Annotated in this window: 46 protein-coding genes (1 of these 46 cut by a window edge); 15 read left to right on the forward strand and 31 right to left on the reverse strand. The window is 72.0% G+C overall.

Annotated elements, in window-relative coordinates:
- A protein-coding gene (locus AZE13_RS11700; protein WP_066929870.1) for an IucA/IucC family protein crosses the window boundary here: on the reverse strand, positions 1–1,685 show its 5' portion. Its footprint begins 127 nt before the window's first position; only the first 1,685 of its 1,812 coding nucleotides appear in the window; it begins with the start codon at positions 1,683–1,685; its stop codon lies beyond the left edge, outside the window.
- A 198-nt stretch (positions 1,686–1,883) separates the two neighbouring features.
- On the opposite strand from AZE13_RS11700, the gene AZE13_RS11705 reads away from it, so the two are divergent.
- On the forward strand, positions 1,884–3,422 hold the full coding sequence (locus AZE13_RS11705; RefSeq protein ID WP_147264644.1) for an MFS transporter: 1,539 nt from the start codon (positions 1,884–1,886) through the stop codon (positions 3,420–3,422).
- Between the two features lie 21 nt (positions 3,423–3,443).
- Here the strand turns inward: AZE13_RS11705 and AZE13_RS11710 are convergent, their stop codons facing one another.
- The 3 genes from AZE13_RS11710 to AZE13_RS11720 form a co-directional block, all read right to left on the reverse strand.
- The gene (locus tag AZE13_RS11710) at positions 3,444–5,501 is read right to left on the reverse strand and encodes an iron ABC transporter permease (RefSeq protein WP_079123912.1); all 2,058 of its coding nucleotides are present in this window, start codon (positions 5,499–5,501) and stop codon (positions 3,444–3,446) included.
- Entirely contained in the window at positions 5,501–6,502 is a 1,002-nt protein-coding gene (locus tag AZE13_RS11715) for an ABC transporter substrate-binding protein (RefSeq protein ID WP_066929874.1), read from the reverse strand. The genes AZE13_RS11710 and AZE13_RS11715 overlap by 1 nt, the downstream gene beginning before the upstream one ends.
- 126 nt (positions 6,503–6,628) lie before the next feature.
- A complete protein-coding gene (locus AZE13_RS11720; RefSeq protein ID WP_066929876.1) occupies positions 6,629–7,441 on the reverse strand; it encodes an ABC transporter ATP-binding protein in 813 nt (270 codons plus the stop codon).
- A 348-nt stretch (positions 7,442–7,789) separates the two neighbouring features.
- Here AZE13_RS11720 and AZE13_RS11725 point away from each other — a divergent pair, with 348 nt between their 5' ends.
- The 3 genes from AZE13_RS11725 to AZE13_RS11730 are packed head-to-tail and all read left to right on the forward strand — an operon-like array spanning position 7,790 to position 9,019.
- Positions 7,790–8,569, forward strand: coding sequence for a DUF2470 domain-containing protein (locus AZE13_RS11725; protein ID WP_066929878.1), 780 nt, complete (start codon positions 7,790–7,792; stop codon positions 8,567–8,569).
- Positions 8,566–8,739, forward strand: a complete 174-nt coding sequence (locus AZE13_RS36850; protein WP_181690324.1) for a hypothetical protein — start codon at positions 8,566–8,568, stop codon at positions 8,737–8,739. The genes AZE13_RS11725 and AZE13_RS36850 overlap by 4 nt, the downstream gene beginning before the upstream one ends.
- A gap of 1 nt (position 8,740) precedes the next feature.
- Positions 8,741–9,019, forward strand: a complete 279-nt coding sequence (locus AZE13_RS11730; protein ID WP_066929880.1) for a helix-turn-helix domain-containing protein — start codon at positions 8,741–8,743, stop codon at positions 9,017–9,019.
- A 30-nt stretch (positions 9,020–9,049) separates the two neighbouring features.
- On the opposite strand, the gene AZE13_RS11735 is transcribed toward AZE13_RS11730, so the two are convergent.
- From AZE13_RS11735 to AZE13_RS11825, 19 genes are all read right to left on the reverse strand, one after another.
- Complete coding sequence (locus AZE13_RS11735; protein ID WP_066929883.1) at positions 9,050–9,274, reverse strand: helix-turn-helix domain-containing protein; 225 nt, start codon at positions 9,272–9,274, stop codon at positions 9,050–9,052.
- Complete coding sequence (locus AZE13_RS11740; protein WP_181690325.1) at positions 9,274–9,840, reverse strand: DUF2975 domain-containing protein; 567 nt, start codon at positions 9,838–9,840, stop codon at positions 9,274–9,276. The genes AZE13_RS11735 and AZE13_RS11740 overlap by 1 nt, the downstream gene beginning before the upstream one ends.
- A 135-nt stretch (positions 9,841–9,975) precedes the next feature.
- A complete protein-coding gene (locus tag AZE13_RS11745; protein WP_079123914.1) occupies positions 9,976–10,698 on the reverse strand; it encodes a potassium channel family protein in 723 nt (240 codons plus the stop codon).
- The gene (locus AZE13_RS11750; protein WP_066929885.1) at positions 10,691–12,061 is read right to left on the reverse strand and encodes a TrkH family potassium uptake protein; all 1,371 of its coding nucleotides are present in this window, start codon (positions 12,059–12,061) and stop codon (positions 10,691–10,693) included. Before AZE13_RS11750 ends, AZE13_RS11745 begins: the two co-directional genes overlap by 8 nt.
- A gap of 249 nt (positions 12,062–12,310) precedes the next feature.
- On the reverse strand, positions 12,311–13,618 hold the full coding sequence (locus tag AZE13_RS11755; RefSeq protein WP_066929887.1) for an SPFH domain-containing protein: 1,308 nt from the start codon (positions 13,616–13,618) through the stop codon (positions 12,311–12,313).
- On the reverse strand, positions 13,615–15,180 hold the full coding sequence (locus AZE13_RS11760) for an SPFH domain-containing protein (RefSeq protein WP_398780138.1): 1,566 nt from the start codon (positions 15,178–15,180) through the stop codon (positions 13,615–13,617). The genes AZE13_RS11755 and AZE13_RS11760 overlap by 4 nt, the downstream gene beginning before the upstream one ends.
- Before the next feature lie 361 nt (positions 15,181–15,541).
- Positions 15,542–16,549 (reverse strand): 2-hydroxy-3-oxopropionate reductase, encoded by a 1,008-nt coding sequence (locus AZE13_RS11765; protein WP_398780140.1) that lies wholly within the window; start codon positions 16,547–16,549, stop codon positions 15,542–15,544.
- A complete protein-coding gene (locus AZE13_RS11770; protein ID WP_066929891.1) occupies positions 16,477–17,679 on the reverse strand; it encodes an NAD(P)/FAD-dependent oxidoreductase in 1,203 nt (400 codons plus the stop codon). The genes AZE13_RS11765 and AZE13_RS11770 overlap by 73 nt, the downstream gene beginning before the upstream one ends.
- A complete protein-coding gene (locus AZE13_RS11775; protein WP_066929893.1) occupies positions 17,676–19,085 on the reverse strand; it encodes an FAD-dependent oxidoreductase in 1,410 nt (469 codons plus the stop codon). The genes AZE13_RS11770 and AZE13_RS11775 overlap by 4 nt, the downstream gene beginning before the upstream one ends.
- Positions 19,082–21,226, reverse strand: a complete 2,145-nt coding sequence (locus tag AZE13_RS11780) for a molybdopterin oxidoreductase family protein (protein ID WP_066929895.1) — start codon at positions 21,224–21,226, stop codon at positions 19,082–19,084. Before AZE13_RS11780 ends, AZE13_RS11775 begins: the two co-directional genes overlap by 4 nt.
- Entirely contained in the window at positions 21,219–22,598 is a 1,380-nt protein-coding gene (locus tag AZE13_RS11785; RefSeq protein WP_066929897.1) for an MFS transporter, read from the reverse strand. Before AZE13_RS11785 ends, AZE13_RS11780 begins: the two co-directional genes overlap by 8 nt.
- Positions 22,599–22,703: 105 nt before the next feature.
- A complete protein-coding gene (locus AZE13_RS11790) occupies positions 22,704–23,525 on the reverse strand; it encodes a PAS domain-containing protein (RefSeq protein WP_147264645.1) in 822 nt (273 codons plus the stop codon).
- 115 nt (positions 23,526–23,640) lie between these two features.
- On the reverse strand, positions 23,641–24,381 hold the full coding sequence (locus AZE13_RS11795) for an SDR family oxidoreductase (protein ID WP_066929901.1): 741 nt from the start codon (positions 24,379–24,381) through the stop codon (positions 23,641–23,643).
- Complete coding sequence (locus tag AZE13_RS11800) at positions 24,381–24,617, reverse strand: acyl carrier protein (protein ID WP_066929903.1); 237 nt, start codon at positions 24,615–24,617, stop codon at positions 24,381–24,383. Before AZE13_RS11800 ends, AZE13_RS11795 begins: the two co-directional genes overlap by 1 nt.
- A gap of 31 nt (positions 24,618–24,648) precedes the next feature.
- A complete protein-coding gene (locus AZE13_RS11805) occupies positions 24,649–25,797 on the reverse strand; it encodes a cytochrome P450 (RefSeq protein ID WP_181690326.1) in 1,149 nt (382 codons plus the stop codon).
- Positions 25,794–26,216: a hypothetical protein gene (locus AZE13_RS11810; RefSeq protein ID WP_147264646.1), complete on the reverse strand. Its 423-nt coding sequence runs from the start codon at positions 26,214–26,216 to the stop codon at positions 25,794–25,796. The genes AZE13_RS11805 and AZE13_RS11810 overlap by 4 nt, the downstream gene beginning before the upstream one ends.
- Before the next feature lie 115 nt (positions 26,217–26,331).
- Positions 26,332–27,867, reverse strand: coding sequence for an amino acid adenylation domain-containing protein (locus AZE13_RS11815; protein ID WP_066929910.1), 1,536 nt, complete (start codon positions 27,865–27,867; stop codon positions 26,332–26,334).
- 41 nt (positions 27,868–27,908) lie between these two features.
- Positions 27,909–28,277 (reverse strand): cupin domain-containing protein, encoded by a 369-nt coding sequence (locus AZE13_RS11820; RefSeq protein WP_066929913.1) that lies wholly within the window; start codon positions 28,275–28,277, stop codon positions 27,909–27,911.
- Between the two features lie 224 nt (positions 28,278–28,501).
- The gene (locus AZE13_RS11825; RefSeq protein ID WP_258527750.1) at positions 28,502–29,752 is read right to left on the reverse strand and encodes an MFS transporter; all 1,251 of its coding nucleotides are present in this window, start codon (positions 29,750–29,752) and stop codon (positions 28,502–28,504) included.
- A gap of 214 nt (positions 29,753–29,966) precedes the next feature.
- Here AZE13_RS11825 and AZE13_RS11830 point away from each other — a divergent pair, with 214 nt between their 5' ends.
- Positions 29,967–30,824: a hypothetical protein gene (locus AZE13_RS11830; protein ID WP_066929915.1), complete on the forward strand. Its 858-nt coding sequence runs from the start codon at positions 29,967–29,969 to the stop codon at positions 30,822–30,824.
- An 89-nt stretch (positions 30,825–30,913) separates the two neighbouring features.
- Here the strand turns inward: AZE13_RS11830 and AZE13_RS11835 are convergent, their stop codons facing one another.
- Together AZE13_RS11835 and leuA are read right to left on the reverse strand one after the other, a co-directional pair.
- On the reverse strand, positions 30,914–31,714 hold the full coding sequence (locus AZE13_RS11835; RefSeq protein WP_066929917.1) for an ABC transporter ATP-binding protein: 801 nt from the start codon (positions 31,712–31,714) through the stop codon (positions 30,914–30,916).
- Complete coding sequence (gene leuA / locus AZE13_RS11840) at positions 31,711–33,507, reverse strand: 2-isopropylmalate synthase (RefSeq protein WP_066929919.1); 1,797 nt, start codon at positions 33,505–33,507, stop codon at positions 31,711–31,713. The genes AZE13_RS11835 and leuA overlap by 4 nt, the downstream gene beginning before the upstream one ends.
- A 198-nt stretch (positions 33,508–33,705) precedes the next feature.
- On the opposite strand from leuA, the gene AZE13_RS11845 reads away from it, so the two are divergent.
- Together AZE13_RS11845 and rsgA are read left to right on the forward strand one after the other, a co-directional pair.
- A complete protein-coding gene (locus AZE13_RS11845) occupies positions 33,706–34,395 on the forward strand; it encodes a FadR/GntR family transcriptional regulator (protein ID WP_066929921.1) in 690 nt (229 codons plus the stop codon).
- A gap of 342 nt (positions 34,396–34,737) precedes the next feature.
- Entirely contained in the window at positions 34,738–35,913 is a 1,176-nt protein-coding gene (rsgA, locus tag AZE13_RS11850) for a ribosome small subunit-dependent GTPase A (RefSeq protein ID WP_066929923.1), read from the forward strand.
- Positions 35,914–35,972: 59 nt separating this feature from the next.
- On the opposite strand, the gene AZE13_RS11855 is transcribed toward rsgA, so the two are convergent.
- Entirely contained in the window at positions 35,973–36,455 is a 483-nt protein-coding gene (locus tag AZE13_RS11855) for a DUF456 domain-containing protein (protein ID WP_066929925.1), read from the reverse strand.
- A gap of 403 nt (positions 36,456–36,858) precedes the next feature.
- Between AZE13_RS11855 and AZE13_RS11860 the strand changes: the two genes are divergently transcribed.
- Complete coding sequence (locus AZE13_RS11860) at positions 36,859–38,274, forward strand: protein phosphatase 2C domain-containing protein (protein WP_066929927.1); 1,416 nt, start codon at positions 36,859–36,861, stop codon at positions 38,272–38,274.
- A gap of 155 nt (positions 38,275–38,429) precedes the next feature.
- Entirely contained in the window at positions 38,430–38,903 is a 474-nt protein-coding gene (locus AZE13_RS11865; RefSeq protein ID WP_181690327.1) for an ATP-binding protein, read from the forward strand.
- Between the two features lie 40 nt (positions 38,904–38,943).
- On the opposite strand, the gene AZE13_RS11870 is transcribed toward AZE13_RS11865, so the two are convergent.
- Both AZE13_RS11870 and AZE13_RS11875 read right to left on the reverse strand, forming a co-directional pair.
- Complete coding sequence (locus AZE13_RS11870; protein WP_066930627.1) at positions 38,944–40,044, reverse strand: DUF2637 domain-containing protein; 1,101 nt, start codon at positions 40,042–40,044, stop codon at positions 38,944–38,946.
- A gap of 195 nt (positions 40,045–40,239) precedes the next feature.
- On the reverse strand, positions 40,240–41,079 hold the full coding sequence (locus AZE13_RS11875; protein WP_066930628.1) for a (2Fe-2S)-binding protein: 840 nt from the start codon (positions 41,077–41,079) through the stop codon (positions 40,240–40,242).
- A 233-nt stretch (positions 41,080–41,312) separates the two neighbouring features.
- On the opposite strand from AZE13_RS11875, the gene AZE13_RS11880 reads away from it, so the two are divergent.
- Positions 41,313–42,005 (forward strand): GntR family transcriptional regulator, encoded by a 693-nt coding sequence (locus AZE13_RS11880; RefSeq protein ID WP_066929929.1) that lies wholly within the window; start codon positions 41,313–41,315, stop codon positions 42,003–42,005.
- Between the two features lie 129 nt (positions 42,006–42,134).
- On the opposite strand, the gene AZE13_RS11885 is transcribed toward AZE13_RS11880, so the two are convergent.
- The 3 genes from AZE13_RS11885 to AZE13_RS11895 all read right to left on the reverse strand — a co-directional run bounded on the left by AZE13_RS11885 (position 42,135) and on the right by AZE13_RS11895 (position 46,443).
- Entirely contained in the window at positions 42,135–42,998 is an 864-nt protein-coding gene (locus AZE13_RS11885) for a hypothetical protein (protein ID WP_066929931.1), read from the reverse strand.
- A gap of 473 nt (positions 42,999–43,471) precedes the next feature.
- Positions 43,472–44,323 carry a hypothetical protein gene (locus AZE13_RS11890; protein ID WP_258527753.1) on the reverse strand — a complete coding sequence of 284 codons (852 nt, stop codon included), beginning with the start codon at positions 44,321–44,323 and terminating at the stop codon, positions 43,472–43,474.
- A gap of 317 nt (positions 44,324–44,640) precedes the next feature.
- Complete coding sequence (locus AZE13_RS11895; RefSeq protein WP_066929933.1) at positions 44,641–46,443, reverse strand: PucR family transcriptional regulator ligand-binding domain-containing protein; 1,803 nt, start codon at positions 46,441–46,443, stop codon at positions 44,641–44,643.
- Between the two features lie 336 nt (positions 46,444–46,779).
- On the opposite strand from AZE13_RS11895, the gene AZE13_RS11900 reads away from it, so the two are divergent.
- The 5 genes from AZE13_RS11900 (at position 46,780) to AZE13_RS11920 (ending at position 53,579) form a co-directional block, all read left to right on the forward strand.
- A complete protein-coding gene (locus tag AZE13_RS11900; protein ID WP_066929935.1) occupies positions 46,780–47,670 on the forward strand; it encodes an FAD binding domain-containing protein in 891 nt (296 codons plus the stop codon).
- Positions 47,670–48,254: a (2Fe-2S)-binding protein gene (locus AZE13_RS11905; protein WP_066929937.1), complete on the forward strand. Its 585-nt coding sequence runs from the start codon at positions 47,670–47,672 to the stop codon at positions 48,252–48,254. The genes AZE13_RS11900 and AZE13_RS11905 overlap by 1 nt, the downstream gene beginning before the upstream one ends.
- A gap of 5 nt (positions 48,255–48,259) precedes the next feature.
- A complete protein-coding gene (locus AZE13_RS11910; protein ID WP_066929940.1) occupies positions 48,260–50,680 on the forward strand; it encodes a xanthine dehydrogenase family protein molybdopterin-binding subunit in 2,421 nt (806 codons plus the stop codon).
- Between the two features lie 153 nt (positions 50,681–50,833).
- Positions 50,834–52,321, forward strand: a complete 1,488-nt coding sequence (locus AZE13_RS11915; protein WP_066929942.1) for an NCS2 family permease — start codon at positions 50,834–50,836, stop codon at positions 52,319–52,321.
- Between the two features lie 40 nt (positions 52,322–52,361).
- Complete coding sequence (locus tag AZE13_RS11920; protein WP_066929944.1) at positions 52,362–53,579, forward strand: XdhC family protein; 1,218 nt, start codon at positions 52,362–52,364, stop codon at positions 53,577–53,579.
- The last annotated feature ends 154 nt before the right edge of the window (positions 53,580–53,733 follow it).

Consider the following 53,733-nt stretch of genomic DNA (forward strand, 5'->3'; position numbering starts at 1 on the left):
AGCAGGTCGTACTCCACGAACCGCTCCGACAGTTCGGGGAACCGCTTCTGGAACCCGAGGATCGTCTGCCGGACCAGGTGCCAGAACGTCGTCTCCGGTACGCCCAGCTGTTCGGCGCAGAGCGGTGCGAGGTAGCGGAAGTGGCCGACGAACACCTGGTCCATCACATGCTGGCGGATGATCGACGGGTGCTTGCGGGGCAGGACGTGGTCGTGTCCGTCCGGTTCGGGCCCGCGTTCGGGCACGTCCGTGAAGGACACACAGACGTCGTCGACGAAGTCCTTCAGGTAGAGGCGGACCGGTATGTCGTTCTCGTCGTAGCCGATCAGGGTGTTCTGCCCGTGCGGGTTGAAGGTGACGCCGTAGCGGTAGAGCACGTGCAGCAGCGGGACGAGCAGGGTGTCGAAGAGCCGGCGCAGCCATTCCGGGGCGTCGAGCCCTGACGCGCGGACGAGTTCGGCGACGAACGCGTCACCGGCGCGGTCGGTGTGCAGGAGTGCGGCGAAGGTACGGACCCGCTCGTCCGGGTCCTGGCGGGCCGTCACCGACTGGCGCCAGATGCAGCCGAGGGTCTCCAGGTGCTGGTACGGCGCGTCGGCGAGCGCGGAGAGGTAGGGGTGCCGCACGGTCACCGAGGCGACCTCGCCCAGGAACACGGTGCGGCACTCGTCGGTCAGGAACGCGTCGCGCTCCACCAGGCCGCGCAGCCACTGGGTGACGACGGGCGCGCCCATGGTGCAGTGCGGCGGAATACCGCGCCAGACAAGGGTGTTGAGGATCTTCAGCGGGAGTTTGACGTCGTAGCGATCGGGGGTGGTGACATTGGCCATGGTGCGGATGGACTGGCCCGGCAGGTAGGTGTCCGGGCTGTCGCCCAGCGGGATGATGCGCCGCTGTGCCACGTCCGCCGCGTGCAGTACCTGGACGGCGTGGTCCCACTGCCAGGGGTGCGCGGGCATCCAGACGTAGGCGTGCGGGTCGGCCCCGGCGCCTTCCAGGACGGCGGTGAAGCGCGCCCTGGTGGTCTCGTCCAACTCCCGTGTCAGGACGTCTCGTTCGGACAGTTCCGAGGTGCCGCGGAACTCGGCGAGGCCGCGGTGCACGGCCAGCCACCGGAGCCGCACCGGCTGTGCCGACTCGGGGGCGTAGCTCCGTACGTCGGTGGCCGAGAAGCCGATCCGCCCCTTGTTGGCGACCAGCAGGTTGTGTCCCGTCATCCGGCACTCCAACTCGGTGTGGCCGAGTGCGCGCAGCTCGGCCACCGTCTCGCCGCCGTGGGTGAGGCGTGCGGCGTCGACGGCGAGCGTGGCCGAGATCTCGGTGAAGTACGTGGCGATCGTCGACGGGTCGCTGCCGAGGGTGGAGGCCGCTTCGAGGAGGAACTGCTGGGCGTCCCAGGCGGGTTCGGCCACTTCGTTGCCGAGCATGCTGGTGGCGGTGCGGGTGATCGACCGCGGATCGACCCGCAGTGCGCCGAACGCGCCGGGGGTGGCGCGGAACGCGTAGGTGGTGCCGCTGTCGAGGTCGAGGCGGTAGCCGCCGTCATCGGTTTCGACCGCTGTGAGCATGTCCTCGAAGCACCACTCGCCGATCGCTTTGGCGAGAAGGACGCGGTTGGCTTCCCGCCAGGCCGCGGGGGTCACATCGGGCAGAGCGGGCACGGGGTGGTCGGGGGGAATGGGCATCAGGCAGCTCCGATGTCTGTCTGGAACACCGCGCTCGGACCCGTGGGGGTCAAGCGCGAGCCAGATTAGGTAAGCCTCACCTAAGCCACAACCCCAACTTCCGGCCATAGCTACCGCATGACATTCCGTTACTTTTTGATTTAGGTTAGGCTACCCAAACCTGCGCCTTTTTAGGACTCCCGTTCGAGGTGATCCGTGGTGGCACCCGGCCGTCGCACTCCCCGATGGACCTTCGCCCTGGTCAGCGCCGGAGGCGTGGTGATGACCCTGGACGTGACGGTGGTGAATGTCGCGCTCCCCGACATCGCCCGGGATCTGGCGGCCGGACTCGACCGGGTGCAGTGGACCGTCTCGGCATATTCCCTGGCGTTCGGCGCGCTGCTGCTCACCGCGGGGGCGCTCTCCGACCGCATCGGCCGGCGGACCGTGTTCATGGCCGGAATGGCGCTGTTCACCGTCGCGTCGGCCGGATGTGGCCTTGCCCCCGACACGGGCACGCTCATCATCTGCCGGGCCGCCCAAGGCCTGGGCGGCGCCATGGTGTTCGCCCCCACCCTCGCCCTGATCGCCGCCGCCTACGAAGGCGCCCGCCGCCGGGCCGCGATAGCCGCCTTCGCGGCCATCGCCTCCGCCGCCGGGGCACTGGGCCCGGTGCTCGGCGGGCTGTTCGTGCAGGTGCTGGGGTGGCGGTGGATATTCCTGGTCAACGTGCCGATCGGGGTCCTCGTCGTGGCCGGTGCGCTGGCCCGTATGCCTGCGTCCTCCGACGAGGAACCGGCCGCCACCCGCCGCCTCGATCCGCTCGGTGCGGTACTCGGCGTCGGCGCCCTCCTGGCCCTGCACTATCCGCTGGTCACCGGCCCGGAAGCGGGCTGGACGGCACCGGAGGTGCTGGGCCCGGCGGCCGCCGGCCTCGCCCTCACCGCGGCCCTGGTGGTCAGTCAGCGGCGTGGCGACGGACTGATCGACCTGACACTCCTGCGGGTCCGCGCCTTCTCGGGCGCCGCGGTCCTGGGCTTCCTCGCCCGGATGTCGGGCCTGGGCGCGCTCGCCTTCCTCACCCTGTGGCTCCGGAGCGCCTACGGCTACTCCGCACTCGAAGCCGGGCTCCGCCTCCTGCCGCTGACCGGCAGTCTGCTGCTGGCCGGCCTGTGCGTCAGCCGGCTCCAGAAAGTCTTCGCCCCCGACGCGCTCGTCGCCGGCGGCTTCGCCCTCCAGGGGCTGGGGATGCTCGCCCTGGCCGTCGCCGGCGGGGGGACCCCTGTCGCCCTGGAAGCCATGGGGGAGGGCGCCGGCCAGGCCGCGACGGTCACCGGCCTCGTCCTGCTCGGCATCGGAGGGGCCGTCATCTTCCCGCCGCTGATGGGCGTGGCGGTGGGCGCGGTCCCCGCCGGCCGGGCCGGGATGGCCTCGGGGCTGACCAACGCCTGCTACCCGCTCGGCACCGCGACCGGTGTCGCCGTCTTCGGAGCCCTGTTCTCCGCCCGGCTCGGGGCCGGTCTCGGCGCCGCGGCACCCCTGCGCCCCGCCGTCGAGACCGGGCGCTTCGACCTCGTCGCCCCTGCACTCCAGCCGCTCGCCCGGTCGGCCTTCTCCGGCGCCTTCACCGCGGTCTGCCTGGCCTCCGCCGCCGTATGCCTGCTGGGCGTGCTCCTCGCCCGCACCCTCAGGGCCGCGGCCGGCCCCGTCACCGAGGCCGCCGGCCGCCCGTTGCCCCGCACCGCCCGGACGCCCTGAGGCGCGGCCCGGGCAGGGGACTCAGACGTCCCGGGTCCGCCGCAGCAGCCACACCAGGTACGGAGCACCGACCAGGGCGGTCACAATGCCCACGGGAATCTCCGTCGGCGCCAGCAGCCAGCGGCCCAGCGCATCCGAGGCGACGACCAGTACGGCACCCAGCACCGCGGCCATCGGCACCATCCGTCCCGTACTGTTGCCGACGATCCGGCGGGCCAGGTGCGGGGCGACCAGCCCGACGAAGCCCACCGCGCCGACCGCCGCCGCGGTCCCGGCCGCCAGGACGGCGCCCGCACCGAGGACGAGCAGCCGGGCGCGGCCCAGTTCCAGACCGAGGGCGCGGGGCAGTTCGTCACCGAGCGGCAGCATGTTCACCGGCCGGGCCGCCACCACCAGCAGCACCGCGACCGCCACCGGCAGGGCCAGCCAGCCCAGTGCCGACAAGTCACGGGCGTAGGTACTGCCGGCCAGCCAGGTCAGCGCGGCGGAGATGTTCATCTGCGCCCCGACCACCATGATGTGCACCAGCGCCATCGTCGTGGCGTGCGCACCGAGGCCGACCAGGACCACCCGGGTCGGGTCGAGGCCGGTACGGCCCCCGCCCCTGGTCCCCCTGGCCACCAGAACCACCAGGCCCAGCATCACCACGCCGCCGATGCCCGCGGCGATCGGCAGAGCGACCAGCGGAGCCGACGGAACGACGAGGATGACGAGCGTCGCGGCCACCGACGCACCGCCGGTCACCCCCACGAAACTCGGCTCGGCCAGCGGATTGCGCACCACCGCCTGCACCGCCGTCCCGGCCACCGCCAGGCAGCCGCCCGCCACCGCCGCCACCAGGATGCGCGGCAGCCGGTACGACACCACCGCATCGGTCATCTCCTCGCCCGAACCGAGCAGCGACGCACCGAGCTGCTCCCAGCCGATCCGGACGTCGCCGATCCGCAGCCCCACCGCGACCGCCACCACGAGGGCGAGCAGCCCGACGCCCAGCGCGACGGCGTAGACGGGCCCGCGGCGCTGCTCGGCGACCACGACCGCCGCCCCCGTGTCGGCGTCTCCGGTGCTCACCCGGCGGGCGAGCGCCATGAACACCGGCCCGCCCATCAGGGCGGTGACGACCCCGACCGGAATCTCCGCGTACCCGGCCGACGGCGGCAGGGTCAGCTGCGCGGCCGCGTCCGCGGCGAGCACGAGAGTGGCCGACAGCAGCGCCGCCGTCGGCAGCAGCGCCGCGTGCCCGCGGACACCCAGCATCCGCACCGTCACCGGAGCGATCAGTCCGACGAAGCCGATCGGCCCGGCGAGCGAGACCGCCGACGCCGACAGCAGCACCGCGACCAGGAACGCCGCGGGCCGGATGCGTTCCACCCGTACGCCCATGGACTCGGCCGTCTCGTCCCCGAGCGCCATCAGATCCAGCGGACGGGCCAGCAGCGGGGCGAGCAGCGCACCGGCGGCGATGACGGCCCCCAGGGTGAGCGGCCGCGTCAGACCGGACTGCATCAGCGTGCCGTTGCCCCAGAAGAACAGCCCACGGGTCGCCTGCACATCGAGCATCTGCAGGAACTCGGCCGCCGACGTACACGCCAGCGCGACCGTCGCCCCGGCCAGCAGGACCCGGCCGGGAGTCAGCACCCCGCCGCTGCTCAGCAGATAGACCAGAGCGATCGCGAGGAGCCCGCCCAGGAACGCCGCGCCTCCGGCGGGGACCGGGCCCAGGCTCACACCGGTGAACGCCACCAGCACCACGGCGACATACGCGCCGGCGTTCACCCCCAGTGTGTCGGGAGCCGCCAGCGGATTGCGGGTCGCCCCCTGGATGAGCGTCCCGGAGACCCCGAGCGCGACACCGACGACCAGCCCGGTGAGAGTACGCGGCAGCCGCGCGCCGAGCAGGACGTCCGCGGTATGGGGGTCGCCATGGCCGGTGAACAGGTCCAGGATGTCCCCGACCCCGACCCCGGAGGCACCGAGACCGAGGTGGACCACCCCGACCAGGAACAGCACGAGCGACAGGGCGCCGCCCACGAGCAGGGCCCGTGGGCGGCGCCGGAGAAGATCGGTGGAGGCGGTCATCAGACCTTCAGGGCCTTGCCGGTCTCGTCGAGGACCTGGACCGCCGACAGCGGGCCGCCGAAGAGCCAGGTGCCGGGGTCGAGCGGCAGGGCCCGGTCCTTCTTGACGAAACTCAGGCCCTTCCACACCGCGTTGCCGGCGAGGTCGCCGGTGAACGGGTTGTCCTTCTCGGCCGCGACGTACAGGAAGGTCGCGTCCGGCTCGACCTTGGTCAGGCCCTCGACCCCGACCGTGGTCATGCCCCAGGCGTCGGGCTTGCCCCGCCACCCGTTCTTCAGCCCCGCCAGGTTGAGGACCTGCGCGGTGTACGCGTCATCGGCCAGCATCCGGATCGAGGCCGTGCCGTTGGCGGTGAACCCCTGGGCGACCGCGTACTTCAGCCCCGCCTTGCCGGCCTTCGCCAGCCGCTGCTTCAGGTCCGCGGCCTTGGCGTCGATCCTCCCGAGGACCTCGGCGGCCTGGTCCTCCTTGCCCACCGCCTTCCCCAGCTCGGTGAAGTTCTTCTTCATCGTCGCCAGCTGAGGCTGGGTGGTGTACTTGAACGACAACACCGGGGCGATGTCCTTCAGCGGTTTGAGGTTCGCCTTCGACCGGTCGTCGTCGACCACGATGAGGTCGGGCTTGAGCGCCCTGATCTTCTCCAGGCTCGGCTCGTTGCGGTCACCCACGTCGGTGACGTCCTTCGGCAGGCCGGCGCCCTTCGCGGTGATCCAGGTGCCGTAACCCTTGCTGTCGGCGTTGCCGACCGGCGTGACACCGAGCGCGACCAGTTCCTCGGTGTACGTCCACTCCAGGGTGACCACCTTCTTCGCCGGCTTGTCCAGGGCGACCTGCCCGCGCGCGGTCTCGACGGTGATCTTGCCGCTGCCGCCGGTGTTCCCCCCTGTCCGTCCGGTCTTCTCCGCTGTCTCCCCGACCGTCCCGGACCCGCAGCCGGCCGCGGTCAGCATGAGCGCCACGGCGGTGCCGCCCGTGGCGAGAGCGCGCAGCAGTTTCTGCATAGTGCGATGTCTCCTTCGTACCGGTGAAGTGAATGACGAACGACGCATGACGCATGGGGGGTTGCCACGTACGACGTCTGGGGCGGGAATCCGGGATGCGGGGAAACCGGGAAGCCGGGACGCGGATCAGGACGCGGCGGCGCCCTGTTCCGCATCGGGCCGCTGAGGGAAACAGGCGAGGTGGCCGGTCGCGGGATCGCGGACGACGTTGACCCGCAGACCGAAGGCGCGGTCGATGGTCTCCGGGGTCAGGACGTCCTCCGGCGGTCCGTAGGCCGTGACCCCGCCGTCGGCCACGACCACCACGTCATCGCCGTACGCCGCCGCCTGCATCAGGTCGTGCAGCACCACACCGCAGGCGATGCCGTGCTCGCGGGCCAGCCGCCGCACCACATCGAGCACCTCGAACTGGTGCCGCATATCGAGGTAGGTGGTCGGCTCGTCCAGCAGCAGTACCCCCGCGCGCTGCGCCAGCACCGTGGCCAGCCAGGCGCGTTGCCGCTCGCCGCCGGACAGCTCGTCGAGGCGCCGGTCGACCAGCGGGGCGGCGTCGGTGACCCCGAGCGCCCAGTCGACCGACTCGACATCCTCCCGGGTGTGCCGGGCGAACGCGCCCCGGTGGGCGTAGCGGCCGTGCCGTACCAGCTCACGAACCGTGACCCCGGCCGGTACCAGCGACGACTGGGGCAGGAACGCCAGCCGCTGGGACAGTTCGCGCCGGGGGAGCGAGCGCAGCGGCGCGTCGTCGATGCGTACCTCGCCGCCGAGCGGCGGCAGCAGCCCGGCCACGGTGCGCAGGAGGGTGGACTTCCCGCAGCCGTTGGGGCCGACCAGGACGGTGATGACGCCTTCCCGCAGCGAGAGGCCGACCCCGGTGAGCACCGGGCGTCCGCCGTGCCCGACGTCCAGGTCCTTGGCCACCAGGCGTACGTCGCCCATGGACACCACGCTCCTTCCCCCGCCGCCGGACTGACGGCGCCACCATACAACTGAGGTAAGGCACACCTAAGAGGTGTCGCGTCGATCCTCCGGTTCGTGACCGGGTCGAGATCTCACGCACCACCATGCGCCCCCTGTGCACACTCAACACCTCTTGCACATTCGGCACTTGAGGGCATGCCCACAATTCGGCCAGTCATCATCGGAGCCGAGGCGCCGTGACGGCCTGATCGGGCGGCCGCGCCGCGACTTTTGCGCCAAGGTCGGCCTCGGGGTTGGCTCTCGGCCCCGGACTTCGATAACTTAGGTAAGCCTAACCTAATGAAACCTTGACGGGCTGGAGGTCCGATGAGCGCTGCCGACACCTCTGCCACCGAGCCGGCCGCCGAACCGACCGCCGCGGAGCGGATCCGCTCGGTGCTGAGCCGTGCCGGATCGCTGACCCTCACCACGGACGGGTACCGCTGCGACCTGGTCGGCCTGCACACCGTCGACGAACGCGGCCGGTTGCGGATCCGGCTGCCGGCCGACAGTCCGCTGGCCGCACGGGCCGTATGCGCCCCACGCGGCACCCTCGCCGTGCTGCTGGAGTTCACCGATATCGCGCCCGCCGCGGTGCGCGACCGGGTGCGGGCCCGAGTGACCCTGTCGGGGTGGCTGACCCCCGATGCCGCCTCCGGATGCGGCGCCGGCGCCGGCGCCGCCGACGACGAAGGTGGAGCCGGCGCCCCGGACCTCCGCCTCGACGCCGTCCGCGCCACCCTCGAAACGGCCGACGGCACGGTCGCCGTCGGCCTCGACCAACTCGTCCTGGCCGCACCGGATCCCCTGGCCGCCGACGAAGCGGCGATGCTCACCCACCTCGCCGACGCCCACGAGGACGTGGTGGCGCAGCTGACCCGGCTCGCCGACCCGCGACTGCTGCACAGCGTCATCCGCGTACGTCCGCTCGCCCTCGACCGGTACGGCGTCACCCTGCGCTACGAATACGCCCGCGGCCACCGCGACATCCGCATCCCGTTCCCCGGGCCGGTGCGCGAGCCGGCCGACACCGGCGAACAGGTTCAGCGTCTGCTCGCCGCCGCCCGGACCTGCCCGCGCCGCCGCCGGGCGTCCTCCCGGCGATGACCCCGCACCACGCTTCGCCGCCGCCCGGCGGCCTGCCCGTCCCGCCCGCCCGGCCCGTCCCGTACGACCTCGTGGCGGCGATCATCCGCGCGGCGCCCCGGGCGGCCGCCCTCTCCACCCCACCGGAGGAACCCGTGCTCACCGTGCTCACCCCCCGACAGGCCGCCTGACGTGGCGGCATTCCAGGAGGGGGCGGCGGACCGGCGCCGGGCCGAGGTGTTCCTGGCGGCGTTACGGGCCGGCGAGACCGTGGCGCGCGCCGCGGCCCGGGCCGGTGTGTCCACCACGGCCCTCTACCGGCACAGAAAGCGCAACGCGTTGTTCGCCCAGCTGATGGAGCAGGCGCAGCAGGCGGGGCGGCAGGCCCGGGCCCGCGACCGGGAGCGCAGGCGGGCCCCGTTCCGGGCCATGCGCTACCGGTTGGTCCCACGGGACCCGCAGGAGCCGTGACGCCCGGACGGTCCGGCGGGCCCGGGTGGCTCACCGTGGGGTGAAGGTGAGCAACTCCGCGGGCTGGCAGTTCAGTTCGCGGCAGAGGGCGCTGAGCGTGCTGAAGCGGATCGCCTTGGCGCGGTCGTTCTTCAGGATGGAGAGGTTGGCGACCGTCACCCCGACCCGTGCGGCCAGTTCGGCCAGGGTCAGCCCGCGTGCCTCCAGCAGACGGTCCAGATGGCACTCGATCTGGTGCGGCTCCTCCGGCGGCATCAGACCAGCCCCTCGGTGTCGGCGCGCAGGCGGGCGCCGTTCTGGAACGCCGCGGACGTGGCGCCGACGAGGAGCGCCAAGAACATGGGCCCGACGTGGTAGTTCGTGTTGGGGGTGATCGCCTCCGCCATCGGCGTCGCCCGGGCCAGGAGGTTGGTGGTCATCATCTCCGTCAGTGGGACGAAGGCGCCGGTCAGCATGAGCGCGCCTGCGATGATGGCGAGGCGCCAGGTGTTCTGCGGGACGAAGAAGTCGCGGTGCCGGAAGGTGCGGGCCATCTGCAGGAGCACCGTGAGGATCACGACGACCAGCAGGCCGCCCACCGCTTCGGGGAGGACCAGGAGCAGGCGCTGGCCGAGGCCGGGGTTGCTGACGGCCAGCTCGGCGTAGTGGGTTCCGCGCAGTGTCACGGTTCCGGACGTCGTGACGCCGGGCAGCCGCGCGGCCGTGTCCACGACCACTTCGCGCGCTTCGGGCGGCGGCAAGGGGCCGGTGACGCGCAGGACCGGGAGGAGGACCTGGAATATCCCTACGAGCAACAGAGCTGCTCCGATGGTCAGTTCCATAATGTAGGTGTCTGCCCGCTTCCAGCGGGATATGTGCTTCATGCTCTCCAGCCCTTCCGGCCCCATATCGTTTTTCGATGCTATCGAAAAACGATATGGGGCTCAAGGTGGGAGGAGCGGCGGGCGCCCCGGCCCTCAGTCGAGTTCCGCGAAGGCCTCCACCGCCCGGGTCCTGCCGGTGACGATGATGACGTCACCCGTCACCACCACGGTCTCCGCGGTGGCGTAGGTGAAGTCCTGGCCCGCACGCTTGATGCCGACCACCGTCACCCCGTACTTCGACCGCACCTGGCTCTCGCCGAGCTGCCGGCCGGTGATGACCTCCGGGGTGACCGTCTTGACCAGTGCGTAGTCGTCGTCGAACTGGATGAAGTCCAGCATCCGGCCGGTCACCAGATGGGCGACGCGCTCGCCCATCTCGTGCTCCGGCAGGACGACATGGTGCGCACCCAGCCGCTCCAGGATCTGGCCATGCTGCCGGCTGACGGCCTTGGCCCAGATGTTCGGCACACCGGCCTCCAGCAGATTGGCGGTGATCAGGATGCTCGCCTCTATGTCGGTGCCGATGCCGACGACCGCGCTGGTGAAGTCGCTGACCCCGAGCTGCCGGAGGACCTCGGGGTCGGTGCAGTCGGCGACCGCGGCATGCGTGAGGGCGTCGCTGTACTTCTGGACGAGCTGGGTGTCGGTGTCGATGCCCAGTACGTCCCAGCCGCGGCTCATCAGTTCGTTGGCGAGCGAACTGCCGAACCGGCCGAGGCCGATGACGGCGACGCGCTGGTCCCCGGCGGGCTGGGCGTACTGCGCGGCGAGCCGCTTGCGGCGGCGCCGGCGCAGGGAGTGCAGGTAGTTACCCAATGACAGGTCGCTCCTCGGGTAGCTGGTAGCGGCGGGTCCGCTCGCGCAGGGCGAGGGCCGAGACCAGGGTGACGGGGCCGAGCCGGCCGACGAACATGAGCAGGATGGTGATCAGCCGGCCGGAGGTGGGCAGGTCGCCGGTGATACCGGTGGACAGCCCCACGGTGCCGAACGCGGAGACGACCTCGAAGAGCACCGCCTCGAAGGACGCCGTGGTCACGGTCAGCAGCGCGAGGGTCGCCGCCATCACCAGCCCCACGCCCAGCAGCGCCACGGTCAGCGCCTGCCGTACGACATGCGGCGCGAGCCGGCGCCCCAGGACCGCGGCGTGCGGCTCGCCCCGCACCTCGGCGAGCATGGCGGCGGCCAGGACCGCGAACGTGCCGACCTTGATGCCGCCGGCGGTACCCGCGCTGCCCCCGCCGATGAACATCAGCATGCAGGTGACCAGCAGCGTCGAGGGGTGCATCGCCCCGATGTCCAGGGCGTTGAAACCGGCGGTGCGGCTCATCGCGGAGTGGAAGAAGCCGTTGAGGAGTTTCGCGCCCCAGCCGAAGGGGCCCAGTGTGCCCTCGTTCTCCCACTCCAGCAGGCAGGTCAGCAGCGCGCCGGTGACCAGCAGGAGCGCCGTGGTGATCAGCGTGAGCTTGGTGTGCAGCGACCAGGTCCGCCGCCCCGTCATCCGCCGGCGGGTGCGGTGGCGCAGCAGCTCCAGCAGCACCGGGAAGCCCAGGCCGCCGAGGATGACCGCCACCGCGATCGGCAGTGTCACCCAGGGGTCCTGCGCGTACCCGGTCAGGCTGTCCGCGTGCAGCCCGAATCCGGCGTTGTTGAACGCCGACACCGCGTGGAAGAAGCCCAGGTACGCGGCCTCGCCGAAGGCGTCGCCGTAGCCGTAGCGGAAGCGCAGCGCGAGGAAGGCGCCCACCGCGAGCTCCACGATCAGCGTGGACCCCGCGACCCCGAGCAGGACCCGGCGTACGTCCCCGATGCCCAGGCTCTTGGTCTCCGCCTGCGCGGTGAGCTGCATCCGCAGCCCCAGTTTCCCCGAGGCCAGCAGCGCCAGCAGCGAGGCCAGCGTCATGATGCCGAAGCCGCCGACCTGGATCAGCGCGAGGATCACGCCCTCGCCGAAGCCGCTCCAGTACGTACCGGTGTCCACCACGACCAGGCCGGTCACGCACACCGCCGAGGTGGACGTGAACAGCGCGGTGACCGGATCCGTGGCGCGGCCCGTCTCGGAGGAGGCCGGAAGTGCCAGCAGAACGGCGCCGGCCAGGATCACCGCGGCGAAGGCCATCACGACGGTACGGGCGGGATGGGCGGTGAACACCCGCCACACGCGCGCCACGCGTCCTGCCACGTACCGACCTCTCCTCGCCACTGTGGATCAGCCGGAGCGCGGGGTGTCAATACCCCGTCAAGATCCGGCGGCGGCCACCCTACCCCGGGTGGGCTCAGGAGTTCGGTGATGAGCGGCCCTAGGCCGCGTGCCGGTGCTCACCCGGGCCGGTGACGGATCGCTGTCCGGCCGGCGGAACCGGTGGGAACGACCGCCGGCCGTCCCCACCGGCCGCCGCCGCGGAGCGGGCGGCCCGCCCCGGCGTCCGGGCTACTCGCCGTCCGCCGGGCGGAGAGCCGTGCTCACCGGCGGCAGGGCCGTCAGCCGCGGCAGCAGCTGGGCGGTGAGCAGGGTGGAGAGCGCCGAGGTGTCGGTGCCCGCCCCCGTGCCGTCCGTGCGGACGACCACCGGCTGCGGGGCCTTCCCGGCGAGGATCGCACCGACCTCGAGCCGCCGGCGGGCCAGTTCGTACTGGAGCACCGCGCGGTTGTCGCGGTACGCCTGCGCCAGGCGGCGCTGGGCGCGGGCCTCGTTCTCGGCGGAGATCAGGCCGCTGCGGCCGCGGGTCTCGATCTCGAAGCGGACCTTCTGCGCGTTGGTCTCCTGCTCCTCCAGGAGCTGGGCCACCTCCTCACGGGCCTTGTTGAGCGCGGCCTTCACCTCGACGATGCGCGCGTCGCGCACCTTCTTCGCCCGCTCGATGTCCATCTGGAGGCTGTCGATGCGCCGCTTGCGCGTCAGCCCCCACTCCTGCTCGTACGCGGCCCGCTCCTTGGCGACCCGCTCCCGGGTGGCGAGGTGCTGCTGGTACTGGGCGGGCAGCTGGACGTCGGGGATGTTGGAGCCGGTGATGCGGACCCCGTAGCGGGAGAGCTGACGGTTGAGCAGCTCCTGCATATCGTCCACGTCCGAGCCGCGCAGGTCGTACGCGCGCTCGGTGCGCACCTGGCGGCCGCGCTGGCGGATGGCGTCCTGCACCGCGCTGGAGAGCACCAGGTCGAAGTTGCCCGCCCCGATGGTCCGGACGAACAGCACCGCGTCGGTGATCTTGAACTTCAGGAAGAACTCGATCGAGCGGAGCGGGACGTTCTCCCGGGTGGGGCAGGCCACCACCGGTGCCGAGTAGGGGATCTCGGTGGCGGTGTCCACTACGAAGTCGACCCGCGACCACGGGTGCCACAGGTAATGCCGGCCGGGCTCCAGCGTGCGGGTCACCGCTCCGTAGCGGGTGAGGACACCGGTCGTGCCCTGCTCGATCTCGGCGATGGACGAGCGCCACCACCACAGCAGACCGGACAGCACCAGGACCGTGCCGAAGGCGTAGCCGACGGTGGCCAGCACGCCGTAGGCCACACCGGCCAGGCCGTCCGACGCGCCCAGACTCAGCATCACGCCGGACAGCAGCGAGAACACCCCGAGCCACAGCAGCAGCATCCACCACAGCCGGCGCCGGTGGTGGCGGGGGATGATGACGGGCACCAGCTTGCCCGCCTCGCCGCCGCGCAGCAGCTGGCGGATCTCACTCCAGGGGGCCACCTCCTCGGAGATGACCGACCTGCGGTTCTGTGCGGTGCTCACTCGCCGCCCTCCTCGGTTGCGTCCCCGTACTCCGGTGCGGCCGGTGCGTGCCCGGTCTCCGGGTGCCCGCCGGCCGCCTCGGCGAGCCCTGCCGGGTCTCCTTCGGCGTGCCCTGCCGGGCGTGCGTCCGCCTGCCCTTCGGCAGCGGCGGGTACGGTCGGCCGTTCGGCCTCCAGCAGAGCGGCGATCTCCGCCTCGCGCCCGGAGATCCGGTCGGTGACCTCCGCCAGACGTGCGCGCACGGCGGCCATGTCCTCGTCCGAGAACAGCTCCGTGCCCCGCTCGCCGACCAGCTCCCGCGCCAGCGCCAGGAAGTCGACCCCCGCGGCGTCATCGGTCCCGGACGAGCCGCCGATCCGGACGAGCCGCGGCAGATGGTCCGCGACCTCTTCCAGCGTGTCCAGCACCTGCTGCTGGTAGCGGTACTCCAGGATCTCCGGGGCCTCGGCCGCGGTCACCGCGCGGATGTCCAGCGCCTGCGCCTCCAGCAGCGCCGCATTGGCCTTGGCCTCCGACTCGGCCTGGACGTACCGCTGCCGGGCGAGCGCCCCGGCCCGGTTGGTCTCCCGCTCCACCGCGGTGTCCATCTGCGCCTGGTACTGCGCGATATCCGCCATGATCGCGGAGAGCGTCTCCTGACGGGAGGCCAGCTCCTTGGTCAGGTCGCCCTCGTCCTGTTCCTTGCGGAGGGTGAGCGCGTACTCGTGGGTGTAGGCGTCCTTGGCGACCCGCACCATCTCCGGTGCGGCCAGGTCCATGCGGTAGCCGCGGTCGGAGGGCTCGGCGTGCGTGATGTTGGCGTTGGTCAGCTCCACCGCGGGCCGGAACTGCTGGTTCAGCTGCTCCAGCAGGCGGCCGGTGTCCTCGCCCACCATGTCGTAGATGCCCGCCGCCTCCTGCTCGTAGATGAGGCTGCGGATGGTCTCGCTCACCGCGTTGCTCAGCTTCTCGTCGAAGCCGCGCACCGCGCCCAGCGTGTAGACGAACTCCACCGGGTCGCTGATCCGGAACTGGATGAACAGGTCGATGGACGCCTTCACCCCGCCCTTGGTCGGTGCCTCGCGCACCGGCGCGTTGAACGGGTACTCACGGGTGGTGTTGATGATGTACGACACCCGCTTCCAGGGATTGAGCAGGATCACCCGGCCCGGGCCCACCACCTGCTCCAGCTTCCCGAAGCGGGTGATCAGCGCCTGGCAGCCGTCCGGCACCATCACCATGCCCTGCCGCCACCACACGAAGGCCACCGCCGCCAGCGACAGCAGCCAGTAGTGGATCCCGAAGAGCGGGTGGGTGACCACGTCACCGCCGGCCGCGGCGACGATGCCGCCGCCCACCGCTCCCACGACCAGCAGCAACAACACCGGCAGCATGCTCAGCAGCGAGCGGCCGCGCGGCATCACCATCGGGCAGATCGCATGGACCTGCCGTCCGTCCTCGCGCCGCTGCTCGCTGCGGTTGAGCGCCTCCCGCGCCTCGTCCAGCGGCACGGTCTGCTGGGTCATGATCGTGTCGATGCTGCCGCCCTGCTCGCGGGCGGCGGGGAAGTCGGCGGGGTCCATCCCGTCGCCCGTCGACTCGCTCGCCTCGCCGGGGCCGCCGGCTGCCCGGCCGGCCCCGGCCGCCTGCTCCGCCGTCAGCCGGCCGGCGTCGATCCCGGTACGGCGTCGCAACTCCTCCTCGGCGACGCCCCGCAGCCCGGTGTTGTCGGACACCGCCCGTGCGAACTTCCGCACGCTCTGGCTACCTGCCACAAATCCCCCTTTGTTTCTCTCGCTTCCACGGCCTGCGGATGCAGCGCCCGTACGTCCCTCCCGTCCCCGCGCACGGCATCGCTCGGGGAGGGAGTGGGGGGCGAGTCTACGTACCCGGCGGAGGCGGGCGGCGACGCGGTCCGATCCGGGCTGATCCCCAAGACGCGGCCTACCGCTCGTGGCCGTATCCGCTGAGGAGTTCCACGCCGCGGAGCACGGCGGAGTGATCGAGGTCCGCGTCACCGCGGGCCACCGAGGAGGCGATCAGCTGTGCGGCGGTGCTGCCGAGCGGGAGGGCCGCACCGAGGGCGCGGGCGGTCTCCGTGACGATGCCCATGTCCTTGTGGTGCAGCCCCATGGTGAAACTGGGCGTGTAGTCCCGGGCCACGAAGTTGTGCTTCTTGCGGGCGAGGACCTGGGAACCGGCGAGCCCGCCGCCGAGCACGTCGAGGGCCGCCTCCAGCGCCACGCCCGACTTCTCGAGAAAGACCACGGCCTCGGCGCAGGCCTGCATGGTGACCGCGACGATCAGCTGGTTGGCGGCCTTCACGGTCTGGCCGACGCCGTGCGGCCCGCAGTGCACGACCGTCCTGCCCAGGGCCTCGAAGACCGGCCGGGCGTCCTCGAAGTCGTCGTCCTCCCCGCCGACCATGATCGACAGGATGCCTTCGACCGCCCCCACCTCACCGCCCGCTACCGGGGCGTCCAGGACGCGGATGCCGTGCGCGGCCGCGCGGCCGGCCAGCGCGGTGGAGGTCTGCGGGGCGACAGTCGACATATCGATCAGCAGCGTCCCGGGCCGGGCCTGGGCCAGCACCCCCTCGGGCCCGTACGCGACCTCCTCGACCTGAGGGGTGTCCGGGAGCATGGTGATGACCACGTCCGCGTCGCGGACCGCGTCGCCGATCGACGCCACGGCCCGGCCGCCCGCGGCCAGCAGCGGGCCCTGCCTGCCGTCCGTGCGGTTCCAGCCGTGCACGGTGTACCCGGACCGGGCGAGGTTGACGGCCATGGGGCTGCCCATGGTGCCCAGGCCGATGAAGCCGATCGTCTTCAAGGCGAACTCCTTGCTGTGGGATTCGGGAAAAGGGGGATAAAGGAGGATCAGGAGAGGAGGAGCTGTTCCAGGTCCGCGGGGGGCTGCCGGCCGACGAAGGACGCGAGGGTGCGCGGGCAGCCGGTGCCGCCGGCGAGCATCCCGCCGAGGAGCACACCGGTGTCCGGCCGCAGCAGGACCTTGGCGTAGTGGCTGGTGCCCTCGGCGAAGACGACATCGAGCGCCCCGTCCTCCGCGGGGCGGGTGGCGCCGAAGGTTGCCACGTTCACGCCGAAGAGCTTCAGCGCGGTGAAGGTGTCGGCGCCGTCGAAGGGTGCGGCGCCGCGGCCCGTCAGCTGGTCCGCCACGGTGTCCGCCATCCGGTATCCGGGGGCGACCAGGCCATGGCAGCGTCCCTGGACGGAGGCGCATTCGCCGATGGCCCAGACGCGCTCGTCGCGGGTGCGGCAATGGCCGTCGACGGCGAAGCCGCCGCGTTCGCCGCGTTCCAGTCCCATGGCGGCGGCCAGGTCGTCCCGGGGGCGGACCCCCGCGGCGAAGACCACGAGGTCGGTCTCCAGACGGGTGCCGTCGGAGAGCGTCACCCCGCGCACCGTGCGGTCGGCGCGGGCGTCGACCGACGCGGTGGCGGTGCCGCAGCGCAGCCGCAGGCCGAGGCCGGTGACCTGCTCGTGGAGCACCTGTGCCGCGCCGGCGTCGAGCTGGGCCGGCATCAGATGCGGAGCGGTCTCCACGATGTGCGGGCGCATCCCCAGCAGGCGCAGGGCGTTGGCCGCCTCCAGGCCGAGGAGCCCGCCGCCGATCACCACGCCGGGCCGGCCGGCGCGGGCGGCCGCGCGGATGGCGTCGAGGTCGTCGAACGTGCGGTAGACGAAGCACCCCGTCAGGTCATGGCCCGGGACCGGCGGCACGAACGGGCGCGAGCCGGTGGCCAGGACCAGGGCGTCGTACGCGACCTCGTCGCCTTCGGCGGTAGTGACCGTACGGGCCGCCCGGTCGGCCGACACCGCCGGGCAGCCGAGGCGCAGTTCCGCACGGGAGCCGTCGAACACGTCCCGCCCGCCGAGGGTGAGGTCGTCCCTGCTCTTGCCGTCCAGGTAGGAGGAGAGGGCGACGCGGTCATAGGCGGGGTGGCGTTCCTCCGCCAGCACGACGACGCGCCAGGCGCCCGCGCCGTCCATGGCCCGTAGCCGGTCGACGAGCCGGTGGCCCACCATGCCGTGGCCGACGACGACGAGCGTGCGCGTCACGAGGCCTCCCTCAGCTCGTTCCGGGACCCGCGGGCCCAGGCGCCGCACAGCTCCCGCACCCGCTCGCCGCAGCCGCCGCACCCGGTCGTGGCGCGGGTCGTCGCGGCGAGCGCCGCGACGGTGCGGGAGCCCGCCCGCCAGGCCTGGTGGAGGGCGCGTTCGGTGACGCTGTTGCAGAGGCACACCAGGGCGTCGCCGTCCGCCTCGGCCTCGTCCGACGCGGGTCTGGGCGGCCAGCCGAGGAGCAACCCCAGCCGGTCGGTGGGCAGTTGCTGCCGCAGCCGGTGCAGGCGGCCGATCGTGGCGGTGGCCCGCGGCAGGCCGAACAGCACGGCCCCGACAACGCGGTCGTGCCGCAGCGCGAGTCGGGCGTACCGCCGGCCCGCCCGGTCGGTGAGCGTGACCAGGCGGGTCCCGGGCCGTGCGAAATCGGCCGGTGAGCCGATGCAGGACACGTCCGCCGCCTGGGTGCGCAGCCGGAGCGACGGCGGGACGGCCCGGTGGGCCGTGCCCCGTCCGGTGAGGATCCTCGCGAGGGCGTCGGCCTGCTCCAGCGCGGCATCGGTGCCCGCCATGGCCCGGCCCTCGTGCTCGGCGCAGTCGCCGATGGCGTGGATGTGCGGGTCACCGGTGCGCAGCCGTGCGTCGACGACGACGCCCGTGCCGATGTCCAGGCCCGCCTTGCGGGCGAGCCGGACATCGGGGGTGGCACCGGCGCACAGGACGAGGGTGCCGGCCCGGAGGGTGGTCCCGTCGTCCAGCCGCAGCTGACCCGGTGTACGCCGCACGGCGGTGCGGCCGCCGAGCACGGTGACCCCGGACCGCTCCAGTTCCTCGGTGAGCATGCCGCCGCAGAGGTCGCCGAGGCGGTCGTGCAGGGGAGTGGGGCCGCCGCACACCAGCGTGGTCGTGGTGCCGCGGGCGGCCAGCGCGCTCGCGGTCTCCACCGCCTGCGGCCCGTCACCGAGCACCACCACGGTCCCGCCTGTGATCCGGTCGCAGTCGGCCGCGGTCCGCAGTGTGGTGACGCCGGCGGCGAGGCTGCCGTCGGGAGCGGTGACGCCGGGAACGCCGGGGACCGTGGGGAGCGCCTCCATGGCCAGCACGAGCGTGTCGTACGGGACGGCGGTCCCGGCCCCGCCGGCCACCGCCCGCACCTCCCGCCGCTCCCGGTCGATACCGGTCACGACGGCGTCCGTACGGACACCGATCCCGGGCGGGGGCGGCAGGCGCAGGTCCTTCGGGGCGCGCAGGGCCTCGATGACGGAGAGCGGGGACGGCCGGTGGTGGGCGGGCCCGGGTTCGGTCCCCATGACGGTGACGGTTCCCTCGTGCCCGTGGTGGCGGAGCCGTTCCGCGAACTGGTGGGCCGTCGGTCCGTTGCCGAGGACGAGGACGTGGCTCACGGTGTGGCTCCTGGCAGGGGTTCGAGGCGCACGGCGCACACTTTGAATTCCGGCATACCGCTGCGCGGGTCCAGCGCCGGGTGGGTGAAGAGATTGGCCCGGCCGTCACCGGGAAAGTGGAACGGGGCGAAGACGGTGTCCAGGCGCATCGTCGGATCCACCCGCACCCGGGCCGTCATGCTCCCGCGGGCCGAGGAGATCCGGGCGAGACTCCCGTCCACCACACCGGACCGGACCGCGGTATCGGGGTGGACCTCGACGAACGGCTCGGGAACGGCCCCGGTCAGCTCGGCCACCCGGCGGGTCTGCGCTCCGGACTGGTAGTGCGCCAGGACCCGGCCGGTCGTCGCGTAGAGCGGGTACGCGGGGCCGATGTCCTCGGCCGGCCCCTGGTGGTCGACGGCGGTGAACCGGGCCCGGCCGTCCGGGTGCGCGAACCGGTCCAGGAACAGCCTGGGCGTCCCCGGATGCCGACCGGGCGCATCCGGGCAGGGCCAGTGCAGGCTCTCCCGGGCGTCCAGCCGCCGGTACGAGATCCCCGAGTAGTCCGCCCGGCCGCCCCGGGACGCGGCGCGCAGCTCGTCGAAGACCTCCCGCGGGTCGGCGGACCAGCGGCCGGCGGGTTCACCGAGCCGCACCGCGAGATCCCGCAGCACCTCCAGGTCGCTGCGTACCTGCGGCGGCGGCGACAGCAGGGCACGGCGGCGCAGTACCCGGCCTTCCAGGTTGGTCAGCGTGCCCTCCTCCTCGGCCCACTGCGTGACGGGCAGCACCACATCCGCCATCCGGGCCGTCTCGGACGGCACGAAGTCGGCCACCACGAGGAGATCGAGGGCGGCGAGCCGGTCGGTCAGGTGCGCGGAGCGGGGCGCCGAGACGACCGGGTTCGAGCCGAACACCAGCAGACCGCGGGGCCCGTGCTCACCGCCCAGCGCGTCCAGGAGTTCATAGGCGCTGCGTCCGGGACCCGGCAGCCGATCCGGTGTCACGCCCCAGACGCCGGCGACGTGGGCGCGCGCCGCCGGGTCGGTGATCGAGCGGTAGCCCGGCAGCTGGTCGGCCTTCTGCCCGTGCTCCCGGCCGCCCTGGCCGTTGCCCTGCCCGGTCAGACACCCGTATCCGCTGCCGGTGCGCCCCGGCAGGCCGAGGGCGAGCGCGAGGTTGACGAAGCCCGCCACGGTGTCGGTGCCGGTGCTGTGCTGCTCCACCCCACGGCCGGTCAGCACATAGGCGTTCCGGGCCCCGGCGAGCATTCGGACGGCTCTGCGCTGGTCGGACGCGGGCACACCGGTGAGCGCCTCGACCCGCTCCGGCCACCAGGCCATCGCCCGGCGCAGTGCGTCGTCGAAGCCGCGGGTGCGGGTACGGATGTAGTCCCGGTCGAGCAGCCCGTCGACGGCGGCGATGTGCAGCAGGCCGAGCGCGAGCGCCAGATCGGTGCCGGGCGCGGGCTGCAGGTGCAGCGCCGCACGGCGGGCGGTGGCGGTCCGCCGCGGATCCATGACGATCAGCTCGGCCTGGTCGAGGTGCTGCATCAGGGGCGGCATGGTCTCGGCGACGTTCGCGCCGGCCAGCAGTACCGTCTGTGCTTCCCCGAGGTCGGTGACCGGGAAGGGCAGCCCCCGGTCCAGGCCGAAGGCCGCGTTCCCCGCCGCGGCGGCGGACGACATGCAGAACCGGCCGTTGTAGTCGATCTGGCTGGTGCCCAGGGCGAGCCGGGCGAACTTGCCGAGGAGGTAGGCCTTCTCGTTGGTGAGACCGCCGCCCCCGAACACCGCCACCCCGTCCGGGCCGTGCCGGTCGCGGATGCCGCGCAGGCCCTCGGCGACCCGGTCCAGCGCCACGTCCCAGGAGGCCTCGGCGAGCCGGCCGTCGGGGCGGCGGACCAGCGGACGGGTCAACCGGTCGGCGGCGGACAGGACTTGAGGAGCGGTCCACCCCTTCTGGCACAGCCGGCCACGGTTGACGGGGAAGTCGGCGGGCCGCACCGTCACCTCGGCCGCCCGCGCGCCGCGCAGCCGGGTACCGCACTGCAGGGCGCAGTAAGGGCAGTGGGTGTCCGACTCCGGTACGGAGCGGGGGTCCGGCTCGGGTGCGGATGGCGTGCCCGACTCCCTTACAGGAAGGGGAGGTTCAGACATGGCTGACTTCCCTGGCGGTCCCCGCGGGGTCCCCGCTGCCCGCGGGCCGCCGGCGCAGGTAGACGGCCCGGATCACCGCCACGCACAGCGCGTAGTAGGCGAGGAAGGCGAAGAAGGCCGGGGTGCCGGAGCCGGAGCCGTCCGCGTAGGAGAGTTTGAAGGCGAGGTTGATGGCGGCGCCGCCGAGTCCGCCGATCGCGCCGGCGATCGCGATGACCGCGCCGGACAGCCGGCGGGCCCGGGCGAAGGCACCGTGCGCGTCGTGGCCGGAGGTGATCTCGTCCTCGGCCGCCTTGGCGAAGACCGCCGGGATCATCTTGTACGTCGAGCCGTTGCCGATGCCGCTGAGCACGAAGAGCGCGGTGAACCCGGCGACGAGCAGGCCGAAGGAGTGCAGGCCGGCGGCGACGACGAGCACGGCGGTGCCGGCGCCCATGCCGAGGAACGTCCACAACGTGACCCGCGCACCGCCCAGTCGGTCGGCCAGCCGGCCGCCCAGCGGGCGGGAGAAGGAGCCGAGCAGCGGACCGAGGAAGGTGTAGCCGACCGCTTCCAGTGGGGTGGCACCGAACTCGTTCTGCAGGACGAGGCCGAAGGCGAAGCCGTAGCCGATGAACGAGCCGAAGGTGCCGACGTACAGGAGCGATATCCACCAGGTGTCACGGTGCCGGACGGCCTCGCGCTGGGCGCCGGGATCGGCCCGTACCGCGTCCACGTTGTCCATCTTCCAGGCGGCCAGCAGCGCGATCAGCACGATCAGCGGCAGGTAGACGGCCGCGACGTAGGACGGGTGGGTGTTTCCGGCGACGGAGATGACCGCGAGTCCGATGAGCTGGACCGCCGCCACACCGAGGTTGCCGCCGCCCGCGTTGAGGCCGAGGGCCCAGCCCTGGTGGCGCTGCGGGTAGAACGCGGTGATGTTCGTCATCGACGACGCGAAGTTGCCGCCGCCGACTCCGGCCACCGCGCCGATCGCCAGGAACACCCAGAACGGGGTGCCGGGCCGCTGGACGAAGTACAGGGCCAGCAGCGTGGGGACGAGCAGGATCCCGGTGGCGAACACGGTCCAGTTCCGCCCGCCGAACCGGGTCACCGCGTAGCTGTAGGGCAGGCGCAGCAGCGAGCCGACGACGGTCGGGGTGGCCACCAGGAGGAACTTCTGGCCGGGGTCGAAGCCGAAGCCGATGCCGGGGGAGAGGAACAGGACGAGTACGGACCACAGTGTCCATACCGAGAACCCGATGTGTTCGGAGAGGACGGACAGGATCAGGTTGCGGCGGGCGATGCGGTGGCCGCCCTGGTGCCAGGCGTCTTCGTCCTCGGGGTTCCAGCCGGTGAGCCAGCGGCCCCGTCCGGCGGGTGTGTCAGCCATGGTGCGCTCCAGGTGGGTGAGGGGTTCCGGGACGGGCCGGGCCCCGGCGAGAGCTGCTCACCGGGGCCCGGCCTGTGCTGCGGCCCGAAACGGAGGTCTGACGGCTCAGAAGTTCAGGTCCAGCGCCTTGACCTTGTCCCGCGCGCGCTCCGGGTCGCTGTCGGGGAAGACGAAGCAGCGGGTGTTCTTGAGCTTGTCGTCCTCGACCTTGGCGGTGGAGAAGATCACCACGGGTACCCGCTCGCCCTTGTTGAGGAAGTCCGCACGGAAGTCGATGATCGGCGCGTCCTCGCCCCAGCGGCCGAGGAAGTCCTCCACGACCTCCTGGTCGGCGTAGATGTGGCGGATGTGGTGGCCGACGTAACTCTCCGGCTTCTCGGTCGCACCGACGATCGCGATGTCCTTCCAGTTCGCGTGGGCGACGGTGCCGTCCTCCTCGATGAGGTGGATGGCCACCGGGCAGGTGTCGTAGTACGCCTGGATGAACGGGACGGCATCCGCGCCCGCCGGCGAGTAGGCCGCGTTGGCCTGGTCCACCTGGCCGATCCACGCGGTGGCGGTGGAGGTGCCCTCACCGGCCCGCGGGGAGGGGGTCGGGTGGGTGGTGACGGGGCGCAGGGCCCAGAACCCGTAGGTGGCGCCATCCACCCGGCCGAAGCCGACGTTGGCGTACCCGGAGGTGAAGTGGGGGTTGGCGAAGGTGGCGGGGAGATTCTCCACCGGCTTCCCGGCCGCCAGGAGGGCGGCGTAGCCCTCGACGCCCAGCGCCTCGGCGAGCTTGCTGCCGGGTGCGGCGTGGCCCGCGAGGAGCTCCGTGGCGGCCTTGTTCGCGAGGACGACCAGGCCCTCGGCGTCGGTCACCAGCATGGCGGGCGAGGCCCAGTTGAACAGGTCGAGAAGCTGCTCGGAGGAGGGGTATGCGGACATGGTGAGGTACACCCTTCTGTCTTCTGCGGTGATGGGATTTCTGGGGGGATGGGAGGTGGGGGGATGTGCGGGGTGGTGGGGGAAAACGGAGGGGGTTGGGGGGGACGCCCTGCGGTTACAGGACTTTCCGGCTGTAGTTGAAGACCTGGCCGGTGGGCCCGTTCGACGGGAACTCGGCGATCGAGACGATCCACTCCGCCACGGTGCGCGGCGCCTTGAGCCAGTCCGTGCGGAAGCCGTCGTTGATGGCGCGGATGATCTGGTCGCTCACCTCGCCATCGACGTCCGCGAACGTCATGGAGGTTGCCACCGGACCCGGCCGCACCTCGTTCGCCACGACACCGTCCTCGGCGAACTCGGCCGAGCAGGCGCGCATCAGGGTGGTCAACGCGGCCTTGCTGGCCGCGTACGCCCACCGTTCCGGCTGGTAGCCGTTGGCCAGGCTGGCCCCGACGAACGTGAACGAACCGCCGCCGCCGAGCTTGAGCAGGGGAGCCGTCGCCTGGACCAGGCTCAGCGCCGTGTGCACGTTGTTCTCGTAGGCTTCCGCCGCCACCTGCCAGTCGACCTTGGGGAGGTCCACCGGGTCCGGTGAGACACCGGAGTTGAGCACCACGGCCTTCACCCGGTCCGCGGTCGTCCCGGACACCGAGGCCAGGGCCGTCTGTACCGCCGCGTCGTCCCGCAGATCGGCGATGCAGTCGAGGTAGCCCTTCTCCTGTGCGAGACGGGCGTTCCCGCGCCGGGAGAGCCCGACGACGGTGTACTCCCGGCGCAGGAACTCCGCCGCGACGGCCGCGCCGATCCCGGACGAGGTCCCGGAGACCACCGCGACGCGGGAGGTGTCCGCGGCCATCAGGCAGCCTGGAACACGGTCGTGTTGATCGCCCGCAGGGTGCGCATCGACTCGATGTTGATCACGCCCGGCTCCAGCTTCCGTCCGTGCAGGCGCTCGATCTCGATCACCATCTGGACGAACTGGAGGCTGGTCACCAGGCCGGACTCGACGAGATCCGTGTCGTCCTGGATGGCCACCGGCTCCTCGTGCAGGCCGCCGAGCCACTCCCGGAGCGATGCGAGCTTGTCTTCCACAGCTACCTTGTCTTCCACAGCTACCTCTCTCTTACTTTGCGGTGAACTCGACGGAGAACTCCGCCGGGTGGGCGAACGACTGGCTCTCCATGGCCATCCGGTCGCGGGTGATGACCACCTCCGAGCAGCGCTCGACGAGCCGCTCGATGAGCAGCGAGAACTCCGCCTTGGCGAGCATGGCGCCCGGGCAGGCGTGCGCGCCGACCGCGAACGGGATCGAGCCCTTCGGGCTCCGGCCGGCCAGGAACCGGTCGGGGTGGTCGAACACCCGTGGATCCCGGTTGGCTCCGGCGACCGACACCAGCACCGCCGAATGCCGCGGGATGCCGACGCCCTGCACCGTCAGGTCGTCGTGCGCGAACCGGACGATCGTCTGCACCGGCGGATACAGCCGCAGGACCTCTTCGATGAACCCGTCCCGGGCCGTCTCGTCCCGGAGTTCGTCCAGGGCGAAGATGGCGCGCCCCATGCAGTACACCAGCGAGGTGATGAAGGCGCTGCTGGTCTCGGTGCCGGCCAGGAAGAACAGCAGTGCCGTGGCGCGCACTTCGCTGTCGGTGAGGGTGATGCCCTTGCGGTCGCGGGTCCGCTCGATGGTCTCCAGGAGCGAATGGTCCCCGGCCGTGCGGGCGGCCCGCTGCTCTTCGATCAGCCGCAGCAGCTCGGTGACGTTGGTATGGGTCTGGTCGGTCTCCTCGGTGGGGTAGTCCAGGAGCCGGGCCAGCGGACGGGTCAGCTCGTGGAAGCGGTCCTCCAGGGACGCGTCGATACCGAGGATGGTGCACACGATGCCGTACGGGACCTTGTGCGCGAAGGTCCGGTGAAACGCGTCCGTCTCGGTGCCGGCGACGCCGTCCACCAGCGCGTCGATCAGCCCGGGCATCAGCGTCTGCTTGTACTCGGCTATCCGCGCCGCGGACAGGACGGGCGCCAGCAGGGCGCGGAAGGCCCGGTGGGCGGGGCCGTCGGCGTCGAGCACATTGGGCCCGAAGGCCCGTGCGCTGGCCTTGAGCGGGTGCTCGGCCACGATCCCGGGGTGGGTGAGGGCCTCCTGTACGGCGGCGTTGCCGGTGACGGCGAACAAGCCGCTGTCCAGCCGGTGCACGTCCGTACCCGCCGGCAGGCGCCGGTACCAGTACGGCTGCGCCAGCAGGCTCGCCGGGCTCTTGGTCGCGGTCATTCCGGGCATGTGACGGTCCCTCCGACGCCCAGCACGCCGATTCCTGCCAGCAGCCGCATCGCATCCAGCCATTCGGAATCGGTCAGGCCCATCGAGCCGGGCGCGGTGTAATGCGCGGTGAGCGTCCCGGTCTTTCCGCCGGGTACGGTGAACGCACAGTGGAACGTCGTCCCGCCGGCCGGGTCGGCGACGCTGTCGGCGCCGAGGGTGAGATCACCGAAGACCATGGCTATCTCGCCGGTGAAATTACGGCGGATGAGCTCGAACGCCAGCCGTAGGCGTTCCGTATGATCGGGCTGTTGCGCATATCTGTCGAGGAGAGCGTTCGCCGCTTCCATGACCCGCTCGATCCGGCGTTTGCTCTGAATGGATTCCAGCGCTACCGAGAATTTTTCTGCAGCGCGACTTTGCGTGCTCAACGTGACGTCCTTGCGTGGATGCAGGGTCGGAAAAGGGTGCGGGGAAAGAGTGCGGGGAAAGAGTTCTGGGAACACAGTGCGTGGAAGGGAGGAATGAAGGACTGCTGGACGGCTTTCAGGAGTGGTAGCCGAAGAGCGCCGAGAGTTCGCGCTTGTCGATCTTTGTGTTCTCCAGCAGCGGCATCGCGGAGACGAAGTGCACCTTGGACGGCACCATATAGGCGGGCAGCGTCTCTCTGAGCCGGCCCTGCATATCCTGCTCCGACAGGGCGGTGCCGGGTGATTCGGCGAACAGGATGATGCGCGGGGCACCGCTGCGGTCGGGGATCGGAATGACGACCGACCGCTTGCTTCCCAGGGCGTGGACGGCCGACTCGATCTCCGCCGGTTCGATCCGGTGTCCGGCGACCTTGATCTGGGCGTCCTTGCGCCCGGCGAAGCGCAGGCTGCCGGACTCGTCCAGCCGTCCCTGGTCGCCGGTCAGGTAGACCCGGCGCCGCTCCCCGCCGGCCTCGATGTCTCTGAAGGCGGCCGCGGTCGGCCCGGGCGCGTCCAGGTAGCCCAGCGCGAGCCCGGTGCCGCCGATGGCGATCTCACCTGGTTCGCCGCGCGGCACCACGGCGCCGTCCCGCACGATGTGCAGGTCCGTGCCGGGGACGGGAAGGCCGGCCGGGATGCCGTCCGGCGCTCTGGTGTCGGCCTCGGTGATGCGGTGGGTGCTGGCGAACACACAGGATTCGACCGGTCCGTACCCGTTGTACAGCTCGATACCGGGGTAGGCGTCGAAGAGCCTCCGGCAGCTTGCGGGAGAGGGTTTGTCGCCCCCGAGGAGGACGGCGCGCAGGCCGGCGAGGCAGTCGATGTCGCCGCCCGCGATGACGTCGAAGAGCGACGGGGTGAGGAAGAGGTGGGTGGCGCCGAAGTCGCTGATGTACGCGCGGATCGCCGGGGGCAGCAGCAGGTCTTCCGGGTGGCAGACCGCGGTGCCGCCGGTGAGCAGCATGCCCCACAGTTCCAGGGAGAAGGCGTCCCAGGCCACCGCCGCCGCGTGGATCATCACCGGTGCTTCGCCGAAGTCCATGAAGGGCTGCGGGGTGAACAGCCGGGTGGTCGCCTGGTGGGGGGAGAGGACCGCCTTCGGGGTGCCGGTGCTTCCGGATGTCCAGAAGACCGTCGCGCACGCCTCGGGCGCGACTTCCGGAAGCGGGCCGTCCGGGGTGCCCCGGGCCGCTGCCCGGTCACGTAGCCCGGTGAAGGTGAGGTGGTCGACGGCCGCCTGTTCCAGACGGGCGGAGCCTGCGGTGTCCGCCAGGACGACCTGGGGGCGCATGGCGCGCAGGAACTGGGCGATGCGCGGTGCCGGCCACCTCATGTCCAGGATTCCGTAGGCGCCGCCGGCCATCAGCACGCCCAGGATCGCCGAGGTCAGGCCCGGCGACCTGCGCGCCACCACGGGAACGACGGTGCCGGGCCGGACCCCGAGGGCGATGAGGCGGTGGGCGATGTGCCGGGCCTCGGCGGCGAGTTCCGCATAGGTCATCGCTCCGGACGCGGAGACGACGGCGGTGCGCTCGGGTAACTCCCGGGCGACCCGCGCGAACGCGCCATGGATGGTCGCCGCCTCGTTGGCCCGGCCGTACCTGCTGCTCATGATCGATTCCCCCGTTCGACGCTGTCGCTGACCGCCGGCGGTCAGTCGAACTTCATCGACGACGGAACGATCGAGCCCGGCGCGAGATCGAGCCGTGGCGGAGCGGAGAATTCGAGGAGAACGGCTCCCTCTTCTCCGACGAAGGTGGCCGTGTGCCGCTGGCGCGCCGGTATGTAGGCGACGTCACCGGCGTTGAGTTTGTACTCGGTCCCTTCGCAGACGAAGCGAATGGAGCCCTCGGTGACCACGACCCACTGCTCGTTCTCGTGCCAGTGCGGGGGGAGATTCAGATCTCCGGACCGGTCGGCCACGACCTTGAGGCAGGACATCTCCTGGCCGAATGCGAAGCGTCGGGCCAGGGCGATTCCTTCGGCCTTCAGCTCTTCATGGTCGTCCCAATTGATTTTCATCGGTCCCCGCCTTTGATCGCATGCCGAATGTGCACCACGGGAGCGTTTCGAGTCCGTCCGACTGGTTTTGCGGCGGCCTCTTCCCGAAGTGCTTTTGACGGTACGTGATCTACTGGCCAATGCTCAACGGGCGTTTCAAATGCCGGACAGCTTCGGGAAGTGCCGAGCGGCTTCGGGAAGTGAAGTGCGCGGCGCATCGGCAAGACGTCCATGGGGCGCGCCCGTCAAGCGTTTCGGGAATACTCCGGATCCGCGGCCGGCTCCGCTGATTGCGCTTGTGCTTGCGGTGCGGCAGCGGCACGGTCCGGAAGCCGGAGGGCGAAGAGGACCGGCACGATGAAGACGGCGAGCAGCGCGTAGAAGGTGGTACGCAGACCGGCCGCGTCCGCCAGCCAGCCGAACGCGGGGGAGCACAGGCCGCCCGCCGCCATCGCCAGCCCCAGCGTCAGTCCGCTGGCCGTCCCCGGACGGTTGGGCAAGTAGTCCTGTGCCAGGGTGACTTGGGCCGAGAACGGCAGGAACATCGCGGTGCCGAACACCACCGTGCTCAGGATGAGGACGGGGAACGCGGGGGCCCAGGCGATGCCCAACAGGGCGGGCAGGGCGACGAGATAGCCGACCCGGATGGAGGTCATCCGGCCGTACCGGTCGCCCATCCAGCCGCCCAGCAGCGTGCCGACCGCACCGGCCGCGGTGAAGGAGGTGAGGACGGCGGCACCCGCCCCGGCCGACTGCCCGAGACTGCGCTGGGCGTGCAGCGACACCATGGAGGTGACCATGACGTACGGGATGGACCAGCCGATGATGACGGCCACCAGCCGGACGAAGGACCGCCAGTCGTCCTTGCGGCCGGGATCGGCGGCCGACGCCTTCGACGGTTTCCCGGCGACCAGCGACACCGCGGGCGTGTGGCCCCGCCAGCGCATCCAGGGTCCCCGCAGCACCCAGAGCGCCGCCATGACCAGGGCGGGGATCGCCAGGAGGTAGCTGCTGTCGAAGCCCATGGCGCCGATGACCAGGGTGACCAGCGCCGGGGCGAGAGACCCGCCGAGCGTCCCGCCGACGGAGAAGACGCTCATGGCCTTCTGCGAGGATCCGCCGGCCGCCCGGGCCTCGCTGGTGGCGGGCGGGTGGTAGGCGGCGATGCCGATACCCGCCAGTGCGACACACAGCCAGGTGAGGAGGTAGCTGCCGGAGAGCCCGGCCGCCACCACGCCGAAGGCCGCGGTGCCGAAGCCGGCGGGCACCAGCCAGGACCGTGGCTTGCGATCGGACAGCACCCCGAACAGCGGCTGGAACAGGCTCGATACGCCGCTCGCGGCAAACGCGAGGCCGGAGACCTCGGCGTAGCTGTAGTGGCGCTGGGACATCAGGAGCGGCAGCATCGCGGGTATTGCGCCCTGATACAGGTCGTTGACCACGTGCGTACCGGCCAAGAAGCCGAGTTGCCCTTTTTTCATCCTGAACCCGTTCATCTCGTTCTTCGTCTTGCGTGGATCTGCAGACCTCAGGTGCTCAGGTCCTCAGAGGTGTTACCTTAGCGAGCGACATACACCGCGGCAATGTCCTTCCTGACCAGGTGAGTTAACCCTGGCCCGCCGCGCACCCCCCGCCCTCTCCGGCCGAGGCCTTCCGCGTAGCCGCGTACCCCTCCTCCCGGCCGGGGCCTTCCACGTAAAGGAACTTCCCATGAGCTTCAAGACCGGTGTCCGTACGTCAGAAGGGCTGGCGGCGCTGGCTGCCGAGCCCACCCGGCTCGTCGAGACGCTGGACGGTATCTGCACCCGGTGGGCCAGGAGCACCGGCGCCGGTGCCCTGACGGTTCCGCCGCTGCTCCCGGTCGCCGACCTCGCCGGGCTCGACGTCTACCAGAACTTCCCGCAACTCGCCCTCGTCGCCGGACCCTTGGACGTCACCGGTGCCGGAGTGGACCGGATCGGCCAGGAGGCCGCCGCGGGGAACTTCGGCGCCGGCACCCTGGGCCCGGCCGGACTCGCCCTGCCCTCCAGTGCCTGCTACGGGGTCTACCTGCACTACCGGCACCGGGAGGTCCCGGAGGAGGGCGAACTGGTGACGGTGCTGGGGCAGTGCTTCCGCAACGAGGACCACTTCGACGGGCTCCGCCGGCTCAAGGCCTTCCGGATGCGCGAGGTCGTCGCCCTCGGAACCCCCGAGCAGATGGCGGCCCACCTGGAGCGCTCCGCCCGTTTCGTCGCCACCCTGGCCGCGGAGATCGGCCTGCCCCTGGAACGGCGCACGGCGTCCGATCCGTTCTACGACCGGACGTCGGACCGCGCCACCTTCCAGCAGGTCGTCCCGGTCAAGTACGAGTACGTCTACCAGGACCTGGCCATCGCCTCGGTGAACACCCACTACACCTTCTTCGGCGAGCGCTGCTCCCTCCGGCTGCCCGGCGGCGGCGCGGCGTCCACCAGCTGTGTCGGCTTCGGCGTGGAGCGGTGGCTGCACGCCCTGGCCGATCACTTCGACGGGGACTGGGACCGGGCCCAGTACGCCGTCGAACGGGCTGGGAAGTCGTTGTTCTGAGTGCTGAACGGAGTTCCCCGGCCCGAGTGGCTGCCGGCGGTGCGCACGGGGGCGGCGCACCACCGGCAGCCGGTCCGATGGGCCGGCCCCTACGGCCTGGCCGGGCGGCGGGTCCGTACGCTCCACCGCCCGTCGGTGCGGGTGAGGTGGATCGGGTGGTCGAAGCACTTGCCGACCTGATCACTGGTCAGGACGTCGTCGACCGGGCCGGACGCCAGGCAGCGGCCGTCCCTCAGCAGCATGGCGTGCGTCGTACCGGGCGGCAGCTCCTCCAGGTGATGGGTCACCAGAACCGACGACAGCCCGGGGTAGGTGTGCTGAAGCGTGTCGATCCGTTCGATGAGCTGCTCCCGGCCGGCGACGTCGAGACCCGTGGCGGGCTCGTCCAGCAACAGCAGCCGGGGACTGGGCATGAGCGCGCGGGCGATCAGTGCCCGGCCGCGCTCGCCCTGGGACAGGGTGGGCCAGCGCGCGGCGCGGCGGTCGCCGAGCCCGAGCAGGTCGATGAGGCGGTCGGCCAGGTCGGCCTGCTCGGGTGTCGGGTTCCAGCGGGGAATGCGTTCGATGGTGTTGGTCAGCCCGGTCAGTACCACGTCCCGCACCTTCAGGGGCGAGCGCAGACCGTGGCGCGGGTCCACATGCCCCACGTAGGACCGCAGTTGGCGCAGGTCGACCCGGCCCAGCTCGTGTCCCAGGACTTCCACGGTGCCCCGGGTGGGATGGGCGAGCGCGCCGAGCAGGCTGAGCAGGGTGCTCTTGCCGGCGCCGTTGGAGCCGAGCAGCGCCCAGTGCTCTCCCGGCCGTACTGTCAAGGACACGTCGTGCAGGATCGGGTTGCCGTCGCGGACCAGGTCGACCCGGTCCACGCGCAGCACAGGGGATTCGGTCACGGTCGGGCCTGCCCGCCCCGGTTGACGGCCGCGAGGACGGCCTGCACCGACGCGGCCAGGATGGAGGTGTCCCACCCGGCTCCCCAGTGCGTGGCCCCGTCCACCCGGCATTCGGCGTAGGCGACGGCCGGGCTGCCGGGCCCCACGGTGGTGGCGTGCTCGGCGTAGTTGAGGATGTCCACGGAGATCCCGGCGGTGCCGAGGGCCTGGGTGAGGGCCGACAGCGGCCCGTTGCCGGTCCCCTGGTACGACCGGTCCTGCCCGTCCGCGTTCAGCACGCAGGTGAACGCGTGCTCCCCGGGCCCGGTTTCGGCGGTGTGCCAGGAACTCAGGGTGACCGGACCGTCCTGGGCCGGGGCGATGTAGGTGGTGCGGAACAGCTCCCACAGGTCCTCGTGCGAGAGTTCCCGCCCGCTGGCGTCGGTGGCCCGCTGCACCGTACGGGAGAAGTCCGGGCGCATCGTCTTCGGCAGGTCCAGGCCGTGGTGGGTGTGCAGCAGGTGGGCGATACCGCCCTTGCCGGACTGCGAGTTGATGCGGATCACCTCCTCGTAGGTACGGCCGATGTCACCCGGGTCGATGGGCAGGTACGGAACCTCCCAGGGCGCCTCCTCGGGCGGTACGCCCAGCTCCGCGGCCTGCTTGGCGTGATGGGCCATGCCCTTGGAGATGGCGTCCTGGTGGGTCCCGGAGAAGGCGGTGTGGACGAGGTCGCCGACGTAGGGGTGGCGAGGGTGGACCGGCAGCCGGTTGCAGTGCTCCACCACCTCGCGCACGGCGTCGATGTCGGAGAAGTCGATCATGGGGTTCACGCCCTGCGCGTACAGGTTCAGCGCCAGGGTGACCAGGTCGACGTTGCCGGTCCGTTCGCCGTTCCCGAACAGGCAGCCCTCCACCCGCTGCGCCCCCGCCAGGACGGCGAGTTCGGCGCAGGCGACCCCGGTGCCGCGGTCGTTGTGCGGATGTACGGAGAGGATCACCGCGTCGCGCCGTGCCAGGTGGCGGTCCATGTACTCGATCTGGTCCGCGTACACGTTGGGGGAGGCGATCTCCACCGTGGCCGGCAGGTTGTGGATCACCGGCCGGTCCGGGGAGGCCTGCCACAGCTCCGTCACGCTGTTGCAGACCTCCAGGACGTAGTCCGGCTCGGTGAGGTTGAAGACCTCGGGGGAGAACTCGAACCGGATATCGGCCCCCGGCTGCTCCTCGGCGCGCCGCATCAGGTAGGTGGCGGCTTCCAGGATCATGCCGTGGAGCTCGGTACGGGACCGCCCCAGCACCACGTTCCGCCACGTCGGGGCGGTGGCGGTGTAGAGGTGCACCACGGTGCGGGGGAGGCCTTCGACGGAGGCGATGGTGCGGTCGATCAGGTCGGGACGGGCGGCGGTGAAGACGGAGATGGTCACGTCGTCGGGCACCGCGCCGCTGGTGGCCAGATGGCGTACGAAGTCGAAGTCGGTCTGGCTGGCCGAGGGGTAGCCGACCTCGATCTCCTTGTAGCCCATCGTGACCATCAGGTCGAACATCCGGCGCTTGCGCTCGGTGTCCATGGGCTCGGCCAGCGCCTGGTTGCCGTCGCGCAGGTCGACGGGTACCCACTGAGGGGCCCGCTCGAGCCGGCGCGACGGCCAGGTCCGGTCCGTCAGGGGCAGGTTCACCCGGGCGTGCGCGGGCTGGTAGCGCTGGTGCGGCATCGCGCTCGGCCGCTGCGGGTTCCACGCCGGGGCGTCCGCGGGGACGGGCCCGGACGGGGTGCGCAGCGTGGGGAACGGAGAGGTCTGGGATGAAGCCATGGCGGCAGGAGTTCCTTCGGTCAGTCATCCGGCATCTGATGACCGGCACGACGCGGCACCCGCTGCGGGGAGCCGGTCGGTCAGGCCCCGCAGCGGCAGCCGAGAAGAAGAAGCTCGCGCAGCGACATGCCAGGTACAGTAACCACAGCCGAACACCTCAGACAACCCGAGAAGTGCAAAGAGAAGGTGAAACGTCGCATGTCACTAGGCGCTTTGCGGCCAACTCCGCTGGTCGAGCAGGCCACTGAACGCCTGCGCGCGCAGATCACCGACGGCGAGTGGACCGTCGGCACGAAACTCCCGGGTGAGAACGCCCTCGCCCAGGCCCTCGGGGTGGGCCGCTCCACCGTCCGCGAGGCGCTGCGCGCGCTCGCCGGAGCGGGGCTGGTGCAGGCGCGCCAGGGCGCCGGCGTCTTCGTCATCGCCACCAAACCCCAGGAGGACTGGCCCACTCAGCTGCGCCGGGCGGCCATCACCGACGTCTACGAAGTCCGTATGCTCATCGAGGTCGAAGCCGCGCAGATGGCCGCGCAGCGCCGGACGGACGACGACCTCACCGCCCTCCACGCGGCCCTGGCCCACCGCCGTGAGGCCGCGAAGGCGGGCAACGCCGAGTTCGTCGACGCCGACATCGCCCTGCACACGTCCCTGGTCGCCGCCGCGCACAACCCCGTACTCCTCGCCCTGTTCAGCGAGTTCGTGCCGGTGCTGCGCCAGGGACTGATCGATCTGGTGGAGCTGCTCCACCTCCGGACCGACGAACCCAACCACGGCGACGACGGTCACACCGTCCTCGTGGCGGCCATCGAACGGGCCGATGCCGAAGCGGCGGGGCGCACGCTGCGGGAAGAGCTGAAGCGGACCCTCGACCGGCTCCACGCCGTCTGACGCGGCCCCTGACCCGTTGCCTGAAACCTTGCCCTGGCGGTGCGGACCGTCGTACGGCGGCGGAAAAATGCTTGGCGCATCCGCGAACGGTCAGGCTACGGTGAAGCCGTTCCTTGTGGCGGCCGGCTACGGCCACCCGTCGGCCGATTGATCCGGGAGGTGAGTACTGATGACTGTCGTCGCGATGGGTGCTGTCCGCACCCCGAAGAGCATCAATCTCGTTCCCGCGGTCTCCGGCTGACCGGACTCTCCTCTTTCACGCATCGCTCTCCTCGCGCGCCCTCTGGCGTGTGTGCGGGGTGCACAGCCGGGACTGCTCCTTCCTTCCTGAAGGGTCTTCCCTTGTTCGATCTCAATCTTTCCGCTGCGCACCCGCTGACCGCCTACGGCTGGGACGACGGGTTCGCGCAGGGCTTCACCCCCTATGCCGGGCAGGGGTTCGTGCCCGGCCGTATCGTCCGCGTGGACCGCGGGCGGGTGGATGCCGTCGTGGCCGACGGCGACGGCATCCGGACCGTTCTCGCGGACACCGCGCTGGTGGCGACGGGCGATCCGATGCGGGTGCCGTGCACCGGTGACTGGGCCGTGCTCGACCTGGAGAACGGGCGCACCGGCGATCATGTCGATGGTGTCGTACGGGCGTTGCTGCCGCGCCGTACGGCGTTCGTCCGGTCCGCGTCGTCGAAGCGTTCCGAGGGCCAGGTGCTGGCCACCAACATCGACACCGTCGTCATCTGTGTGTCGCTCGCCGACCAGTTGGACCTCGGGCGGATCGAGCGGTTCCTTGCGCTGGCGATGTCCGGCTCGACGGGCGAGGAGCCGGTGCGTCGGGCCGCGTGCTCCCCGGCGGGCGGGGTGCGGCCGCTGGTGGTGCTGACCAAGGCCGACCTGGCCGGGGAGCGGGGCGGGGTGGCACACCTCGTCGAGGATGCCGAGTCGGTGGCTCCCGGGGTGCAGGTGGTGGCGGTCAGCTCGGAGACGGGGGAAGGGCTCGATGTGCTGTCCGCCGTGCTCACCGGGGCGACGTCCGTCCTGCTGGGGCAGTCCGGTGCGGGCAAGTCCACGCTGGCCAACGCCCTGGTGGGGGCGAGCGTGCAGACGGTGCAGGCGATCCGTGACCGGGACGGCAAGGGGCGGCACACCACGACCACCCGGGATCTGCACGCGCTGCCGGGCGGCGGCGTGCTGATCGACACGCCGGGGCTGCGCGGCGTCGGGATGTGGGACGCGGAAGGCGGACTGGCGCGGACGTTCTCGGACGTCGAAGCGCTGGCCGAGGAGTGCCGCTTCCACGACTGCGCGCACGACGCGGAGCCCGGGTGCGCGGTGCGGGCGGCCGTGGAGAGCGGGGAACTGGCGACGCGGAGGCTGGAGAACTACCGGAAACTCCAGCGGGAGAACCAGTGGATCGCCGCGAAGACGGATGTCCGGCTGCGCGCCGAGCAGCGGCGCGAATGGCGGCAGAAGCAGGCGCTGGGCAGGCACATGATGGAGCGGAAGCGGGGGACACGGAGGTGAGGTGAGGGGGCAGTCCGCCGGAGGCCGGAGGGCGAACTTCCGGCAGGTCGGACCGCCCCTCAGCCCGTGATCACGGCTCCGACCCAGGTGCCCACGACGAGCAGGCAGGCCAGCAGCTCGATCAGCACGCTCAGCCCGATGGCGCGCATGACCGTGCGCGTCGAGGCCCAGGCATCGCCATGGCTGCCGAGCCGGACCCGTTCCAGCAGGTAGAGACCGCCGAGCGCGCCCAGCGGGCCTCCGATGACCGGGATCACGAAGAATCCGGCGATCCCGGCCGCGCCCGCCAGGAACAGCGTGCGGTACGGCGCGCCCGCGGCACGCAGATTGCGCGTCGGCAGCAGCCATTTCAGCGCTTGGTTGAGCAGCAGGACGGCGGTGGCGCCCATCAGCACCACCCAGGCCAGGGCGGACTTCTCGGTCAACGTCCACCACAGCACGCCGGCCCAGACGATCAGCGGCCCGGGGATGCCGGGCACCAGCACGCCGATCAGCCCGAGCAGCATGACCAGCCCGACCGCGATCAGCTGCCACGTATTCATCCGCCGGCCTCACTCCCGGCGGGCGTACGCACCCCGGCGGCTCGTACGCTGCGCTCTCCCATGGCAAAAGCCTGCCGGACGCGGCCCCGAACCGCTTGCCGACCGGGGCGGCGCGAGTGGCCGTACGGAGTGGGCGGACAGCGTGTGGATGACGCGGATGATAGGGCGCCGGGCCTCCGGAGGCATGGCGTACCGGGCGTTCGGGGGCGTGGCGAGAACAGGGAGACGGCAGCACGGGTGACGCAACCCGCCGCGTCGCGGGGCGACTTCGCCCGCCCGGCTGCGGTGACCACCGGGATCCGGGTCCAGGGCCTGTCCGGTGGTGTCGGTGCGGGGCGGACGCCCTGTTGAGCGCCGGTGCGCGCCCTGTTTCGCCGGCGACGGGCCAGGGAGAATGCCCGCCATGAATGGACAGGGGGCGGCACGGCGCGGTCGCGAGGACGACTGGTGGCGGCAGTTGTACGGCGAGGACGGGCGGGAAGGGAGCGGACCGTTCGAGGCGCCGGACACCCTTGACGACCGGGTCGCGTCGGCGCTGAGCGCGCTGGGGCCGCCGGGTCGGGCGGGGCGGACAGGGCGGACAGGGCAGGTGGGGCGGGCGGAGCCGCCGTACGAGCCGGTGCCGGAGTCCTTCGAACCGTACGAGTCGGTGCCGGAGCCCTTCGTGCCGTCCCCGGGCCGGCGGAAGCCCTGGGAGCCGCCCGTACGGCGCCTGCCGCCGCCCCCCGTGCCCTCGGCGCCGATCCCGCTCCAGGCCACCGGCCCCGGTACGCGCCCGGCCCCGGCCGGGTGGAGCGCACCACCGCTGCTCGGTCCGGACTTCGTCGGCGCCCGCCCGCTCACGTATGGCCCTGAGCCGCTCACGTACCGGCCCGAGCGCCGCACGCACGAGCCCGAGCCGTGCGGCCCTGAGCCCGAACCGGCCACGCTGCCCGCCGCCGACCCGGCCGCACTCGGCGAGCAGGTGCCCGACACCGCCCTGGACGGCGCCCGCTACGGTTCGCTGACCCTCCGCGCCGCCTCCCAGCGTGGTGACTCCGCCCGCCACCGGGGGGAGCTGCGCCGCGACACCCTGCTGACCGCCCGCTTCGGCGCGGGCCGGCACGCCCTGATCCTGGCGGCCGTCGCCACCGGCGGGCCGGCCGCCGAGGGCGCCCACCGCGCCGCCCGCGACGTCTGTGCCTGGATCGGTGGCGCGGTCGGCCGAAGCTGCACCCGACTGGCCGCGGACATCCGGTCGGACAACTGCGGCGCCCTCAAATCGGGGCTGCAGCGGCTCACCGACCGCGGCCTCGGCAAGCTGCGCGGCCGGGCGCCGGAACGGGGCGATGCGACCCAGCCCCCCACCGCCGCCCTGCGCTGCCTTCTGCTGCCCGCCGACCCCGACTGCCGTACCCGCGTGTTCTTCGGCGTCGGCGCGGGCGGTCTCCTCCGGTTGCGCGACGGCGCCTGGCAGGACCTGGAACCCACCACGACGGACCACGACCCGCACGACGCCCCACATGACGCACCACCTTCCGACGGCGGCTCACCCCGCCCTGCTCCGGGGCTCCCCCTCGGCCCCCGCACGCTGGAACGGCCGGTACCCGCCGAGCCATTCCTCTTCCGTACGATGTTCACCCGTCCGGGTGATGTCCTGCTGCTGTGCAGCGCCGGTCTGGCGGAACCGCTGCACGAGGAACCCGCGTTCGCCGCCCGCCTCGCCGTCCAGTGGTCCACGCCCGAACCCCCGGGCCTGGTCCCCTTCCTCGCCGCCGCCCAACTCCGGGCCCTGGGTCATACGAAGGACCGCACGGCGGTCGGCGTGTGGGAGTCGTAGGTCCTGGGCCGGAACTCCCGTCGCCCGGAGCGCCCGCGTGGTGGTGTGGCGCACAACCGGGCGAACCGAAGCATGGCGACAGATCGGGTGGGCATGCTGACCGTGAGGCTGTTCGAGAACCGGACGCCGATGTCCGTTGGGGGGCGGGGGAGAGCATGCGTCAGCCTGTGCGGCGCGAGGAGCGGGACAGAGAGCAGGAGCCGGCCGAGGGGAATCGCGGCGGTGGAGTCGTCGCGCCGGCCCCGGGTGTGCTGCGGCGGAGGGTACGGCACGCGGATCTGCGCGCGGTCGGTGAGGTGCGCCGGGAGCTGCGGCAGTTACTGAGCCGCTGGGCGGCGCCGGACGGTGGTGAACTGACGGAGGTCGCCACGCTGCTCACCAGCGAACTGGTCACCAACGCCCTGGTACACGCCGACGGCGGTGCCGTGGTGACGGCCAGGGTCGGCGACCGGCTGCGGGTCGAGGTACGGGACTGGGCGCCGGGGCGCCCCCAGGTGGGACCGGCGACCATGGAGGGGACATCCGGCCGGGGGCTGATGCTGGTGCGTGCCCTGGCCGATGCCTGGGGTATCCGCGCCGAGGGGTTCGGCAAGTGTGTCTGGTTCGAGCTGGGCGGCGGACCGGCCTGACCCGTGAGCGGGGGTGCCGGTCGGCCCGGTCCGCCACCAGTCAGCCGAATTGCCGTTCGATCTGGGCGAGTTTCTCCTCGAGGGAGTCCAGACGGGGGAGGGTCTGGGTGTCGTCCTCGGCGGTGAGGTCCACGGCCCGGCGGGGTCCGGGAAGGCCGTCGCCGGTATCGGTAACGGCATGGGTATCAGCGCCTGGTACGGCCTTGAGGGCCGGACGGGAGCGTACGGGAAGATCTACGGTGGGCGGGGGCGGCGGATCGCCCGCTATGGCAGAGTCCGCGCCGGCCACCTCGGCAGGGCCCGCCGACGCGGACGAGACCGCCAGTTGCCGGCCGCCGGCCCGGCCGATGCTCCAGGAGCGGTGCTGCCGGTTGATGGCCTTGATGCGCGCCCGGTCGATCTTGCCCTGTTCGCGTCTGCGCATCCGGTTGAGCGCCTTCTGGCGCCGGTCCTCCCGGACCTCCTCGACCGCCTCGTCGAGTGACCGTACGCCCTCCAGCAGCATCAGCGACCAGGCCGCGAAGGTCTCGCGGGGGGCCCGCAGCCAGCGCACCACCCGGATCTGCGGCAGCGGACGGGGCACCAGGCCCTGTTCCCGCAGCGCCGCACGGCGGGTCTGCTTGAGCGCCCGGTCGAAGAGGACCGCCGCGGACAGCGACATCCCGGCGAAGAACTGCGGGGCGCCCGCGTGGTCGATGCCGCGTGGCGCGTGCACCCAGTTGAACCAGGCCGCGGCGCCGGCGAACGTCCACACCAGCATGCGGGAGCCGAGCGCGGCGTCACCATGGCTGGCCTCTCGTACGGCGAGTACGGAGCAGAACATCGCCGCGCCGTCGAGCCCGAAGGGCACCAGGTACTCCCAGCCCCCGGTGAGGCTCAGGTTCTGGACGCCGAAGCCGACCAGTCCGTGGAAGGACAGCGCGGCGGCGACCGCGGCACAGCAGAACAGCAGCAGATAGGAGAAGGAGGCGAAGAGCGTCTCCTTGCGGCGGCGGCGTTCCTCGCTGCGCTCCCAGGAGTCGTCACCGCCGGCCGTGGCGGTGCGTTTACCGCGCAGGACCACCACCGCGGCGGCCGGCACACCGATCAGTAGCAGGATGCCGGGAATCAGCCAGTTCAGCGATATTTCCATTGTTCTCATGTCCTCGATCCCTCGCATCGGCTATGCGATTGCGCGCGCCATCCTGGCGGAACCGTGCCTTCCCGCAGGGGTTTTCGGGGCAAGAGAACGCCAATGAGATCCAGGGAACGGGAGATAGCGAATGTTGTCTCGAACTCCCTTGTGATGTGGGGGAGTTGAGTTCGAATGGAGTGGTTCGAAAGGGTGGTGTGGGGGTCAGGCGCTTGCGGTGAGGCGCCTGATGCGGTCCGCGTCGCAGGTGCGCGGGCAGGTGACGCAGGTGTCCTCGGGGCGCAGGGTGTAGAACATGCAGCAGCTGGCCCGGTCCCGGGTCGGCAGCGGTGCGCCGTCCGGGCCGGTCAGCGTACGGAACCCGGCGCCGCCCACGTAGGGGGCGGTGGCGCCGGGCAGCAGCCGCTCCAGCTCGGCCACCGCACGCCGCTCCTCGCCGAGCAGGTGCCCCAGGTACCACAGCCCCTCGACGATCTCGTCGGAGGCCATGCCCCACAGCGCCCGCGGACCGCGCCGCATCCGGGTGCGGAACCCTTCCAGTACGGGCTGGAGGTGATCGGCCACCGCCGCCCGCACCTCCGCCCGCAGCGTCTCCTCGTCCGGTACGACCCGGGCCCCGGGCAGCTGGGCCGCGGGGTCGTCCGGAAGGCACCCGAACGAGCTGATCCGCACCGCCATCCGGCCCAGCTCGCGCTGGAAACAGACGTCCTGCACCGGCAGCCGAGGGACCCGGCGGTGCAGGAACCAGGGGATGGTGATCAGCAGGCAGGCGGGCCAGGCGTAGCGGTGCAGCGCGAAGGCGGCGACCACATCGGGGCGGGCCCGTTGGCCGTAATCCCGCACGATCCGGGCGTCGTCCCAGGAGAGGAAGGCGTCGAGGGTCTCGCCGCCGGCCGCGAGCCCGGCCGCGCAGACCCAGCCGTCCCCGGCGGGCGGGGCCGCGTCCCAGGTGGTCACCCGCAGAGTGGGGAACACCTCGGAGAGCCTGGCATAGGCGTCGGCCACGGGGTGGGGGGCGAGCGGGGCGACGGGGGCAGACGTCATGCGGAAGACCACCGAATCGCGATCGTTAGCAGGTAAGCCTTACCTTATCCGAAGACTTTACCCGGGCTTGCCCGAAGCCAGTCCTGGGTGACTCACGGGGCCGGCGGAACCGGCCGCCGGATTTGCACCGCGGCGGAGTCCGCCTAGGGTCTGTCCGATGGGTCGCCGCGGGCCCACGCGGACCCATCGGACAGACCCTAGGGTGCTGGCAGCGTCAGGAGGAGCGTCAGGTGATGGAGCAGGGCACAGCGGAGCAGCGGCCACGGGTCTGGCTGCCCGCGCAGGCCGGTCCCGTCACGCCCCAGCGGCACTCCGTCCGCGCCCAGGTGCTCTCGGCTCTGCGCCACGCACTGGTCGCCGGGGAGCTGCTCCCCGGCGAGGTCTACTCCGCGCCAGCGCTCGCCGAACGCTACGGCGTCTCCGCGACGCCGGTCCGTGAGGCCATGCAGCAGCTGGCCGGCGAGGGCGCGGTCGAGGTGGTCCCCAACCGCGGCTTCCGGGTCGCCGAGCACAACTCCCGTGACCTCGCCGAGCTGGCCGAGGTCCGCGCCATGCTCGAAGTGCCCGCCATCGTGCGGCTGGCGAGGGCGCTGCCCCCGGAGCGCTGGGAGGAGCTGCGTCCGCTCGCCGACGCGGGGGTGGCGGCCGCCGCCGGCGGGGACCGCGTCGGATACGCCGAGGCCGACCACGACTTCCACCGCGCGCTGCTGTCGTTCACCGGGAACCGCCGGCTCACCGAGGCCGCCTGCGATCTGCTGCGCCGCAGCCAGTGGTCGGCGGCCGGCGGTGCCCGGCCGCGCACCGCCGAGCTGCTCGCGGACGCCTCGGAGCACACCGCGCTGCTGGACGCGCTGATCGCCCAGGAGTACGCGGTTGCCGAGCGGATCGCCCGCGAGCACGTCTCGGCGGCGCGTCACCCGCACTGACGGCTCGGACACCGGGGATGGACGGCGCGGAGGCCGCTCAGGGACGGTGCGGGGGCCGCGGAGGGAACGGCGCGGGGGCCGTGGAGGGGTGGTGCGGGGCCGCGGAGGAAGGGTCCGGGCGGTCGGCTCTCAGGCCGGCAGCACCTCGGCCAGGGGGAGTGCCGCGACCTCGCGAGCCGGCCGGGAGAGGTAGAGCTCGGCGTGGTAGAAGCCGTCGGACTCCTTGCCGGCGATGGACACTCCGCGTGCGGCCAGCGCCTGGAGCGCCGCCTGCCGCTCGGCGCCGTCCGCGAAGCGCCGCTGGCGGAACGTACGGCCGGTGAGTCTCTCCGTCACCAGCCCGGCCCGGGTGAGCAGGGCGGAGACCGGCCGGTAGGACACCTCGCGCAGCACGAACGCGGCTACCCAGGGTGGCGATGCCATGCAGTCGAAGAGCCGGGCGAAGGTGCGCTCGGTGATGTAGCCGACGCCGCCGGTGACGGTGATGAGGTCGGTGTGCTCCAGTGCCCGCCGCAGCGCCGGGCTCGGGTCGTCCAGTTCGAGGTTCTCCGCGAAGCCGTGGTCGAGCAGGCCGACCTCGCACGCGTAGTCGACGGCGTGCTCCGCCGCGTCGAGGCCGGTCACCCGCACGGCACGGTTGTGTCGCCGGTTGGCGAAGAACGTGCGGTCGGCGGTGGCGAGTTGACGGGTCGTCGGGGCTTCGGGGCGGTACCCGGTGTAGCGGTGGTAGAGGTCGGAGAGGGCGAGCCGGTGGTTGAGCAGTGCCGCGTTCACCCCGTATGAGCAGCACAGATCGACCACGTTCAGTGGCGGGCGGTCGCTGCGGCGGCGCTGCAGGGTCTCCGCCACGGCGCGGAACACCGCCTGGCCGTGGTGCGGAATCTGGTAGTCCAGAGGTTGCAGTGTGGTGAAGTAGCGGCGGGGATCAGGGCAGTTGTAGATCGCCTCGAAATCCGCCTTGTCCCAGTCGGTTCCCGCGGTCGTCTTCGTCACTCCTGCTGCCACGGCGCCTCCTGAAGGGCTCGGTGAGTGGGGAGGGGACCCAGCCGGTCCTGGACCAGCATCCAGTCCCCGCTGCCGCGTCACAGTGCGACTTGCGGCCATTCCGGTGCCAGTGGGGCCTCATGGGGCGCCGCTGCCCCCGGGGCCTTCGCTCATGGTCCCACCTGACGTTTCGCTCGGCGCGTCGAAGGCCGGACGGTGCGGCCACCGACAGACCCCGGCCGATCCACCGGGGAGACCGAGGCGATCCGGCCAATCGCCGCGCGGAGCCGCATGGCCGATGACGGGGGGTTGACGGTGAGCGGGTGGCCGGGCCATGGAGGCGGCACACAGGAACGGCCAACCATCCGCCGGATGTGGATGGTTGGCCGCCCTACGGGATCGCCTACGGGATCGCCTACGGGATCGCCTACGGAATCGCCTGCGGGACCGCCTCCGGGATCACCTCTCCGTCGGCCGTCGCGCTACGTGGTCGCCGTGGAGAGGTGGCCGGCGAGCCAGGTCGGGATGCCGCCCATGAGACGGAGGAGCCGCGCGGCCTCGGCGCGCAGCCGCTCCGCGTCGGCCTCCGGCGCGGCGTCCGCCAGCGCCGCCAGGGCCGGCGCCGTACCGACGAGGAAACCCAGCTCCTCACGGATCCGCAGGGACTCGGCGAAGCCGTGCCGGGCCTCCGCCAGTTCGCCGTCACGCAGGGCGAGCCCGGCCAGGTGGCGCCAGGTGAAGGAGAGCAGCAGGGCGTCACCCTGGGCGGTCGCGCCGGCGTGGGCACGGCGGTAGGCAGCCCGGGCGGCGTCCGGGCTGTCGGCGACGTGCTCGGCCATCAGCCCGCGGCGGAAGTCCAGCAGCGGCCGGCCGGCCGCGGTGGGGGCCAGCAGCGCCGCCGCCCGGCCCAGTGCCGAGCGGGCCTCGTCGGCCCGGTCCCGTACGCCCAGGACCGTGGCGGTGTAGGCGAGATGGCCGCGCTCACAGGCCGCGCCGCCCCGCTCGTCGTCGTCCCCGGCCAGCGCCTCGGCGGCCCTCAGCGCGTCCTCGGCCGCGGCCCAGCCGGTGGCCGTGAACATGCAGCGCTCCACCAGGAGCGCGGCGCGCCGCAGCGCGGCGGGGGCGTGCCGGACCGCGTGCGGCTCCAGGAGCGCGGCCGCGTCGTCCCAGCATCCGCGGGAGCGCAGCCGCCATACGGCGCGGTCGAGCGGATCGTCCCCGACGGCCGTTCCGGCCGCCGATACTTCCGGTGCGGTCGCCGGTCCCGGTAGCACCACCGGAACGGGATCCGCCGAACTCCTGACCGGCCCCGCGGAATCCGCGGATTCTGGCATGGCGGTATCCGCCACATTGCCCTCCCCGAGCGCGCCATTGAGCTGGAAATCGAGCTGGAAACTGGAAGCGGTGCGCGAATCTCAGCACGAATTCCGCCGCCGGGCCAAGGGGCTGGGTGAATGAATTCACAATCGCCGGGCGGCCGCCCGGAGCGCGCCACACGGTCCTGAGGGGCTGTACGGCGGCGCGCCGGGCCCCGCGCCCCGGCGCGCGCCGGTGACCCCATGTCGCCCGATCGAGTGACGCCGCACGGCCACCCCGACAGCATGGCGATCCCGACGGTTCACGGGCGACGCGGGGCCGCCGTCGGATCGGCTCAGCTCATCCGCAGCGCCAGGAAGAAGTCGAGCTTGTCCTCCAGGCGGGACAGATCCCGGCCGGTCAGCTGCTCGATCCGGCCCACCCGGTAGCGGAGCGTGTTGACGTGCAGGTGGAGGCGAGTGGCGCAGCGGGTCCAGGAGCCGTCACAGTCCAGGAACGCCTCCAGCGTGGGGATCAGCTCGGCGCGGTGCCGGCGGTCGTAGTCGCGCAGCGGGTCGAGCAGACGGGCGGTGAAGGCCCGGCGGACGTCGTCGGGGACGAACGGCAGGAGCAGGACGTGGGACGCCAGCTCCTCGTGGCCGGCGGCGCAGACCCGCCCTGGGCGTGCCGCGGCGACCCGGCGGGCGTGCCGGGCCTCCTCCAGGGCGCCGCGCAGCCCCTCCGCCGAGTGCACCGAGGCGCTCACCCCCACCGTCAGCCGGCCGTCGTCCGCCAGGCCGTGGCCGAGCGGCTCTCGGATGAGGGCGAGCAGCTGCCCGGCGTGCAGGCCCTTCGCCGAGGAGTCGCCGGACTCGTCCGGGACCGGCAGCGGCACCAGTGCCACCGCCTCGTCGCCGGTGTGTGCCACCGCGATCCGGTCGGACGGCTCCGGGCCGGCCGCGCCGGGGTCGACCAGCATCTCCTCCAGCAGGGCCTGCGCGACGGGCCCGCCGGGCACGCCCGCCCGTCGCCCGCCACCACCCTCAACCGAGGGCCCGGCGGGCCCGCCCCCAATTTCCTCCCACTCGACCCGGGCCACCACGATCTGCCAGTGCGGGGCGGTGCCCAGACCGGGCAGCAGCACCGGGGCCGCGACCCGCAGCCGGGCCGCGATCTCGGCGGGCGGCGCGCCCGTCTGGACGAGCTCCAGGACCTCCTGGGCGAGCCGCCGCCGGACCGTGCGGGCGGCGTCGCGCCGGTCGCGTTCCACGGCGATCAGCTGGGTGACCCCGTGCAGCAGGTCGAGGCGCTCCTCGGGCCAGTCCCCGGCGTCCGCCTCGACCGCCAGCAGCCAGTCGCTCAGTACCGTCTGGCGCAGGTCACGGCCCTCGTGGCGGATCGGGAAGAGCGAGTACGTCGTGCCGGACGGCCCGCCCGCGCCGTCGCCCGGCCTGCCCGTATGCGCGGGGGAGGCCCCCGGCCCCTCATCGAGGCGCCGCGCGCCGCCCCCGGCCTCGACCGTGACCCGGTGCGGTCCGCGGCGGCCGGTGCGGGCGGCCGCCAGATGCTCACCGGCGAGCCGGGCGGCCAGGTCGGCGGAGAGCGCGGGGCCGGCGTCGGCCAGCGTCGAACCGGCGATCTGCCGCCCCGTGGGGGAGAGCACCCAGGCCCGCAGGTCAAGGTCCGAGCCCAGCAGGTCCAGCACCACCTCCGGGCCGCCGCCCGCCGGGCCCGACGTCATCAGCCGCCGGTGACGCTCCACCACGGCCGCCAGGTCACCGGCCCGCTCGCCGGAGACCTGGCGTACGACGTGCTCGGTGATGGAGGCGAACGAGACCGCCTCCTCGACCGAGAACAGCGGCAGCCGGTGCCGGGCGCAGGCCTGCACGAGATCGTCCGGGATCGCGCTCAGCTCGGCCTCGCCCGCTCCCAGCCCGGCGACGCCGGCCGCGGCCAGGATCCGTACGAACCGCTCGGAGTCCGCCGGCTCGCGGCGCCAGGCCAGACCGGTCAGCACCAGCTCGCCGCCGGAGAGGTAACGGCTGGGATCGCGCAGGTCCGTCGTCATCACGCCGCGTACCGTGCGGTCCAGCTCGTCCTCCCCGCCGAGCAGGCGTAGTCCCAGTGAGGGGGTGTCCAGGAGTGCGCGGAGCCGCATGACCTCGCCCGCCGTCCTTTGCTGTTGCTGATGTCTGATGTTGCCGGTGGAAATCCGCGAGGTTTCAGGTCCTCGTCTTTCGTTCGAATCTACAAGACAGGTGGCGTGGCCAGCCAACCGCTTCATGTGTTCGGTGACTGCACCCGGTGGGTCCCCCGAGCGTTCACTAAGCCCAACCGCATGAACAGGACATGAACGGCTCGATGGCGATGAGGGCACCGAGTCCCCTGTCCTCACCGTGAGTAACCAGGAATCCGCGTCCTCACCATGAGCAGCGAACGTCCCGATTCCTCGCCGAACCCCGCGTAGAACTCGAAGAAGCAGAAGAGGCCAACCATGGACTTCCTTCGCCCCGCCGGCTGGGAGGAGGCGCTCGCCGCGAAGGCCGAGCACCCCTCCGCTGTGCCCATCGCGGGCGGCACGGACGTGATGGTCGAGATCAACTTCGACCACCGCCGCCCCGAGTACCTGCTCGACCTGAACCGCATCGGCGACCTGAGCGAGTGGGAGGTCGGCGAGGAGACCGTACGCCTGGGCGCCTCCGTTCCCTACAGCAAGATCATGGAGAACCTGCGCGGTGAACTCCCGGGCCTGGCCCTGGCGTCGCACACGGTCGCCTCCCCGCAGATCCGCAACCGCGGCGGCGTCGGCGGCAACCTCGGCACCGCCTCGCCGGCCGGCGACGCGCACCCCGCGCTGCTGGCGGCCGGCGCCGAGGTCGAGGCCGAATCGGTGCGCGGCAGCCGCCGTATCCCGATCGACGCGTTCTACACCGGCGTGAAGCGCAACGCGCTCGCCCCCGACGAGCTCATCAGGGCCGTACACATCAAGAAGGCCGACGGGCCTCAGCAGTACTCCAAGGTCGGCACACGCAATGCCATGGTCATCGCGGTGTGTGCCTTCGGGCTCGCGCTGCACCCCGAGACGCGGACCGTGCGGACCGGCATCGGGTCCGCCGCTCCGACGCCCGTACGGGCCCGGGCCGCCGAGGAGTTCCTCGACGCGGCGCTCGAAGAGGGCGGCTTCTGGGACAACGGCAAGATCGTCCCCCCGTCGGTCGCCAAGCAGTTCGCCGAGCTGTGCTCCGGCGCCTGCAACCCGATCGACGACGTCCGGGGCACCGCGAGCTACCGCCGCCACGCGGTCGGCGTCATGGCCCGCCGGACGCTCACCTGGGCCTGGGAGTCGTACCGCGGCACCGCCGCACGCACGGAGGGAGTCGCGTAATGCGCGTGAATTTCACGGTCAACGGACGGCCGCAGGAAGCCGACGACGTCTGGGAGGGCGAGTCCCTGCTGTACGTGCTGCGCGAGCGGCTCGGCCTGCCGGGCTCGAAGAACGCCTGCGAGCAGGGCGAGTGCGGGTCGTGCACCGTCCGGCTCGACGGCGTGCCCGTGTGTGCGTGTCTCGTCGCCGCCGGACAGGTCGAGGGCCGCGAGGTCGTCACCGTCGAGGGGCTGGCGGACTTCGCCAAGCAGCGCGCCGAGCACGGCGGTTGCGCGGCCGGTGCCTGTGGTACGTCCCTGCAGGACGCCCAGCAGTGGAGCGCCGAGGCGAAGGACTCGCAGACCGGCGAGGGCGCCGAACTCGCCCCGATCCAGCAGGCGTTCCTCGACGCCGGCGCCGTCCAGTGCGGCTTCTGCACGCCGGGTCTGCTGGTCGCCGCCGACGAGATGCTGGAGCGCAACCCGAACCCGACCGACGCGGACATCCGCGAGGCGCTCTCGGGCAACCTGTGCCGCTGCACCGGCTACGAGAAGATCATGGACGCGGTCCGCCTCGCGGCCGCCCGGCAGGGAGAGGCGGTCTGAGCGGCATGCCCTCCCCCAAGCTCTCCACTTCGGTCGAGCAGGGTGGTACCCCCACCGGCGCTCCCACCAAGATCACCCAGGGTTCGCAGACCAAGGGCGGCGTCGGCGAGTCGACTCTCCGCCCGGACGGCACCCTCAAGGTCACCGGCGAGTTCGCGTACTCGTCCGACATGTGGCACGAGGACATGCTCTGGGGCCAGATCCTCCGGTCGACCGTCGCGCACGCCGAGATCGTCTCCATCGACACCAGCGAGGCCCTGGCCATGGCGGGCGTCTACGCCGTCATGACCTACGACGACCTGCCGACCGACGCGAAGAACTACGGTCTGGAGATCCAGGACACCCCCGTTCTCGCGCACGGCAAGGTGCGGCACCACGGCGAGCCGGTCGCCATCGTCGCCGCCGACCACCCGGAGACGGCCCGCCGCGCCGCCGCCAAGATCAAGGTCGAGTACCGCGAACTGCCCGTCATCACCGACGAGGCGAGCGCCCTCGCGCCGGACGCGGTCCTCGTGCACGAGAACCGCGACGACGAGTACGCCGGGATCGTCCCGCATCAGAACATCGTGCACCGCCAGCCGATCTTCCGCGGCAACGCCGACGAGGCCGCCGAGCGGGCCGATGTGATCGTCAAGGGCGAGTACACCTTCGGCATGCAGGACCAGGCGTTCCTCGGCCCCGAGTCCGGCCTCGCGGTCCCGGCCGAGGACGGCGGCGTCGACCTCTACGTCGCCACGCAGTGGCTGCACAAGGACCTCGACCAGATGGCCCCGGTCCTCGGCCTGCCCAAGGACAAGGTGCGCATGACGCTCTCCGGCGTCGGCGGCGCCTTCGGTGGCCGCGAGGACATCTCGATGCAGATCCACGCGTGCCTCCTCGCGCTGCGCACCGGCAAGCCCGTCAAGATCGTCTACAACCGCTTCGAGTCGTTCTTCGGCCACGTCCACCGCCATCCGGCCAAGCTGCACTACGAGCACGGCGCCACGCACGACGGCAAGTTGACCCACGTCACGTGCCGGATCGTGCTGGACGGCGGCGCGTACGCCTCCGCCTCCCCGGCGGTCGTCGGCAACGCCGCCTCGCTGTCGATCGGCCCGTACGCGGTCGACGATGTCGACATCGAGGCCCTCGCCCTCTACACCAACAACCCGCCCTGCGGCGCCATGCGCGGCTTCGGCGCGGTCCAGGCCTGCTTCGCGTACGAGGCCCAAATGGACAAGCTGGCGGCCGAGTTGGGCATGGAACCGGTGGAGTTCCGGCGGCTGAACGCGATGGAGCAGGGCACGATCATGCCGACCGGGCAGCCGGTCGACTCCCCGGCCCCGGTCGCCGAACTCCTGCGCCGCGTCAAGGCGATGCCGATGCCGCCGGAGCGCCAGTGGGAGAGCAGCGAGGGTGCGGACGTCCGGCAGCTGCCCGGCGGTCTGTCGAACACGACCCACGGTGAAGGCGTCGTACGCGGTGTCGGCTACGCGGTCGGCATCAAGAACGTCGGCTTCTCCGAGGGCTTCGACGACTACTCCACCGCCAAGGTGCGGATGGAGGTCATCGCCGGTGAACCCGTCGCCACCGTGCACACGGCGATGGCGGAGGTCGGCCAGGGCGGCGTCACCGTCCACGCGCAGATCGCCCGTACCGAACTCGGCGTCACGCAGGTGACCATCCGCCCCGCCGACACCCAGGTGGGCTCGGCCGGTTCGACGTCCGCCTCCCGCCAGACGTACGTCACCGGGGGCGCGGTCAAGAACGCCTGCGAGCTGGTGCGCGAGAAGGTCCTGGAGATCGGGCGCCGCAAGTTCGGCTCCTACCACCCGGCCTGGGCGACCGCCGAACTCCTCCTGGAGGGCGGCAAGGTCGTCACCGACGGCGGCGAGGTCCTGGCCGACCTCACGGACGTCCTGGAGGACGAGGCCGTCGAGATCGAGGAGGAGTGGCGGCACCGTCCGACCGAGGCCTTCGACCTGCGCACCGGCCAGGGCAACGGCCATGTCCAGTACTCCTTCGCCGCGCACCGCGCCGTCGTCGAGGTCGACACCGAGCTCGGCCTGGTCAAGGTCATCGAGCTGGCCTGCGCCCAGGACGTCGGCAAGGCGCTCAACCCGCTGTCCGTCCTGGGCCAGATCCAGGGCGGCACCCTCCAGGGCATGGGCATCGCGGTGATGGAGGAGATCGTCGTCGACCCCAGGACCGCGAAGGTCCAGAACCCGTCCTTCACGGACTACCTGCTCCCGACCATCCTCGACACGCCGATCATCCCCGTCGATGTGCTCGAACTCGCCGACGAGCACGCCCCGTACGGGCTGCGCGGCGTCGGCGAGGCCCCGACCCTGTCGTCCACCCCGGCCGTCCTCGCGGCGATCCGGAACGCGACCGGGCTGGAACTCGCCAGGACGCCGGTCCGGCCCGAGCACCTGACCGGCCCCTAGCCCCACCCCGCACCACGCAGTCGCCGCTGTCCCCCACACAGCCGGCACCCCGTTCGTCTCGGGCCGTCCCCCGGGTCGTGCAGCCGTGAACACCATCCCAAATCTCGCGTCCCCCCTCGCGAGTGCCCCTTTGAACCTTGGGAGTCAGGCACCATGACCCAGCAGTCCACCGAGCCCAGGACCACGGCGGAAGACGCGGGCACCGGCACGCGTCAGCCCGCCGGCCGGTCCTGGCTCGACCGGTACTTCCATATCTCCGACAGAGGGTCGACCGTCGGCCGTGAGGTGCGTGGCGGCGTCACCACCTTCATGGCGATGGCGTACATCGTCCTGCTGAACCCGGTGATCCTCACCACGGCCAAGGACATCACCGGCGCCACGCTCAACGCCGACCAGGTGACCACGGCGACCGCGCTCGCCGCCGCCGTCACCACCATCGTGATGGGCTTCCTGGGCAACGTCCCGCTCGCCCTGGCCGCCGGACTGAGCGTCTCGGCCGTGCTGTCGTTCCAGGTCGCCCCGCAGATGACCTGGGGCAACGCCTGGGCGATGTGCGTCATCTACGGTGGTGTGATCGTGCTGCTGGTGGTCACCGGCCTGCGCGAACTGATCATGAACGCGATCCCGTTGCCGCTCAAGCACGCGATCACCATGGGCATCGGCCTGTTCGTCTGCCTCATCGGCCTGGTCCAGGCGGGCTTCGTCACCTCGATGCCCGGTCCGGGCGGGATCGCCGGCGCCAAGCCGATCCAGCTCGGCACCGCCGATATGCTCACCGGCTGGCCCGTGCTCTGCTTCGCCTTCACCGTCCTGCTGATCTTCCTGCTCCAGGTCCGCAGGGTGCCCGGCGCGATCCTCATCGGCATCGTCGGCGGTACGGTCCTCGCCGCGGTCATCCATCAGTTCGCCGGGCTGACCCCCAAGGACTGGGGCGGCCGCAACGCCCCGGTGCTCTCCGGTTCCGTCGTCTCCACCCCCGACTTCGGACTGCTGGGCCAGGTCTCCTTCAGCGGCCTGGGGGACGTCGGCGGGATCACCCTCGGCGTCATCGTCTTCACGCTCGTCCTGGCCGGCTTCTTCGACGCCATGGGCACCATCATCGGCATCGGCCAGCAGGCCCACCTCGCCGACCGGGACGGCAAGATGCCCGGGCTGAACAAGGCCCTGGCCATCGACGGGGCCGGCGGTATGGTCGGCGGCTTCACCGGCGCCTCCGGCCAGACCGTGTTCGTCGAGTCCACCGCGGGCGTCGGCGACGGCGCGCGCACCGGCTTCGCCAGCGTCGTCACCGGCCTCGGCTTCGCACTCTGCCTGTTCTTCACTCCGCTGGCGCAGATCATCCCCACCCAGGTCGCGGCCGCCGCCCTGGTGGTGATCGGCTCGATGATGCTGGCCAACGCCAAGCACATCAACTGGGACGACCCGGCGACCGCCATCCCGGTCTTCCTGACCACCGTCCTCATGCCGTTCACGTACTCCATCACCGCGGGGATCGCGGCCGGCGTGATCGCACACGTGGCGATCAAGGCGGTCCAGGGCAAGTGGCGTGAGCCGGGCTGGCTGATGTGGGTACTCGCCCTGGTGTTCCTGGCGTACTTCTCGCTCAACCCGATCGAGAGCTGGCTGGGCGTGCACCACTGACCCGCCGCTTCCGTCCGCCCCCAGCCGTAAGGAGACCGACATGCTGGACATCGCCGAAGAGCTGCACCGGTGGGTCGAGCAGGGCCGCGAGTTCGCGGTGGCCACCGTGGTGGCCACCCACGGCAGCGCGCCCCGCCGGCCCGGAGCCGCCCTCGCCGTCGACCGCGACGGCACGGCGATCGGGTCGGTCTCCGGCGGCTGCGTGGAGGGAGCGGTCTACGCGCTGTGCCAGGAGGCGCTGCAGACCGGCAGGCCGGTCCTGGAACGCTTCGGGTACAGCGACGAGGACGCCTTCGCCGTCGGCCTGACCTGCGGCGGCGTCATCGACATCCTCGTCCACCCGGTACGGACGAGCCTCCCGCGCTCCGCCGACGACGGCGGAGTCGCGGGGGAGCCGGCGGACCGCACCACCGACACGCTCGCCGCCGGGCTGGCCGCCGCCGCGCGCGGCGAGGCGGCGGCGGTCGCCCGGGTCGTCGAGGGTCCCGCCGGGCTCCTCGGCCGTGCCCTGCTGGTCCGCCCGGACGGCAGCCACACCGGCACCCTGGGCGGGCACCCGGCCCTGGACCGTACGGCGGTCGCCGAGACCCGGGCCCTGCTGGACGCCGGGCGCACCACGACACGGGAGATCGGCGCCGAGGGCGCACACTGCGGGCAGCCGGTCGTCCTCCTCGTCGAATCCTCCGTCCCGGCCCCCCGGATGATCGTCTTCGGTGCCATCGACTTCGCGTCCGCGCTGGTCAGGGTCGGCAAGTTCCTCGACTACCACGTCACCGTCTGCGACGCGCGGCCGGTCTTCGCCACCAGGGCCCGCTTCCCGGAGGCCGACGAGATCGTCGTCGACTGGCCGCACCGCTACCTCGAATCCCAGGATCTCGACTCCCGCACGGTGCTCTGTGTCCTCACCCACGACGCCAAGTTCGACGTCCCGCTCCTGGAGCGCGCGCTGCGGCTGCCCGTCGCCTATGTCGGCGCCATGGGCTCCCGCCGGACCCACCAGGACCGCAACCGCCGACTGCGCGAAGCGGGCCTGACCGACCTCGAACTCGCCCGCCTGCGCTCGCCCATCGGCCTCGACCTCGGCGCCCGCACCCCCGAGGAGACCGCGCTCTCCATCGCCGCCGAGATCGTCGCCAACCGCCGCGGCGGCACCGGCACTCCGCTGACCGGCGCCCACACCCCCATCCACCACGACCGCCGCGCTCGGCCTGCTTCCCGCGTCGTCGGCTGCGACGCCGTACCTTCCGTTGCGCCCTGACGCACCCCCACTGCCCAAGGGCGTGGGAGGTACCCCCCCAGCGGCGGGCGTGAGTTGGCCACTGCCCGCGCGTGATCGATTACGTACACTCGCACCGGTCTTCTTCCACCCATCCACGGGAGGGGGCGCACCGCAGGACGCCAGTCCGGAGGGC

It is taken from the genome of Streptomyces sp. NBRC 110611, assembly GCF_001590865.1.
Classification (GTDB): Bacteria; Actinomycetota; Actinomycetes; order Streptomycetales; family Streptomycetaceae; genus Streptomyces.

Bases quoted from the DNA above. Each gene is read 5' to 3' on its own strand.
- AZE13_RS11720 (WP_066929876.1), bottom strand. From the start codon at position 7,441: ATGGGCGACGTACGCCTGGTGGCCAAGGACCTGGACGTCGGGCACGGC.
- AZE13_RS11820 (WP_066929913.1), bottom strand. From the start codon at position 28,277: ATGAAAATCAATTGGGACGACCATGAAGAGCTGAAGGCCGAAGGAATC.
- AZE13_RS11760 (WP_398780138.1), bottom strand. From the start codon at position 15,180: ATGGACCCCGCCGACTTCCCCGCCGCCCGCGAGCAGGGCGGCAGCATC.
- AZE13_RS11910 (WP_066929940.1), top strand. From the start codon at position 48,260: ATGCCCTCCCCCAAGCTCTCCACTTCGGTCGAGCAGGGTGGTACCCCC.
- AZE13_RS11710 (WP_079123912.1), bottom strand. From the start codon at position 5,501: ATGACCGCCTCCACCGATCTTCTCCGGCGCCGCCCACGGGCCCTGCTC.
- AZE13_RS11795 (WP_066929901.1), bottom strand. From the start codon at position 24,381: ATGGCCGCGGACACCTCCCGCGTCGCGGTGGTCTCCGGGACCTCGTCC.
- AZE13_RS11855 (WP_066929925.1), bottom strand. From the start codon at position 36,455: ATGAATACGTGGCAGCTGATCGCGGTCGGGCTGGTCATGCTGCTCGGG.
- AZE13_RS11880 (WP_066929929.1), top strand. From the start codon at position 41,313: ATGGAGCAGGGCACAGCGGAGCAGCGGCCACGGGTCTGGCTGCCCGCG.
- AZE13_RS11805 (WP_181690326.1), bottom strand. From the start codon at position 25,797: ATGACCGCGACCAAGAGCCCGGCGAGCCTGCTGGCGCAGCCGTACTGG.
- AZE13_RS11830 (WP_066929915.1), top strand. From the start codon at position 29,967: ATGAGCTTCAAGACCGGTGTCCGTACGTCAGAAGGGCTGGCGGCGCTG.
- AZE13_RS11725 (WP_066929878.1), top strand. From the start codon at position 7,790: ATGAGCGCTGCCGACACCTCTGCCACCGAGCCGGCCGCCGAACCGACC.
- AZE13_RS11890 (WP_258527753.1), bottom strand. From the start codon at position 44,323: ATGCCAGAATCCGCGGATTCCGCGGGGCCGGTCAGGAGTTCGGCGGAT.
- AZE13_RS11790 (WP_147264645.1), bottom strand. From the start codon at position 23,525: ATGTCCGCATACCCCTCCTCCGAGCAGCTTCTCGACCTGTTCAACTGG.
- AZE13_RS11920 (WP_066929944.1), top strand. From the start codon at position 52,362: ATGCTGGACATCGCCGAAGAGCTGCACCGGTGGGTCGAGCAGGGCCGC.
- AZE13_RS11900 (WP_066929935.1), top strand. From the start codon at position 46,780: ATGGACTTCCTTCGCCCCGCCGGCTGGGAGGAGGCGCTCGCCGCGAAG.
- AZE13_RS11865 (WP_181690327.1), top strand. From the start codon at position 38,430: ATGCGTCAGCCTGTGCGGCGCGAGGAGCGGGACAGAGAGCAGGAGCCG.
- AZE13_RS11825 (WP_258527750.1), bottom strand. From the start codon at position 29,752: ATGAACGGGTTCAGGATGAAAAAAGGGCAACTCGGCTTCTTGGCCGGT.
- AZE13_RS11815 (WP_066929910.1), bottom strand. From the start codon at position 27,867: ATGAGCAGCAGGTACGGCCGGGCCAACGAGGCGGCGACCATCCATGGC.
- AZE13_RS11735 (WP_066929883.1), bottom strand. From the start codon at position 9,274: ATGCCGCCGGAGGAGCCGCACCAGATCGAGTGCCATCTGGACCGTCTG.
- AZE13_RS11915 (WP_066929942.1), top strand. From the start codon at position 50,834: ATGACCCAGCAGTCCACCGAGCCCAGGACCACGGCGGAAGACGCGGGC.
- AZE13_RS11860 (WP_066929927.1), top strand. From the start codon at position 36,859: ATGAATGGACAGGGGGCGGCACGGCGCGGTCGCGAGGACGACTGGTGG.
- leuA (WP_066929919.1), bottom strand. From the start codon at position 33,507: ATGGCTTCATCCCAGACCTCTCCGTTCCCCACGCTGCGCACCCCGTCC.
- AZE13_RS11895 (WP_066929933.1), bottom strand. From the start codon at position 46,443: ATGCGGCTCCGCGCACTCCTGGACACCCCCTCACTGGGACTACGCCTG.
- AZE13_RS11870 (WP_066930627.1), bottom strand. From the start codon at position 40,044: ATGAGAACAATGGAAATATCGCTGAACTGGCTGATTCCCGGCATCCTG.
- AZE13_RS11845 (WP_066929921.1), top strand. From the start codon at position 33,706: ATGTCACTAGGCGCTTTGCGGCCAACTCCGCTGGTCGAGCAGGCCACT.
- AZE13_RS11875 (WP_066930628.1), bottom strand. From the start codon at position 41,079: ATGACGTCTGCCCCCGTCGCCCCGCTCGCCCCCCACCCCGTGGCCGAC.
- AZE13_RS11715 (WP_066929874.1), bottom strand. From the start codon at position 6,502: ATGCAGAAACTGCTGCGCGCTCTCGCCACGGGCGGCACCGCCGTGGCG.
- AZE13_RS36850 (WP_181690324.1), top strand. From the start codon at position 8,566: ATGACCCCGCACCACGCTTCGCCGCCGCCCGGCGGCCTGCCCGTCCCG.
- AZE13_RS11905 (WP_066929937.1), top strand. From the start codon at position 47,670: ATGCGCGTGAATTTCACGGTCAACGGACGGCCGCAGGAAGCCGACGAC.
- AZE13_RS11785 (WP_066929897.1), bottom strand. From the start codon at position 22,598: ATGGCTGACACACCCGCCGGACGGGGCCGCTGGCTCACCGGCTGGAAC.
- AZE13_RS11780 (WP_066929895.1), bottom strand. From the start codon at position 21,226: ATGTCTGAACCTCCCCTTCCTGTAAGGGAGTCGGGCACGCCATCCGCA.
- AZE13_RS11740 (WP_181690325.1), bottom strand. From the start codon at position 9,840: ATGGAACTGACCATCGGAGCAGCTCTGTTGCTCGTAGGGATATTCCAG.